Below are 57,671 nucleotides of genomic sequence, written 5' to 3'. Positions count from 1 at the left end.
AAATTGCTCAAAATGCATCAGGAAATGGGCCGCGCCATGAAGCAGCTGAAGAAAATGGGCGGGCTCAAGAGCCTCGCGGCCATGTTCGGCGCTGGTGGTGGTCCGGGCGGCATGCCTCCGGGTATGGGCGGCGGCGCGGGTGGATTGCCCGGGCTAGGCGGACCAGGTGGCGGAATGGGCGGCGGCATGCCCCCAGGGCTCCCCGGTTTGGGCGGTCCCAAAAAGCGATAAGTTCTCACGAAATATCATAAATTCAAATGTTTAAACTCGAAAGGTAATACCAAATGGCAATTTCACTCCGTCTGTCGCGCGGCGGCGCGAAGAAGCGTCCTTACTACCGCATCGTGGCTGCTGACAGCCGCAGCCCACGCGATGGTAAGTACTTGGAGCAAATCGGCACCTACAATCCTTTGCTCGCCAAGGACGACGAAAACCGCGTCAAATTGATCGAAGATCGCGTGCGTTACTGGCTCGGCGTTGGCGCTCAGCCTTCTGACCGTGTTCTGCGTTTCCTCGATGCTGCTGGCATCATGGAGCGTGCCGCGCGCAACAACCCGAACAAAGCGAAGCCCGGCGAAAAAGCGACCGAGCGTGCTGAAGAGAAAGCTGAAAAGGCTAAGGAAGCTGAAGAAGCTGCGAAAGCCGCTGAAGAAGAAGCCAAAGCCGCTGCTGCTGCTCCTGCTGAAGAAGCACCAGCCGAAGAGCCTGCCGCTGAAGAAGCGGCCGCTGAAGCGCCTGCTGAAGAAGCTGGCGAAGAAAAGGCCGAGGGTTAATCCCTCGAACCCACGCATGGGCCTGTTGAAACGCGATCCGGTATCGGCGTGTTTCGGCAGGCCCTGCTTGTGTGATTAGGCGAATTGTGTCCGACGAATTGATCATCCTTGCGGCCGTGACAGGCGCGCATGGCGTAGCCGGTGATGTGCGTCTCAAATTGCTGGGCGATGGGATCGATGCCTTGCGCCAACATTCGCTGTTCAACAACGGCACGTTGACTCTGAAGAACATCCGTTCCGACAACAAAGGCGGGGCAATTGCCCGGTTCGTTGAGGTTCAGGGACGCAACGCCGCGGAAAAGATGCGGGGCACAACAATCGGCGTGGCAAAGGAAGAATTGCCGCCGCTGGCTGAGGGTGAATATTACCACCGCGATTTGATCGGTTTGAAAGTTGAAACCGACCTTGGTGATCCGATCGGCAATGTGACGGCGATAGAGAATTTCGGCGCCACCGACATTGTAGAGATCAGTTTGGATCCGCCCCCCGCAAAAGGCATGAAGACTCTCATGGTTCCTATGACCAAAGCCGCGGTCTTGACCTGGGATAAGTCACGGCTTGTGATTTCAAAGGATTTTGCCGAACAATAACGCAATGGTATGGCCCGGTATCGCGGGGCATGATGCGGTATTGGGGGCGAACTTGGATTCTATCGAAACAGCATTGGTGTTCATCCTTGGGCCGTCGATCAACGTGTTTGATTGATGACCGGTCGCGATCCACAAAACGCCCTTTGGGATCGTCTCTCCCGATATGAGATTGGGCCACAAGGCGCATCGTTGTCCTTCGCCGCGCGGCTTGCCCGCGAAAACCGGTGGAGCGATGAACACGCCGAATTGGTCATCGAAGAATACAAACGCTTTTGCTATCTTGCGATGACGGCGGGGCGTGAGGTTACGCCTTCCGATGCGGTCGATCAGGTCTGGCACCTGCATCTCACTTACAGCCGCGATTATTGGCAGGAATTTTGCCCCAACATTCTCGGGTCAGATTTGCATCATGGCCCGACGGCCGGCGGATCGGTCGAAAAATCACGGTATTATGACCAATATGCTGAAACGCTGGCCGCTTATGAGGCCGCGTTTGATGCATCGCCACCACCCGACATTTGGCCCGATGCGGCCCGGCGTTTTGGCGTCGATCCAAAGGGGCTTCGTGTAAATCCCAAGGATGTTATGATACTGGATCGGCGTGTCGCCATTATCGGCGCAGCGGGATGGATCGCGCTCGGTATAGTCATCGCGGTGCTAATTGGAGTGATTGTTTAGATGGACCTTTTTGCATCCTACACCGGCAGTGATTTTCTAGCCTTCTACGCGGTTATGTTGGTCACCTGTGTTTTCTTAGGCATTTGGATACCGGCGAATTTGCGGGATAAAGGGCGATATGGCCGCGTCGCAGAGAGAGACGAGGTTGCCGTTTTAACCGGTGGCAAGGGCCGCTTTTCAATCGCACTTGTGACCGACCTATTTGCACAAGGGGCGTTGAGCCAAGAATCCAACAACCGATTGCGGGTGGCCAAAACTGAACAGGAGGGCAGCGAAGCAGAGCAAGCCGTCCTGCGCGAGATCGGTTCTCTAAAACTCGGCCATATTCAATCGAAATTGAATCCCTATGCGAGCCGGGTCGAAAGTGATCTCATTGCGCGGGGCCTGTTGCTGGATCAATCGGAACGGTTGAAATTGCGGGCACTGTCCGTGCTGCCTTACGCGGCGTTGTTCCTGATCGGTTTGTACCGCCAACAAGCTGGCGAAGCACTAGGCGAGCCGACGGGCTTTTTGATCATGCTTTTGGCCGTGACGGCGTTTTTCGCGATCATTCGTTTTGCTCGGTTCAACCCGCGCACAATGGCTGGGAATGAGGCGTTCCGCGCCGTCGAAGAGAAGGTCGCCCGAATGCGAACGGCGCCCACCGGTAATGAGGCGGGCTTTGCAGTGGCGGTTTTTGGAACGGCAGTCTTAGTCGGCACTCCATGGGAGCCGGTTCACGCCTTGCGCGGCGGCGCGGACGGCGGCGGGGGCGGAGACAGCAGCGATAGTGGCGACGGCGGAGACGGCGGCGGCTGCGGTGGTGGCTGCGGCGGTTGCGGGGGATAGAGCGCGCGGTTAAGGGCCAGTATGGCCTTAGAGTTATTCGTATTCTTTGCCGCGTTAGGCGCGATGTTTTTGGTGTTGCAGGCGACCGCCTTGGGGCTCGTACTGATCCTCAAATTTCTGTTGGGAAACCTGGCCCCAGGTAGGCGCATCGCCATCGTCATTGTCGGCACAGTTTTTCTGTTATTCTTGCCTGTGTTCATCGTCCTTGTCACCGATGGAGCGACGGATATAGATGCCGAAATCGCTGCCGTCCTTGGTCTGTTCATGGCCATTTGCGCAACATCAGTTTGGCCCGCTGCGCACATCGCAACCCGGCGGCTTGACCGAATGACACAATTCGATTTGGAGCCCTTTAAATGACTGTTTTGAACGTCGCCATTTGTCAGGCCGCACCGATCCCGCTCGATTTTGCCGGTGGGATTGAAAAAGCCACCCGGCTTGCGCGCGAGGCGATTGAGGGCGGGGCGCAGTTCGTAGCATTTGGAGAGACGTTTTTGGGCGGCTATCCGCTGTGGCTGGACGAAGCGCCCGGCGCGGCGCTTTGGGATCATCCCGGTTCCAAGGCTCTGCACGCAATTATGCTGGATCAGGCGATTGTGCCGGGTGATGAGCGGCTTCTGCCATTGCAAGAGCTGTGCGATGAAAGCGGCGCGTGCATTTCGCTGGGCGCGCATGAGCGAGTGCGCCAGAGCCTTTACAACAACCAATTGCTGTTCCGGCCCGGTGAGGCTCCGCTGGACCACCGCAAGCTGGTGCCGACCCATGGCGAGCGGCTCATCTGGATGCGCGGTGATGGATCGACGCTGGGCGTGCATCAGGCCGAGTGGGGCAAGGCGGGCAATCTGATCTGCTGGGAACACTGGATGCCGCTTGCCCGTGCGGCGATGCACAATCTGGGCGAGGCGGTGCATGTCGCCGCATGGCCGACCGTACGCGAGGAATATGCGCTTGCGAGCCGGCATTATGCGATGGAGGGACGTTGCTTTGTGCTGGCGGCGGGTTTGGTGCAGCACCGCGATGATTTGTTTGACGGGTTGGAGCGTGTTGGCGGCTCGTCTGAGGCGCTCGAGCTGTTCAATGCGATTGAGGGCGAGGCGCTGAATCGCGGTATGTCTCTAATCGCGGCGCCGGATGCGCGGGTTTTGGCGCAGGCGGGTGAGGGCGAAGAGATTTTGCACGCTGAGCTGGATTTAAGCGAGATCGGCGGCGGGTTGGCGAGCCTAGACACTGACGGGCATTATTCGCGGCCTGACGTGTTTGAGCTCAATGTGGATGTGAGGGCTAAGGATGGGGTTGTTTTCAGCTCGTAGTGAGCCACCGTCTGACATCGTATCTGCAAAAGACTTTGTTCTTTGGGTGGCGGGAGAGGACTTTGGCATTCGCGAAACCACGCTGGACAGCGCGCTTGATCAGGACTTGAAGATCATTGGCGATGACGTTGATGATTTTGCGGAAGCGCTGGCTAGCCGATACGGCGAGTGGGTGTTTGATTGGCCGTGGGAGGAGTTTGTTTGCCTAGACGAAGGCGTTCCGATCTTGGCCCCGTTTGCTCTCATCTGGGATTTTCTGCGTCTTCCATGGCGCGAAACGGCTTTTCCTAGAAAGCCTCACCTTGAGAGGCTGACACTGGCGCATATTGCCAAAGTTCTGGAAGCAGGCGAATGGAGCGATCCATGACCTTCGCTGCCCAAATCCTAACCCTCTACCCAGAGATGTTCCCCGGTTCTCTCGGCCAATCCCTAGCGGGTAAGGCGCTCGAGCGCGGGGATTGGACGTGTGACACCGTGCAAATGCGCGATTTTGCCACCGACCGGCACCGCAGCGTTGATGACACGCCGGCGGGCGGCGGGGCGGGCATGGTGCTTAAGGCGGATATCCTTGGCCAAGCGGTCGATCATGCGATTGCCGCGCAGCCTGACGCGCCAATCCTTGCCATGACGCCGCGCGGAAAACCGATCACTCAGGAAAGGATTAGGCAGATCGCAAGCGGTCCCGGCGTAACCCTGCTGTGCGGCCGGTTTGAGGGATATGATGAGCGCATTTTCGAAGCGCGGCCGCAAATTGAGCAGATCAGCCTTGCTGATATCGTTCTATCGGGCGGAGAAGTGGCAGCGATTGCCATACTCGACGCTTGCATTCGGCTGCTTCCCGGCGTAATGGGCGCGGCTTCTAGTGGGACTGAAGAGTCGTTTGAGGACGGTCTGCTTGAGTATCCGCAATACACCCGACCTCAAGAATGGGAAGGGCGCACGATCCCGCAAGTGCTGCGATCGGGGGATCATGCGAAGATCGCTGCATGGCGTAAAGCCATGGCAGAGGATCACACACGGTTACGCAGGCCGGACTTATGGGAGCGCTACGATGGTGCTCGGGTCCAGTCTGCCTCTGGCGCGCGGCGAAAAAATAAGGAACCGGACCAGTGAATCTGATCCAGCAAATCGAAGCCGAAGAAATTGCCAAGGCGGCAAAAGATATTCCTGACTTTCAAGCGGGCGACACAGTGCGCGTCGGCGTGAAAGTTATTGAAGGCTCACGCGAGCGTGTTCAGAACTTTGAAGGCGTTGTGATTGCGCGCTCTAACCGCAGCATCAACAGCAACTTCACCGTTCGCAAAATGAGCTTTGGCGAAGGCGTGGAGCGTGTGTTCCCACTCTACGCACCGATCGTAGACAGCATCACCGTGGTTCGCCGTGGTGTCGTGCGTCGTGCGAAGCTTTACTATCTGCGTGGCCGCACCGGTAAGCGTGCGCGTATCGCCGAACGTCGTGAGAACGCGCCAAAGGCGTAAGTCTCTCGCAACAGCGAATTTGAAGGGCGGCTCCGTTGGGGTCGCCCTTTTTCGTATGCGCCTCTTGCCAATCGCGCGGCGCATTGCGAGGTACACGGCAACCAATATTTTAAGGGGCCTGCCATTCCATGCGCATACCGATAATCGCCGCCACCGTTTTGGGCGCTGCTGCCGTCCTTTCATCCAGTCCTGCCTTAGCGGATGCTCATATGACCGAAGCCACTCCAGAACTCACTTTTGAGCGCGTTTTTGCCTCCCCATCCTTGAACGGTCCGGCTCCGCGTCAGGCAAAATTCTCCCCCGATGGCCGCTATCTCACCTTGTTGCGCAACCGCGAGGATGATGCCTCCCGCTATGACCTGTGGGGTTTTGATCTCACCACCAGCGAATGGCGCATGCTCGTCGACAGCGAAGCCATCGGTTCGGGCCGCGAATTGTCCGAAGATGAAAAGATGCAGCGTGAGCGTGCACGTGTGGGCGGGCTGTCCGGTATAATCTCCTACCAATGGGCCAGCGACGCCTCAGGCGTGTTGGTTCCGATCGACGGCGACCTTTATTTTGCCCAAATCGGCGGTGATTTGGACGGGACCGTCACCCGTTTAACAGACACAGAAGAGAGCGAGCTAAACCCATCCTTGTCGAGCCAATCGACCTATGTGTCGTTCGTGCGTGATCGCCAATTGTGGGTCGGTGCCGTGGGAGAAGAAGCCGCGCCGATCACTCCGAAAGAAGATGACACGATCCGTTGGGGCGAGGCAGAATTTGTCGCTCAGGAAGAAATGGGCCGCCTAACCGGATATTGGTGGGGACCGAATGATCAACGCATCGCCGTTCAACGGACCGATGAATCGCCCGTAGGCATCGTCACGCGCGCCGCCATCGGCGCCACCGGCACACAAGTGTTTGACCAGCGCTATCCTGTGTCGGGAAGCGATAATGCGATTGTCGAGCTGTTCATCATGGACCCCGAAGGCGGGAACCAGGTGAAGGTAGATCTGGGCGAAGAAACCGACATCTACATTGCCCGCGTCGATTGGGGACCGGACGATTATCTGTATGTTCAACGTCAGAACCGGGAACAGACTGTGCTCGACATGCTCAAGGTCGATCCGAGCACTGGCGAGAGCGAAGTGTGGTTCACGGAAACTGCCGCGCGCGACGATTATTGGATCAACCTGTCTGACAATTACCGTTTCCTAACCGACGGATCGCTGCTCTGGTGGTCAGAGCGCGATGGATACGGCAACTTCTACCGTTTGAGCGGAGATGAGTGGACGCAGCTGACCAGCCTAACCGAGCCGGCCACACAGCTCGTTGGAGTGAATGAGGGGGACAATCAGTTCTTCTATCGCGGGGTGAACGGCGTTCTCACACAACAAATCTTTGGCGCGAGCCTGTCTGGAAATGCCGGATCGGAGCAAATCACCGATTCCGACTACACCAATTCGGCCAGCATGGACCCGACCGGCAAAATGCTGCTGATCAGCCGATCCGCATCCGATCAACCGACGCAAAGCTATCTTGCAACACGCGCAGGGACACGGATCACTTGGGTGGAAGAAAACGCCCTTTCCGAAGAGCATCCCTATACGCCGTATCTGTTGAGCCATGCGATGCCCGAATACGGCACGATAGAGGCAGAGGATGGCACGCCGCTGCATTACATGATGCTGAAACCGGATATGGAGCCGGGCAAGGAATATCCGGTGTTCTATTATCATTATTCTGGACCGGGCCCGCAGGTTGTGGATCGCGGCTGGGACGGCGCGTTGGCTCAGGCTGTCGTCGATCGCGGTTATATCTGGTTTGCGCTGGACAATCGCGGCACCGCCAATCGTGGCGTTGATTTTGAACAACCGATCTATCGCGCCATGGGCGGCGTAGAGGTCGACGATCAACGCAAGGGTGCAGAATTTCTGCAAACACTGGATTTCGTCAATGCGGAAAAAATCGCGATCTATGGTTGGTCTTACGGCGGTTACATGACGTTGAAACAGCTGGAAGCCGATCCCGGCCTTTACGCAGCGGGTATTTCCGGTGCGCCGGTCACCCGGTGGGAATTGTATGACACCCATTACACCGAACGGTTCATGGGCGATCCACGCGAAGTGCCCGAGGCGTATGAAACCGCCAGCGCCATTCCCGATGCAACCAAGATCACCGATCCGCTGTTGCTGATCCACGGCATGGCCGATGACAATGTGGTGTTTGAGAACTCATCCGAATTCATCAGCGTAATGCAGGAAAACAACGTGCCGTTCGAAATGATGCTGTATCCCGGCTACACGCACCGCGTATCGGGTGAACAAATCAGCCCGCATATGTGGAATTCAATCTTCCGCTTCCTAGAGGCGCATGGGGTAACGCCGCCTGAGTAACTACTCAGACAGCCACTCCAACGCTTTGGCTGCAACTTCGTCCGGGGCCTCAACTTGAGGGTAATGGCCTACGGTGGGAATAAGATGGTGGCGCGCATTCGGAAGGGTGCTGCGCCACCTTTCGTAGGCGTGCTGTCCTGAAACCGGGTCGAGCGCGCCGTTAATCAGGCCGATTTTGTCCTGCGCAGCGATCAATGCCGCTTCCCACCTATCCTTATGCGTGATGCGATCCGCGATATAATGCAGCAATTTGTGCGTTATGCGGTGGCCCGAATTGTGAGAAATAAAGGTCCAGAAATTGTCCAATTCCTGTTCGGTGGGTTGCGTGTTGGGGCCGAACACTTCGGAAAAACTCGTCCCGAACCCCTTACGGCTGAACAGCCAACCGAGCAGAAAGCCAAAGGGTGACACGCCGAGCTTCTGCATAGGGCGAGGGCGGTGCTGATCCGGGAAAATCCCGCCATTGAGGAACACCACATTGCCCAGCCCAGATGCACCAGAGCCATCGTGTTGCCGGGCCAGCAATTCCTGACCGACCGACACGCCATAATCATGCACGAGAGCGTCAAAATGATCGACGTCCAGAAGGGCCAGCAAGGCTTCGTGAATGTCGGTTTGCAGATGAATGGAATATCCATTGTTAGGCTTATCCGAGAGCCCAAAACCAAGCATGTCACACGCAATCAACCGATGCTTTGCGGCCAAATCGTCCCAAGACGGTGTCCAATCCCACGCGCATGTGGGAAAGCCATGAACAAGCAATAGCGGAGGCGCAGTATCGTCACCGCCCGTCCAATAGGCAATCTGATGCCCTTGATAGTCAAAATGCTTGGCCTTCGCGGTCCAGCTGTGCGTATCCATAATCTCACCTTATCGCTTGCCAAGACACGCTAGTGGCGTCAGCGAGGCAGGCAAAGATATTCGGCACAATACGAAGTGGAGTACGCAAATTGGGTTACCGGGTGGCAGTCGTCGGTGCGACGGGCAATGTCGGACGCGAAGTGATGCAAATCTTGGCGGAGCGCGAGTTTCCTTGTGATGAGGTTGCTGCGGTTGCTTCGTCGCGTTCGCACGGAACCGAAGTGGAATTTGGCGACACGGGCAAAATGCTCAAATGCCGCAATATCGAACATTTCGATTGGGCAGGGTGGGATATCGCCTTGTTCGCGGCGGGCAGCGGCCCAGCCAAAGAATACGCACCCAAAGCGGCAGCGGCCGGTTGCGTTGTGATCGACAATTCATCGCTCTACCGGATGGAACCGGATGTGCCTTTGATCGTGCCGGAAGTGAACCCGGACGCGATTGACGGCTATAAACAGAGGAACATCATCGCGAACCCCAATTGCTCGACCGCGCAATTGGTCGTGGCGCTAAAGCCATTGCACGACGCCGCGACAATCAAACGCGTGGTTGTGTCCACCTATCAATCGGTATCGGGCGCAGGCAAAGCGGGCATGGACGAATTGTTCGAACAAAGCCGCGCTATCTTTGTTGGCGACCCGGTTGAACCGACCACATTCACCAAACAAATCGCCTTTAACGTGATCCCGCATATCGATGTCTTCCTCGACGATGGTTCGACCAAAGAGGAATGGAAGATGGTGGTCGAAACCAAGAAGATCCTCGACCCTAAAGTGAAGCTCAACGCGACATGCGTGCGGGTGCCGGTTTTTGTCGGCCATGCCGAAGCGGTGAACATCGAATTTGAAAAAGAACTGTCCGCCGAACAGGCTCAGGAAATTCTGCGCGAAGCGCCGGGCATCATGCTGATCGATAAGCGTGAAGACGAAGGTTATGTCACACCGGTGGAATGCGCCGGCGATGGCGCAACCTATATTAGCCGCGTTCGCGAAGATCCAACGGTCGACAACGGCCTAACCTTGTGGTGTGTATCCGACAATCTGCGCAAAGGCGCGGCGTTGAACGCGGTGCAAATCGCCGAATTGTTGGGCCGCCGTCATTTGAAGAAGGGGTAATTTATGCGCGCTGTGCTTTTGGCTTCGGCTCTTTTGGTGTTGTCCGCATGCGATGATGGTTCCGTCCCATCGCCAGCGGATCGATTGGAAGGATCGCAGCCGGCACAGGCCATTGATACCAACCTTGTCACACTGCGTTCCGATGGGATGATAGTGGGGGCAGAGGCGTTCTATTTTGCCGCGGGTCAAACCGAAGTTCAAACCGCTCTGACCCGCGCGCTTGGCGTCGATGGGGAAACCACCAACCTGCCCGAATGCGGTGCGGGCCTGATGGAATCCACTCAATTTGACGGCGGGCTTACGGTCAATTTCCAAGGCGGAAACTTGGTCGGTTGGATATTGGATGAACGGTCCGATTCAATGGTGGTTAGTTCCGACATCGAGATAGGAACCGATCGTGCCACTTTGGAAAGCATGCCGCGATACAGCGCAATCGAAGACAGCACATTGGGCGAAGAGTTTCTGCTTTCTGGAGAAGTCGCTGGCTTTGTAGAAGATGATGCGGTCTCTATGATATATTCCGGCGTCCAATGCTTTTTTAGATAGAGGAAATTGAACCAGATATGACACTTTCGGCCGATCTCTTTTTCAGTTTCCGTTCCCCATATTCATATCTTGCCATCGGTCGATATCGCGAAATGGCCAAAGACCTCGATGTGACGATCAACCTGCGCACGGTGTGGCCGATCGCCATCCGTGACCCGGACATCCTGTTCACCGGGAACCCCGCCGCGCCGCGTTATATCTTGCTGGATTCGATGCGTGTCGCTCAACATTTGGTCATTCCATATCGGTGGCCGCGCCCCGATCCAGTGGTGCAAGATTTGGCCACGCGCGAGATCTCCAAAGATCAGCCGATCATCCATCGCATCGTCCGCATGGGCCAGGCGGCCACGCGGCGAGGCAAAGGGCTGGATTTTGCCTACGAAGTTTCACGCCTGATATTCTCTGGCGAAGTGGATGGCTGGAACGAAGGCGATCACATCGCAGGCGCTGCAGACCGTGCAGGTTTAAGTTTTGCAGAGTTGGAAGCGGAGGTCGCAAACGATCCCGAGGCACTCGACGCGGAAATTGATGAGAACCAAGCCGCGTTGGAAGCGGCCGGCCATTGGGGTGTCCCCACATTGGTGATCGAAGGAGAACCCTTTTTCGGTCAGGATCGCGTTGAGATGGCGAGATGGCGTTTAGAGCAAAAGAGTCAGACGAAGTGTTGAGCCGGATCAAAGACCATCTGGCGAACCAAAACTGGATAGCAATTGTACTTGAATTCTTGATTGTAGTCAGCGGCGTGGCGATTGGCTTTCAGATCACCGAGTGGAACCGAGGGCGATTGGCCGAATCCGACTACCAAATAGCTCGCGACCGATTGGTTGATGAAACTCGCACAAACATTGCCAATTTCGAGGAATTGGCTGAAATTTTTGAAGAAAAAGAGAGGGTTGTCGGCTCCGCCATAGAGTTGCTTCGTTCGTGCCCAACGGGCGCGGAAGCCGAGCAGGAGATCGTGAAGGCGTTAGAGGCGCTGCGAGGGACGAGGTCACCGGTTTTGTTGACTGCAGCTGCTCGGCGAATAACCGAAGAACAAACATTGGTCGCGAGGCAGAATGACGAGGAGCGGCTAAGGCTCGAACAGTTTCTTGAAATGCTCATCGCGTCCAACGAGGTTGCGGAGGGCGTGGATAAATACAATGAAGTGTTGACCATCGATAACCACCCCGCTGTCGGGTTTGGAGAATTCCATACCTCGGAATTTTCAACTGGCTTTGAACAGCGCCGTCCCATTCTGACCGTGCCGCTATCGTCCGCTTGCCGCGATACAAGCTTCACTAAGCTGTTTTATCTTGCGGAACGACGGCTCAATTACAATCGCCCATTCGTGCAAAACAGGATCGAATGGTTGCAACAGAATCTGTCCGATATGGGTGCAAGCGAGTTGGCGGTTTCAGAATGACAGGCCTTACAGCATCTTCGTTCTTGTCATTTGATGGCACCAGCCTTGCGATCCACCGCGAAGGTCCAAGCGCAGATGGTGGTCGCCCGCTCATCATGCTCCACGGTCTGTTTTCCTCGTCCAATATGAATTGGATGAAATGGGGACACGGCACCCGCGTGGCCGAAGCAGGGTTCGAAGCGATAATGCTCGATTTCCGCGTGCATGGGGATAGCGATGCGCCAAATGATCCCGCCGCCTATCCCGGCGGTGTCTTAGTCCGCGATGTTGCTGCTTTGATTGCACATCTTGGGCTTGCTCCACAAGAATATGATCTCGTTGGGTTCTCATTGGGCGCCCGCACAGCGTTGCATGGATGCGCGCAAGGTGTGTTTGAACCGGGCCGATTGATTGCGTGCGGAATGGGCGTTGAAGGGTTGGCCGATTGGGAACGCCGCGCGGCCCATTTTAAACGTGTCATTGACGAATTCGATACGATCAAGCCGGGCGATCCCGCTTACGTGGCGCGCACCTTTTTAAAATCTCAAGGGGTTGATCGTGTTGCGGCGCGTTTGTTGCTTGATGCGATGGACCCGTTTGAACTGTCATCCTTGGCCAACATCACCATGCCAACCGGCGTGATCTGTGGGGATGAGGATAACGACAACGGTTCGGCGCAGGATTTGGCCGCTATGTTGCCCAACGCCGTTTATGTTGAAGTGCCCGGCGGCCATTTGAACAGCGTGACAAAGCCGGAGTTAGGGGAGGCGATTGTGAAGCAGTTGAAAGCATCATGACGATCACAAAACGAACAGCAATCGGATGGTGGGTTGGCGGTCTTATCGCGTTTGCCATCACGATTGGTTTCCACATCCCGTTGGTAACCGACGGTGTGCCCGGTGGAATGACAGAACATCAAATGGCGCCTGATGCGGCCACGGTCGATGCGATCCAACAATCATGGCGCGCCGATGGATTGAACAATTCGGCGATGATAGCGATGATCACCGATCTTATCTTTATCGGCATTTATGGAGTGGGCTGTGTCTTGGCCGGGATTTATTATGGGCGCCCAACGTCAGGTTCTGGCTCGATCATCTTGCGCATTTTGGGTTGGGCGGCGTTTGCATCAGGGATCGTGTTCCTGATCACGGATTACGGCGAGACAATCGCTCAATTCGCGCAATTGATGAACGGTGCTGGCGACGATGGTCTGGCAAATTTCGCGTCCACTTTGCGACCGATCAAGATGTTCACATGGGCGACCGGGTTTCTCACAGTGTTGGCCGCGTTGATCGCGGATCGCTTTTTGTCGAGAGCCGCTTGATTACAAAGAGCGGTGGGTTCACCATCGCATCATAGAAATAACTAAGTTAGAGGATCCCTTCGCCATGAACTTTGCCAAATTCGCATTGAAGGCGTCTGCCGCCGCTCTCGCCGTTTCACTCTCTGCCGTTTCCGTCCCGGCCCTTGCCGATGCGCATGTCGAGGCGGGCACGACCGACACCGCTGCAACCGAATTCCCTATGACGCCAGAAGGGGCCGCGGAATTTATCGCATCGGTCGAAGCGCAATTTGCGGACTTTTCAAAAACCTATGCGCATGTCTCATGGCTTCAAGCGACAAACATCAACCACGATTCCAACACGCTCGCGTCGGAATACGGCGCTGAACTGACATTGATGAGCGTCGGCTTCGCTACCGAAGCCGCGAAATATGCTGAGGTTGTGGGGCTTAATCCCGAAGTGGAGCGCAAGCTCGGCATGCTGCGTTACGGCATTGGTTTGCCTGCCCCGGCGCGCGATGGGGCGGCCGAGGAATTATCACAGATCGCAACCGATCTGGGCGCGCAATATGGTCAAGGGCGCGGCACATTGAACGGCGCGGAAATCAACGGGTCGGATATCGAAGCAGAGATGGGCAATCTCGAACGGACACCCGAGGAATTGGCCGAAATGTGGGCGAGTTGGCATGACAATGTCGGCGCACCCATGCGCGAAGACTACACCCGCATGGTGACCATCGCCAACGAAGGCGCGGGCGAATTGGGCTTTGATGATTTGGGTACAATGTGGCGTTCCGGTTACGATATGAGCCCCGAAGAGTTCGCTGCCGAAACCGAACGGATGTGGCAAGAAGTGCGCCCGCTTTACGTGGCGTTGCACACATATGTTCGCCGCAAATTGAACGAACATCACGGCGATGATGTTCAACCGGCCACCGGCCCCATTCGTGCCGATTTGTTGGGCAATATGTGGGCACAGGAATGGGGCAATATCTACCCATTGGTCGCCCCGGAAGGGGCAGGCGACATTGGGTATGATCTCACCGATTTGATCCAAGAACGCGATTTGGATGCGATTGAAATGACCCGCATTGGGGAACAATTTTTCAGCTCGCTCGGATTTGAACCGCTGCCCGGCACGTTTTGGGAACGGTCGCAGTTTGTGAAACCCGCCGATCGCGAAGTCGTGTGCCACGCCAGCGCTTGGAACGTCGATAATATCGACGATCTGCGCATCAAAATGTGTATCAAACCGAACGCGGATGATTTTATCACGATCCACCACGAATTGGGTCACAACTATTATCAACGAGCCTACAACATGCAGGACTTTCTGCATTTGACCGGCGCCAATGACGGTTTTCACGAAGCGATTGGCGACACGATCGCTTTGTCGATCACGCCGGAATATCTGGTGCAAATCGGTATGCTGACGCCTGAACAAGTACCGGACGCGGACAAAGACATCGGTCTTCTGCTGCGTCAGGCAATGGACAAAGTTGCGTTCCTGCCCTTCGGTTTGTTGATTGACCGCTACCGCTGGAGTCTATTCGATGGCAGTGTTGCGCCAGAAGATTACAACACGGCATGGACCGACATCCGGACCGAGTATCAAGGCATCGTTCCACCGGTTGAACGTCCCGATGGTGCCTTTGACCCCGGCGCGAAATATCACGTGCCTGGCAATGTCAGCTACACCCGCTATTTCCTTGCGCGGTTGCTCCAATTCCAATTCTACAAAGCCGCCTGTGATCAGGCCGGATGGGAAGGGCCGCTGCACCGTTGTTCTTTCTATGGCAGCGAAGAAGTGGGTCAGAACCTCAACGCAATGCTCGAACTCGGCGCGTCGGTGCCGTGGCCCGATGCATTGGAAGCCTTCACCGGAGAGCGTCAGATGAACGGCACGGCGATGGTCGAGTATTTCGCACCGCTGATGGCGTGGCTTGAAGAACAAAACGAAGGCCAAGAAGCGGGCTGGTGATGATGCGTATTCTCGCGATAGGGGCTGCCGCTCTTTCACTGGGCGCGTGTGTGCCGGGAGGAGAGGCCGCAATCGGCGACGTGCAAGAGGCGGATCAACGGGCAACCTTGTTTGTCGCGAACAAGCGCGGCAACACCCTTTCCAAGATTGACCTGGAAACAGGCGAAGAAGTGCTGCGGCGTGACAGCTGCACCAATCCGCATGAGCTAACGACATCGCCCGATGGGCAATATGTGGCACTTGCTTGTTATGGCGGGAAAACGGTCGATGTTTTTGAGACATCCACTCTTGATCGGGTGAACAGCATCGAGCTTGGCGACAATGCCGCGCCGCATGGGATTCACTGGCATGATAGCGGAACGATCTACGTCACGGCAGAGGGACGCCAATCCATCTTTGCATTGTTCGACCCATTGTCTGGTCCAAGCAAGATGATCGAATTCATGACCCAAAAGCAAGGCAGCCATATGCTTGCCATTGCGCCTGATGAAAGTGCGGCGTGGACCACTGATCTTGGTTCACGCACGGTCACTCGGATTGATTTGGTCGGCGACAACGCGCCTGTTTCTGTCACTGTGGGTGAAGAGCCAGAAGGTATTTCGCTTGCGCCAGACGGGCAAACCCTGTGGGTTTCCGCAAGGGGATCGAACCAAGCTTTCGCGCTGGATCCGGTTACGATGGAAGTCCGCTCAACTATCGAGACGGGACGCTTCCCGCTGCGCCTTGCGATTCGGCCTCAAGGCGATGTTGCGGTTACGTCCGACCTTATGGATGGCGGCTTGACCGTCATTGACCTTGCGAGCGCTGAGGTGGTCCGTTCGATCGCTGTGTCATCGCCCGAAACCGCGCAAGATCGTTTTCAGGTCACAATCCTTTGGTCGGGTGACGGCTCCAAAATCTACGTCGCGGAAACGGCCAGCAACACTGTTGCCGAAGTTGATTATGCGACCGGAACTGTCTTGCGCCGCTTGACAACAGGTGAGGGTGGGGATGGCCTCGCAATACTCCCGTAAAGACCGGCACAGGCCGCGACAGCGAGCCGCCGATCACCGTGATGAAGGAAATGCTATGAACAAGACGATCGCCGCATTCGCCCCTGCCTTGGCGCTCTCCTGCGCATTGGCCACGCCGGCGTCTGCACAAGGTACAATTGATACGGTGACGGCTCAAAACCCTGCCGAGATGACCATCGTCATGATGAACGCAGGGTATGATGTCGAGCTTTTGGAAGACGGCGTGGGCGATCCGATGATTGCCTCGACAGTTTCTGGCATGCCGTTGCGCATCTATTTTTACGATTGCGATGATGAAACCCACGAAGGGTGCAATTCAATTCAGCTTTCGACCGGGTTTGATCGTGAGAAACCTTGGAACGAGGCGGAAGCTTTGGCCGTGAGCACACAGTTGCGTTTTGCGGCGGTGCGGCTCGACGATGAAGGGGATCCGTTTATCTCTTGGGACATTGTCACCGGTGACGGCATTCCCACCGCGGTGTTCCTGGAATCGTTGGAACGGTTCGGCCTAACAGTCGATTTGACGGTGGATATCGTCTTTGCCGACGAAAATGCCGAAGAAGCCAGCGCCGCCGAAAAAGAGTAAAGGCGGATGAGTACCGCGCTTACTCTTTTTGACGTTTGCTACGTTACCTAAACGGCGGTTCGTTAAAGGCGCGCAATTTGCGGCTGTGCAAACGGTCGCCTTCATCGCGCAGGCTGGCCACGGCCTGAAGGCCGATTTGAAGGTGAGCTGCGATAGCCTCTTCGTAAAATTTGTTGGCCTGTCCGGGCAATTTGATCTCACCATGCAGCGGCTTGTCCGAGACGCAGAGCAATGTGCCGTAAGGAACGCGGAAACGGTATCCTTGCGCCGCAATGGTCGCGCTTTCCATCTCCACTGCGATGGCGCGGCTTTGAGAGAAGCGCTTGGCGCTCGAAGAATAGTGCAATTCCCAATTGCGATCATCGGTGGTGACGACGGTGCCAGTGCGCATGCGCTGTTTGAGGTTGGCGCCTTGGACGCCGGAAACCTGCTCGGCAGCGATTGCGAGCGCCTGTTGCACTTCGGCAATGGGAGGGATTGGGATTTCGGGGGGCAAAACGTTGTCGAGTACGTGGTCATCGCGCAGATAAGCGTGAGCGAGCACGAAGTCGCCGATCCGTTGGCTGGACCGGACGCCGCCACAGTGACCGATCATCATCCATGCATGCGGGCGAAGAACGGCCAAGTGATCGCAGATAGTCTTGGCGTTGGAAGGGCCAACGCCGATATTGACCAGCGTGATCCCGCGATTGTCCGCCCGTTTAAGGTGATAGGCGGGCATTTGGTGTTTGCGCCACGCCGTGTCGTTCAATTGTTCCTGCGCGTTTTCGGCCGGGTCGGAGATATCCAATCCGCCTGCACCGCTTAGTCCAGTGTAACCGGTTCCGCGTTCATTCGGGCCGATCTGCTTTGCACCCCAATTAACGAATTCATCGACATAGCGATGGTAGTTAGTGAATAGGATAAAGTCCTGAAAATCTTCAACCTTTGTCCCAGTGTAATGGGCAAGGCGCGCCAGTGAATAATCGGTTCGCAGCCCATCAAAGAGTGAGAGCGGCATGTCTGCTTCATCATCAAATTCGATTCCATCGGCCAACTCATCGCCGATCAAAGACAGGTCAGTGGATGGAAAATGCTGAGCAATTTCCGAGGGGGCGATCCCCTGCATTGCGGCCCCGGCATCGCCATCAAGGACATAGGGAAACGGAATTTCCTGGCGCGACCGTTCAACCGTTACGTCGATCTCATATTCGGTTGAAATCAATTCCAATTGTTCTGCCAAATAGCGTGCAAACAAATCGGGCCGCGTGATGGTGGTGGTGTAGGTGCCCATCATTTCTAATCGACCAAATGCACGGCTGCGATCTTGTGGCTCTCCCACCCCCGAATAGTGCAAGGTCAATTGCGGATAGGCATAGCTGCCGTCCTCACGCTTTCGCGCAGGGGGGATCGTGCCCTTTTGACCAAATGCGATGACGTCATTGCGAAGGGCAGTGACGGCGTCGCTGTAATGTTGCTGCAATTGTTCGAGGATGTTGGAAATTGGAGTCATTCAGTTCGCCTAGCTTGTTAAATACTGTGTTTCAAACGGCCCAAAAGGGCCAAAGTTTCTTTGTGTTGAGGCTTTAGATGGGGCCTCTTAATGGCTTTTACAAAAAGGGCGCAGAGATCGAATGATCTCCGCGCCCATTTTTGTAGCAAAAGAAAGCGACGATTATGCGTCGTCTTCGCTCGTTTCTTCGGTCGCTTCAGCGGCTTCGCCTTCTGGAGCGTCAAGCAATTCAGCGGGGATTTCGCCCGGCTCAAGGCTTGGGTCGATGCGGTTGGCATCGGCTTGCTCTTCGATCTCGCGTTGCTCATCAGCGAACATTTGAGCGAGAACGTCGACGCCTTGCGATTGCAATTCAGCTTCGTCGTCCGAACGGGCGACGTTAGCTTTGACGGTGACGTGCACTTCTGGGTGCAAAGCGACGGTCACATCGTGCATGCCGATCAATTTGATCGGAGCGCCCAAAATGACTTGTTTCTTGTCAACTTCGTGGCCGAGTTCGGCAAGACCAGCGACCATGTCGCGGACGCTAACCGAACCGTACAGCTGACCGGCGTTGGAAGCGGCACGGATCAAAACGACCTCTGCGCCTTCAACTTTACCGCCCGATGCTTCTGCAACGGTGCGCTTCTCAGCGTTCTCTTTTTCGAGGCGCTCACGGTTCGCTTCGAACACGGCTTTGTTGGCGTTGTTCGCGCGCAGGGCTTTCTTCTGTGGCAGAAGGAAGTTGCGAGCGTAGCCGTCTTTCACAGTGACAACGTCACCGATCGTGCCGAGCTTTTCGATCCGCTCAAGGAGAATGATATCCATTGTGTCTTCTCCTCTTACTTAACAATGTACGGCAAAAGGCCGATGTGACGTGAACGCTTGATCGCTTTGGCGAGCTCACGCTGCTTCTTTGCAGAAACGGCGGTGATGCGCGACGGTACGATTTTACCACGCTCAGACATGAAGCCTTGGAGAAGGCGCACGTCTTTGTAATCGATTTTTGGGGCGTCCTTACCCGAAAACGGGCAGGATTTGCGGCGGCGGAAAAACGGGCGGGCCATCAGTCGCGCTCCTCACGGTCGGAACGGCGCTTACGATCGCGCTCGTTCTTGCGCATCATTACGCTTGGACCATCTTCGTGCTCTTCGACACGGATAGTCATGTAGCGAATGACGTCTTCGTTGATACGGGTTTGGCGCTCAAGCTCGGCTACGACGGCGCCAGGGCCTTCGATATTGAGCATTACAAAGTGCGCCTTACGGTTGCGTTCGATTTTGTAGGCGAGACCTTTCAGGCCCCATGTCTCGGTCTTAGTGACCTTGCCTTCGTTCGCTTCGACGATTTCGGTCGCCGCGGCCGCCAGCGCGTCCACTTGAGCTTGGCTCAAATCCTGACGCGCGAGGAAGATATGCTCATAAAGAGCCATCTTGCTTCCTTTCACATTTATGCCGATCGTTGGCTGGTCCGCGCGGATCGCGGGGCCCCTCCGGCTTTCTTGACACCACTCTTTAAAAGAGCGGATGCGCGCACATACCGATTTTGGTGGGGTTTGCAAGCTTTGTGAACTTGCGGAACCGCCATCTTTGGTGGCAGTTGGGGACGAAAGAACAGGGGAACCCACGCAATGCCATCAGGTTTGGTCGCACTCTTTGACGATGTCGCCGTAATCGCGCGCGCCGCTGCCGCTTCGGTTGATGACATCGCCGCCGCTGCGGGCCGCGCGGGCTCAAAAACCGCTGGCGTTGTGATTGACGATGCAGCGGTCACGCCCAGCTATGTCACTGGGCTTTCTCCCGCGCGTGAATTGCCTATCATATGGGCCATCACAAAGGGCAGTTTATTCAACAAATTGATAATCTTACTGCCCGGTGCGATATTGTTATCCGAATTTCTGCCGTGGCTCATAATATGGATATTGATGCTGGGCGGGGCGTTCCTTTGTTACGAGGGCGCGGAAAAGGTGATGGAAAAGCTGGGCGGAGCAAAGCACGGCAAAACGGTTGAAGACGAGATCACCGATCCAGCGGCTTTTGAAAAGCAACGGATCGCCGGGGCAGTGCGTACCGATTTGATTCTCTCTGCCGAAATTATGGCGATCACTTTGAGCGAGCTGGACTTGGCCGTTTGGTGGGAACGCGCCGCGGCGTTGGCGATCGTTGCCGTGGCGGTGACCGTGGTGGTGTACGGCGCGGTCGCGATCATTGTTAAAATGGACGATGTCGGATTGGCGTTGACCAAAAAAGACAGCAGCACAGCGCAGAATTTCGGCCACTTCCTCGTGAACGCTGTGCCGAAACTTTTGATCGCTTTGTCGTTCATTGGAACGATCGCGATGCTTTGGGTCGGTGGCGGAATTATCGTGCACGGGACACACGAAGTCGGCTTTGATCTGTTGTACGATATTGCCCATGGCGCAGAATATTGGATCGCCGGAGTTACTGGCGCGCTTTCGGGTGTTGCCGGATGGTTCACTTATGCCGCGATATCCGGAGTTATCGGCCTTGCATTGGGCGCAGTCATCGCCTTCGTTTTGCACAAAGTCATCGGTTATGAGGGCGCGCACTGATTGATGATGATTATGTGGCCTGATCGGGGCTGACAGGGCGTTCTGACAATTCCTTGCGTTGCAGCTTTCCAATGGGATCACGCGGCAATGAATCGACAAATTCGATGTAGCGCGGGCGTTTGTATCCTGCGATTTTGCCCTTGAAGCGCGCGGTGATCTCTTCGCGTGATAGCTCCGCCTCTGGGGTCAGCACGACGAAGGCTTTGACCGCTTCGCCCCATTGTTTGTCCGGCACGCCGCAACACCCCGCATCGACAACCTCTAGCATGTCGGCGAAGACGGCATCGACCTCGGCCGGGTAGACGTTTTCGCCGCCGGTTTTGATCAGCTCTTTCTCTCGACCGAGCAAATATCCCAATCCAAGATCGTCCATCGTGCCCAGATCGCCGGTGCGCAGCCATCCATGGCCCAAGGCTGCTTTGGTCGCCTCGGGATTGCGCCAATATCCCAACATGACGGATGGACCGCGCAGGCAAATCTCGCCTTCTTCACCCGGCTGCACCTTGTTTCCTTCTGGGTCGAGGATCGTCATTTCAACATGCGGCATGGTCCAACCGATGGAGCGGGGGTGGTCCAGCATGTCGCCATAATCGATGAAGGTGGCAAAGCCGCACACCTCGGTCTGGCCATATCCGCCCACAACACGCGCATCCCAATCGCGTTCAATAAATTCGTACATTTGCGGTTTGCCCATGCCCGCGCCGCCGGTGTAATTGGTAAGCGGCATGATACCTTCGCGCACCGGTTCCATTTCCAACCATGGGAAACAGATAGTGGGAAATGCACTTGTCGTGGTGCAAGCCTCGCGGTGGAGTAAATCTAAAATGGCGGCGTTGTCATCATCGCGCCCGGCAAACACGCTGCACCCACCGCAGGCTAGCATGGCGGCGACCTGCTGCATCCCAACGACATGGAACAGCGGATTGACCGAGAGCAATCGATCTTCCTTGGTAAAGTCCCGCCGAACGGCAAAACCCATCGCAGAGGACGCCACTGCGTCGCCCGATTGCAGGCATCCTTTGGGCCTCCCTGTCGTGCCGCTGGTGTACATCATGTATAATGGGCGATCCGGCTCCAATTCGGGCAGGGTTGGTTTGGACGGTGTTTTTGCGACTATGGTTTCAAACGCACCGCGTGGATCATGATGTTCGTCCACCAAGACAATCTCACCCGCATCTGCGGCGTCCAAAAGCGATTCAAACCGCGGATTGGCGAAGGTCATGCTGAGTTCGGCATTCCCCGCGATCCACGCAATCTCTGCCGGAGCCAGCCGCCAATTGAGCAGAACCGCAATCGCGCCAATTCGCCCACAGGCCAGCAATATGATGAGATAGGGTGATCCGTCCGTGAGTAGGATAGCCACGCGATCACCGGGGGCCACATCCTTACCAATCAACCACGCGGCAAGCTCATCGACCCGCTGATTCAATTGCGCATAGGTCAATCGCTGCGCACCATCGACGCTTGCCTCCCTCTTGGCGTGTTGGGTGGCGCATGCTTTGAACAGCGTATCGAGCGAAAAATCGTGGGCTTTCATGCTCAGAGATCTAACGCGTCACAGGCACACTCTCCATAACCTAAATTGCCCAGAGAGAGGCATAGTCGCCCGTGGGGCAATTCAATCGGCTTGCGTTACGTCGGTGCCGCATTTTGAGCACTGACGGTTGGGCCAAGGCACAACGAACATTCCGCGAAAAAACAGGTTCTTGTCGCAAGTCGGACAATTGAATTTCAACATTCGGGCGTTCGCAGCGACCAAGCCGATAATTGCTACGCCGAATGCGATGCTTGAATGGCCGAAGAACCGTTCCACCACGACGACAAATAGGATCGCCAAGGCCAGCGCACCGGCCATAAACCACGCATGGCGTCGGGCGCGCTCGTATATGTTGATACCGGTCATTGCATGCGCCTCTATTCGCCGTTTGGGCGAAAGCTGACACGCTCAAACACGGCTTGGGCGAATTCGGTCAACGTGTCATCGCGTGCGCCCATGATGACGATGCGGTCGCCGGGTTCGGCCATGTCCACGATGCGATCACCGCAATCGTTTCTATCGGCGATATGTTCGGCAGCGGCGCCTTGCCCAGCGATCAGGGCGATGATCCGTTCGGTACCCTCGCTGCGATCAACGGTGCCGCCAAAATAGACCGGGTCGCACATGATCGTCACATCGCCATCGCCCAATTCGCGTGCAAATGTGTCTGCTAATTCATCGCCCATTTGTTTGAGCGGCCCGTATCCGTGCGGTTGAAAGAAGGCGATCACGCGTCCCGACGTCGCCTTTAGCGTGCGCAAAGTGGCAGCGCATTTTTCGGGATTGTGGCCAAAATCATCGATCAGGGTGATGTCGTCTTGGGTGGTCCCGATGACATCGAAGCGCCTGCCCAATCCTTTGAACGATGCGAGCGCATGGGTCGCCTTTGCCACGTCTATGCCCGCCGCGCCGACCGCGGCAATCGCGGCGAGGGCGTTGGACAAATTGTGGCGGCCTGGCATGGGCAGGGTCAGAGGCGCGACCTCGCGGCTGCGATTGTCGATAACGATTGCGCTGATGCCAAAGGCGGTCTCTTCGATGGAGCCGGGCTCTATCGCAATATCGGCCGCGTCATTGTTCACCGCAAAACCGACGGAATTGGTGGTCCGGCGGGCCAAAAGCTGGGCTTCGTCGTTGTCATAATTGATCACCGCGCATCCGGATTCTGCAACGTAATCGCCGAACAATCCGCGCAATTCCTCGATCGATTTGTGGTCCAAGCTGACATTCAACAACACGCCAATGGTGGGCTTGTACAACGCGATGGATCCGTCGCTTTCATCAACTTCGCTGACGAAAATGCGTGGGTTGCCAATGCGTGCACTAGCAAAGGGATTGGCGTCACTGACAAAGTTTTTCATGACCGCGCCGTTCATCACGGTGGGGTCATAGCCGCCTTCGGATAGGATCCATGCGATCATTCCGGTGACGGTTGATTTCCCGGATGTGCCACCAACCGCGATCGAATAACCGGCATCGTTGAACAACGCCGATAGCAATTCGGCGCGGCTCATCCGTTGGCATCCCAATTCGCGGGCCTTGGCGACTTCAGGAACCGTGTCCTCTACCGCTGCAGACGCAATCAAGATCTGATCCGACGATGCAATGCCGCTACCGTCTTGAGGGTGCAGGGCGAACCCGTTTTCGGTTAGCCACGCGAATTTCCCCGGCGTGCGGCCTTGATCATAGGATCGATCCGATCCTGCCACATCATGCCCAAAGCCAAGCGCAATTTGCGCCAGAGGCAACATGCCTGAACCGCCTATCCCGCAAAAGAAGAATGGGCGTCCAGAAAGGTCATGGGTTGGCGATAAAGCGTCGATATCTGACATGGTTTCTGTGGTTATTGGCTTGCAAGGACACTGACAAGCGCCATAGGCTGAAATCCATGACGAATATCGCGATTTGTGCACCAGCAACGCCGATCACCCGTGACCATGCCGCCGCATTGGAGGCTTTGGTGGCGGAAGAGTTTCCTGCGCATCGGGTAACCTTCCATGATCAATGCTTTGCATCGCAGGGGCATTTTGCGGGCGATGATCTCACCCGGCTCACCGCTTTGCTCGATTGTGCGAACGATCCGGCCTTTGATGCGGTGTGGTTTGCGAAAGGCGGATACGGTTCCAACCGCATAGCGGAGGCGGCGGTCGCGCAAATGAACGCGTCGGCGCAGGCCAAGACCTATGTAGGCTTTTCCGATTGCGGATACTTGCTTGCCGCCTTGTACCGAGCGGGCATTGGACAATGCGCGCATGGATCGATGCCGGTTAGCGCGCGTTCCGACACTGGACGAGAGGCGGTTCGCCGCGTTTTGCGTTGGTTCGGCGGGGACAATTCGGGACTTGAACCCAGCCTCGACGGGGTTACCCCGGCGGCGGCGTTCAATCTTATTACGTTGTCCATGTTGGCCAAGACCCCGATCATGCCCGACCTTTCTGGCCATATCTTGATGGTCGAAGAAGTCAGCGAGCACCTTTACGCCATCGATCGTATGTTCTTTGCGTTGGCTGGCAGCCTGCCGCGCCTTGCGGGCCTGCGCCTGGGGGCAATCACAGCGGTGCCGGAAAACTATGTAGAATTTGGACAAGGCGAAGAAGACATCGCCAAATATTGGTGCGACCGGGCCGGCATTCCCTATCTGGGCCGCGCCGATATTGGTCACACGGCTTCCAACAAGGTTGTGCCCTTCGGACTTGCAGGGCCAGCGGGCGCGGCTTAACGGCCCTTCGCAACAGGAGATTTCACAATGCACGCATTCGTATTCCCGGGGCAGGGCAGTCAAAAAGTCGGCATGGGCACAGACCTCGCCGCCGCCAGCAGTGCAGCGCGCGCGGTGTTTGAAGAGGTTGATGATGCACTGGGCATGAAATTGTCCGCGATCATGGCCGATGGGCCAGAGGATCAACTTACCCTGACCGAGAATGCGCAACCCGCGATTATGGCCAACGCGATTGCGACCCTGCGCGTGTTGGAAAGCGAATTTGGCGTGAAGTTGGCCGACCATGCTTCGTGTGTCGCGGGACACTCCCTTGGCGAATACACCGCCCTTTGCGCGGTTGGCGCGTTTGATTTGGCGACAACGGCGCGGCTGTTGAAATTGCGCGGTTCCGCCATGCAGGCCGCTGTCCCGGTCGGGGTCGGCGCGATGGCGGCGTTGCTAGGCGCGGATATTGAAAAAGCGACTGCATTGGCGGAAGCTGCGGCAGACGGGGAAGTGTGCGAAGTCGCCAACGACAATGATCCCGGTCAGGTCGTAATTTCGGGTCACAAAGGCGCGATTGAGCGCGCTGCTTCTATGGTCAAGGATCATGGAATTAAACGCGGCATTTTGCTGCCTGTGTCTGCACCGTTCCATTGTTCCTTGATGCAGCCAGCGGCCGACCGCATGGCAGAGGCTCTTTCTGAGAATGCACCGGGCGCGATGTCAGTGCCTCTGTTTGCCAATGTCACTGCAGCGAAAGTCACCGATCCTGCTGAAGAGCAAGCTCTGCTCGTACAGCAAGTCACAGGCCGTGTGCGCTGGCGCGAAAGCGTCGCTGCGATGCATGCCGACGGCGTTAACAGCTTCGTTGAACTGGGCGGCAAAGTGCTCAGCCCGATGATCAAGAAAATTGCCGGTGAAGCGCAGACGACGAGCCTGATTTCGATGGAAGATTTGGAAGGGTTTGCCAAAGATATCGGGGGCTAAACATTCTGAGGTCAGATTGCATGCAAGAAGGGTCTGCTTTCAGGTCCATCCGGATTAGGCTGGATTGTCCGCAATTGGGGGTGATAGTGGACGATGGCGCTGTGCCAGGACGTAGCTCAAAAGCGGTAATTGATGATGGCACCCATTGCTTAGCCCGGTTATGCTCGAAGAAACCAAATACAGATCATACTTGATTTTTTAGCAGGCCGAGCTTATCCGCCCACGCAGAAGTAAATTGTTCGATAGAAAAGAGAGGAGTGTATCATGCGAAATAACCAGTCATCACATGGAACCACTCCGATATTCTTTGATATTCAGGAACAATTGTCATGGGCAATTCCTTTGAAGGTGAGCGTGCTCACCTAACTACTTCCTGTGGTCATCAGACCACAAACACCACTCATAAAATTGCAAATGTTCGGGTCATTGCATCCGACAAGAGTTGGATCGAGCAATCCGCGATTGATCAACTGAATCAAACCGCAACGTTGAAAGGCATTGAGGAAGCTGTCGGCTTGCCCGATTTGCATGCTGGTCGCGGCATACCAATCGGTGCTGCCTTCTGGTCGACAACACATGCCTATCCGCATTTGGTGGGTAACGATATCGGCTGCGGCATGGCGCTGTGGCAGACGGACATTCGCACCAAGAAATTCAAGCTGGACCGGGCGGTGAAACGTCTGACCGATTTGGATGGACCTTGGTCCGGCGATCAAGCGTCGCGGCTAGCGGAGATTGGTCTTCCGGCGGAACTAGGCGGCGATGCGCTTGGTACGATTGGTGGAGGCAATCACTTTGCTGAATTTCTTGCGGTCGAAGACGTGTTTTGCGAGCACAAATTCACCGCGGGTGGCTTTGAAGTCGCCTGTGCAATGCTGCTCGTCCACAGCGGATCGCGCGGGTTAGGGCAAGCAACGCTTGAGAGTCACCTTAGGCAATCCGGGACCAGTGGCCTTGAAGTAAACGGCGATGCCTTTGCAGCCTATCGCGACCGGCACGATCAGGCGATGAATTGGGCGGAACTCAACCGGCAGATTATCGCTGAACGGTTTCTCGACCGGTTGAATGCAAGCGGTGACCGTAAGCTGGACATTTTTCACAACAGCCTAACGCCGCACAACGATGGCTGGCTTCATCGCAAAGGCGCCGCACCGGCAGACAAGGGCTTGGTTGTCATACCGGGGTCGCGCGGGACGATGAGCTATCTTGTCTCACCAACCAATAACGCAGAGAAAATGAACCATGCTCTGCACTCGCTTGCGCATGGAGCCGGACGGAAATGGGCGCGTAGCGATGCGAAAGCAAAGCTGTCCAATCGCTATAAGCAAAGCGAGCTAGAGCGCACTGAACTTGGTGGACGCGTAATCTGTGAGGACAAAAACCTGATCTTCGAGGAGGCCCCGCAAGCCTACAAGAATATCGAAGGTGTTATCGCTGATTTGGTGGAGGCCGGACTCATCGAAGTGGTCGCTGTTCTGCGCCCGATGATCAGCTACAAGATGAGGCGTGCATGAGCGATATCATTCTTCATCTGTCATCCGGGCATGGCCCAAAAGAATGCGAGTGGGTGATTGCTCGGTTGGCAGAGAAATTCGCAACGGAAGCATCAGCCGAGGGACTAAAATGCGAGCTTGTCGATAACGATGCCGCCACAGCTGGATCGCTGCTGATGCGTGTTTCGGGTAGGCAAGAAAACGAATTTGCAGCTGCTCGGGTAGGAAGCATAAGGTGGGTCGGAGCCAGTCCGTTCCGGCCCAAGCACAAACGCAAAAACTGGTATGTCGGCGTGCGATCACTTTCTGGCCCGGATCAGATGCCTGATCTCAAAGATGCCGATATCAAATTCAAGGCTATTCGGGCGTCAGGCCCCGGCGGACAGCATGTCAACAAGACCGATAGCGCTGTCCGCGCCACCCATATCCCGACCGGCCTAACCAGCGTCTCTCAAGATCAACGATCACAATTTGCGAACAAAAAGATCGCCCGCCTCAGACTATCGCTTCTGCTTGAGGAAAAGCGTGAAAGAGCTGAGGCTGCCGCCAAAGGCAGCATGTGGAGCGAGAACCGAGACCTTGAACGCGGAAATGAGGTACGATGTTACGAAGGGCCTAAATTCAAATTGCGGCGTTGATTGACTTTGAGTGCCGAAGTTTGACCTCATCGAATTAGCTACGCTCAACCATCGAACGTTCGCAATTGGGTCGTTAACGGACAGTTTGCTCTTCGTTCAAGAGTTTGCAGGACTGAATGTTTCGTTTCAAGGAACACCGAGCCCAATTTCACTGCCCGCAATTTAGATGGGGGGCAGGCACCATTTGGTCTCCGCTTAAAGCAGTCTTTGGGCTGGTTAGATGCAGCCGCTGATCGCAAGGATTAGCAAAGCCGATGATCCAGCATCCAACCGAGCGGACATGATCCCACATTGTCGCGACTTCAATGCCCGACAGATCTTTATGGGGGGCGCATTTCTGCGTTAATGGGGTATGAGATCGTTGAGGGAGAAATGCCCGATGACCGTACCCGGGAAAAACGCAGGATCAATTTCGCACCAACCCGGCAAAGCGGCTGAGTTCGAACTGCATTGGATCAATGCCGACAACGCCCACCTCCTGGAAAATGTTGCCGCCGGGGTTTTTGATGAGGCGATCGTCCCAGCCCGCTTAATGGCGTACTTGGCAAACCCGGCGAATATGATGTGCGTCGCGATGTCGGGTGACCTAGTGGTCGGCATGGTCATGTGCGTCGTCCACCTTCATCCTGACAAACCGACCGAGCTATACCTTGACGAGATCGGCACAGGGGACGTTTGGCGCAGGCAAGGCGTCGCGCGCGCCTTGATGCTCAAAGTGTTTGAGCGCGCCGATGACGAGGATATTGAAGAGATTTGGTTGGGAACAGAGCCCGACAACACGCCCGCAATAGGCTTATATGAGAGCTTTGGGGTCAAGCCAGAGAAGGCCTTGATCTATTATCTCGACTGGTAAAGGGGTGACCAAAGTCCAGATGAGCAATAGCCACCCGATCAAAGAGTAGCCACAATGCGGGCGGCTCCAAAAGCAGTAATTCGTGGTTGAGAGCTGGTTTTTCGCCAAACAAATGATGCAATCGGGCTATTCTTACTAAGACTGGAATTGCAGATGCGAATAATGGTGTTGGGTGCTGGCGGATTTATAGGCCGTCATATCGTATCAGACCTTTTGGCAAAGGGGCACGATGTCGTGGGCGTAGTGCGCAGTGCGGGAAACCTGCCTGATGCATTCCCTTCGGTTGACTTTGACGAATTGGACTTGGCCACCGCCACTGATGAAGCCGATTGGTGCGATCGTCTCCACAACGTGGACTGTGTCGTCAACGCAGCGGGCATTTTAAGAGGGCGTCAGATGGAGGCGATCCATGTGGATTTCCCTAAGGCGCTCAACTCTGCCGCGTCAAAGGTTGGGGTGACGCAGATAGTTCTTATTTCTGCGATCAGTGCCCGCGACAATGTGACGACCGATTATTCTGTTGCCAAACTGAACGGGGAAGTAGCACTGCGCGATACCGATTTGGATTGGACAATCCTTCGGCCTTCCTTGGTCTACGGCGACGGAAGTTACGGTGGAACCTCTTTGATCAGAGGTATGGCGGGTATACCGTTTCTTACTCCAATACCCGGCGACGGTGAATTCCCATTCACGCCGATTCATGTGCGGGATTTGGCGCGCAGTGTAACGTTGATTTGCGGGAATGAGGGCTTTTCTAAACAGGTCTTAGAACCGGTTGGCCCTGAAACGATCAACCTCAAGCAATTGCTTGGACGCTATCGCGCATGGCTTGGCATGGGGCGACCGCGGTTTGTGCCTGTTCCTATGCCATTGATGCGTGTCGCAGGCCGTATTGGCGACTTTGTCGGCACAGGGCCGATCTCGACCAACAGTCTGTCACAGCTTGCCGCCGGCAATGCCGGCGACAGCGTGGCCTATGCCAAAGCGATTGGATTCACGCCGCGCCGATTGGACGATGCGCTTTTGGCGCGCCCTGCGCAGGTTCAAGATCGCTGGCATGCTAAACTGTTCTTTCTCGGGCCCGCAATCACCACGATTTTAGTCATTCTTTGGCTGGCATCGGCATGGCTTGGCCTGTTTCATGGGCGTGTTGCGACGCAGGAACTTGCCGCTTCCTTTGGGTCGGCCAACCATATGATCGCACCGCTACAGATCGGCGCTAGCCTCGCCGATATTGCAATAGCGGCCCTTGTTTTGTTCGATCAAAAGGGACGATGGAGCACCGGAGTGCAACTGCTTTTTGTGGTCGGCTACACAGTAGTGATCAGCGCGGCCTCGCCGCAATTGTGGCTCGATCCGATGGGACCATTGTTAAAAAACCTGCCCATAGTGATGCTCATCGCAGTTCATGGCGCGATCAAGGATAACCGATGATGGACTTGTATATGGTGGTCAAAACCCTGCACATCATCAGCAGCACGGTGCTGTTTGGCTTTGGCGCAGGGACGGCTTGGTATTTTTGGAACGCCCATCTAACGCGGGAGCCTGCTCTTATTGCCAGCGTGGGGCGCATGGTGGTCAAAGCCGATTGGATTTTTACAGGCACCAGCGGTGTCGTTCAGCCTGTCAGCGGACTATGGCTGGTTTACCATTCGGGTCACACGCTGACTGAGCCTTGGCTGCTTGTTAGCTACGTCCTTTATATCACTGCATTTCTATGTTGGGCACCTGTGGTGCGTCTGCAAATTAAGGCGCAACGATTGGCAGAAGAAGCGCAAGATATCCATCAACCGCTTGGGTCAGATTACGAACGCGTGATGCTTCAGTGGTTTGCGCTGGGTTGGCCAGCATTTTTAGGGCTGGTGACGGTGTTTTGGCTGATGACTAGCAAGCCGCTCCTTTGGTGATTGGGGCCGAATAAACTCGGTGGTGGTTTAGGCTGCGGCTCGATTTCGCGGATACCAGGTGCCATCGAAAGCGACCGAATGAATGGTCGCTAAACAGCGCCTAGGCGGATCAACTTTGCACACGAATCATTGTGCGATGCGCGCCTGATCGGTTGACCGTGGATGGCTTGGCGCGCAACAGAGCTGCAATTGATATTGTATGGTGAGGTTACATGTTTCAACTCAACGGAATGAACGCGCTGGTCACGGGCGCAAGCGGCGGAATTGGTTCGGCGATTGCGATCGCATTGGCGAAACAGGGCGCCCGCGTTGCGCTTTCGGGATCGAATGGCGACAAATTGCGCGCCTTTCGCGAACAATTGATGTCAGAGGTCGGTTCACCCGACGATGGCGATCACGTGGAGATCACCTGCAATCTTTCCGATAGCACGCAGGTCGATGAACTGATCCCTGCAACGGTCCATACATTGGGAGGGATAGATATTCTGGTGAACAATGCCGGGATTACGCGCGACAATTTGGCGATGCGGATGAAGGATGACGAATGGGATCAGGTCATCTCCGTCAATCTCGAAGCGATTTTCCGCCTTATGCGTGCCAGCGCCCGTCCGATGATGAAAGCCCGGTTTGGCCGGATCATCAACATCACCAGCGTCGTCGGCAGCACCGGCAATCCGGGGCAAATGAACTACGCCGCGGCCAAAGCGGGCGTGACCGGCATGACCAAAAGTTTTGCGCAAGAAGTCGCATCGCGTGGCATTACCGCCAATTGCGTCGCACCGGGCTTTATCCGCACGGCCATGACGGACGAGCTTCCCGATGCACAGAAAGACGCTTTGAATGCGCGCATTCCCGCGGGCAAAATGGGCGAGGGCGATGATATAGGCGGAGCGGTGGCCTTTCTTGCCAGCCGTGAGGCGGGCTATGTCACGGGTGAAACACTGCACGTGAACGGCGGGATGGCGATGTTGGGATGATGCGGTGAAACACATCGTACTGTGCGGAGATTCTATCTTCGACAATGCCAGCTATGTGGATGGCGGCCCCGATGTCGCGGCACAATTGCGCGCGTGCCTTGATCCAGAGGACAAAGTCACGTTGCTTGCGGTGGATGGCAGCATCAGCCGTCAGGTAGAGACGCAATTGGTCGACTTGCCATCGGACGCCACCCATTTGATCGTTTCGACCGGCGGTAACGATGTGCTCCACAATGCGGCATTGCTTGAACAAAAGACCGCAACCATCGCCAGCGCGATGGCGGTGTTGATGGCGGCAAACGGGGCGTTTGCGCCCGAACATGCCGGTGCCGTTCAACTGGCCAGGCAGTTGGACCTACCGGTTGCCTTCTGCACGATTTACGATGCCAATATGGGGCCATTGATAACGACCGCACTGTCGATCTTTAACGATGCAATCACGCGGAATGTTCATGCGGCGGGGGTCGATTTGATCGACTTGCGATTGATCTGTCCTGAGATTGGAGATTACGCCAATCCGATCGAACCGTCTGTCCAAGGGGGCGAAAAGATTGCAGCGGCGATTTCGCGATATGCAAAGGCCGTAAGGCAACAGGGCGCAGGAACACGCGTTTTTGTTTGAATGCGGCCCCTTATCCCCAAGGGAATCCCGCCGCTTAGCGCCCTGAACTTGCCCGCCTTGCCCGGTTCGCTAAGGTTTTCCCGAACCAATCGGTGTTTTTGGGGCGATTCCGCGTCCTATGACGCCATCTAAGGCACATAAAGTAGGGTAAACCTGATGAAGGCTACGATCGAACGCGCGACGCTCTTGCGTTGTCTCTCCCATGTTCAGTCGGTGGTTGAACGCCGCAACACGATTCCCATCCTCTCCAACGTCCTGATCGACGCGTCGGACGGCGGCAGTGTGAAGGTGATGGCCACCGATCTCGACCTTCAGGTCGTCGAAACAATGAGCGCAGCCTCGGTCGAAACACCCGGCGCGATCACCGTGTCGGCGCATTTGCTCTTCGATATTGCGCGCAAACTGCCCGATGGCAGCCAGGTCAGCCTGGAGACAGCCGAAAATCGGATGGAAATCAAGGCAGGGCGCAGCCGGTTTAAATTGCCGACATTGCCGCGCGACGATTTCCCAGTGATTGTAGAGGGCGACTTGCCCACCTCGTTCGAGTTGCCCGCGCGCACTTTGGCGCAGATGATCGATGCCACGCGCTTTGCGATCTCAACCGAGGAAACACGGTACTATCTCAACGGCATCTTCCTGCATGTGACCGATGAGGATGAGCCGGTTTTGAAAGCCGCGGCCACAGACGGCCACCGATTGGCGCGCTTTACTCTCGATCGTCCTGACGGCGCAGAGGGCATGCCCGACGTGATCGTGCCCCGCAAAGCAGTCGCGGAATTGCGCAAGCTGCTCGAAGAGGCGATGGATGGTTCGGTTCAGGTCGATCTGTCCGCCAGCAAAGTGCGTTTCACCTTGTCCGGCGAAGGCGGTATGGTCTTGACCAGCAAACTGATCGACGGAACATTCCCGGATTATAGTCGTGTTATTCCAACGGGTAACGACAAGATCTTGAAAGTTGACCCTAAGGTATTTTTCCAAGGTGTCGACCGGGTTGCGACCATCGCGACCGAGAAAACGCGGGCCGTTAAAATGGGCTTGGATAATGATCGCGTCACATTGTCGGTCACATCACCCGACAACGGCAACGCAGCCGAAGAATTGGCGGCTTCCTATTCCAGCGAAGGGTTTGAGATCGGTTTTAATGCCAATTATCTCAAAGACATACTGGGGCAATTTGACAGCGCAGAGATCGAATTGCACCTCGCGGATGCGGGCGCTCCGACATTGATCCGCGAAGACGATGGCAGCGCGGCACTTTACGTCCTTATGCCGATGCGCGTTTGATGATCCGCGCAGCGACCCGGATCGGGCTGACATTGGGGGCGGCTTTGGTCGCGTTCACACCGCTTCATGCGCAAGATGAGGCGTTTGAGCCGGCGTTCAATGCGGAATCTGATCTGGATTGTGCCATCTTTATCGGTGCTCTCATGGCGGAAAGCGAAGCGGCGATGACCCCCGACAATCGGTTGGGGCTTACATCGGCTTTGACTTACTTTGTTGGTCGCTACGAAGCGCAGCGCGGAATCGAAATTGCTGATGCGTTTGCAGAACGTTATCCGATCTACCTCGACCTAAATCCAGCCGAGCTGCAGCAGATTTGTTCGGTCCGGATGCGCGCGTTCAGCGCACGGTTGCAGGAAGTGACCAGCGTGATGTCACGGGTATCGACTGCGCCACCAGTGTCCGACCCGGCGGCGCAAGATGAGCAAGTCACCGAACCGTCTGAATGAAATCGATGGATAGGACGTCGGCCCCGGATGCGCAGTTGCGCATTTATGGAACGGTCATCTCCACATACACACGCATTGTTCAGATTGTTTGTGAAGAATCGGGCGTAACCCACGAAACTAAAGCGACTGCTGCGAATTCTCCGAACAATCGACACCCTTTTGGAAAAGTGCCGGTGGTTGAGGTCGATGGTCTAGAATTGATCGAAACTGTGGCGATCACGCAGTATGTCGACAACGCGCACAACAATTCCGCACTCCAACCCAGTGACCCTGCCGGACGTGCGGTGATGGATAAATGGATCGCTATCGGCAACGCCTACCTATTTCCTCTGTTCGAAAACGGGTTGGTGATGCCGTGGATCATGCACAGGGTCGCCGGATTTGATCTGGATCAAGACAAGATCGCGCGCGCACTTCCTCAGATTAGCCGCGCATTGGGGTTTTTGGAGGCGGAATTGGCCAATGACGGCGCGTGGACCGCGCTGCGATCGGACAACGGGGAAACCGGGGCTTTCACACTAGCCGATGTGTTTTTGTATCCGATCGTTCGGGGCCTTCAGCTGACACCGCAAGGGCAAGTCGGTATCAGCCAATGCGATGCTCTGGCCGCGTGGCTTGCCGTTTGTGAAAATCGTCCTTCGATTGCTGCTACACGGTGGGAAAGCGAACCGTGATAGGCTAGACTCTCTGCAAAGAGGAGATATCTGAACATGTCACAAGCTGCAGCCACTCTACAACAAGTCCACGTCCAGAAGGACGCACTCACCAACGCCGCGGTTGCGGTCGCCGACTTAGGTGCTTTGGCCGATGGCGCGGTTCGGATGGTGGTTGAAAGCTTCTCTGTCACAGCGAACAACATCACATATGCCGTGGTGGGTGATGGTTTCGGTTACTGGAATTTCTTCCCGCCTAAGGCCGACAACGCCGATGGGTTGGGCATCGTACCCATGTGGGGCCATGCCAAAGTGATTGAAAGCAACAGCGCCGACATCGCCGTGGGTGAGCGGGTTTACGGCTATCTTCCGATGGGCAGCCATTTGGATGTTGTGCCAGGCAATGTGACCGCGGCCAGCTTCTCAGACAAGACCGATTATCGCCAACCGATGAGCCCGGTTTACAACAATTACACCCGTCTTGCCGCCGATCCTGAGCATGATCCCGCGCGTGAGAATGAGCGGATGATCTACGGCCCGCTGTTCAAAACCGGCTTTATCATTGATTATTTCATGCGGTCAGAAAGCTGGTTTGGTGCAGAGCAGGTGATCCTCACCAGCGCCTCGTCCAAAACCGCGATGGGTCTTGCAAGCGTGGCAAAGCAAAATTCACCCGGTGTAAAACGCATCGGCCTAACTTCGCCGGGCAATGTCGATTTCGTGAAATCGACCGGCTTGTATGACGATGTGGTAGCCTATGATGACCTATCAAAGGTCGCGACTGAAAACAGCGTGAGCGTCGATTTTGCTGGCAACGCCAAATTGCTGGCCAGCATTCACGGACATTTTGGGGACAGCCTCAAATATTCCTGCCTTGTTGGCGCGACCCATATTGAGGATCGCGGCGCTGCGATGGGCGGCGCAACCGATCTACCGGGACCAAAGCCAGTCTTGTTGTTTGCACCTGACCACTTCGTTGCGTTTTTCAAAGAGCACGGCCCCATCGAAGGTGGCAAGATGATCGCCAAGACATGGCACGGTTTCCTCAGCGCGGTCGAAGGCACAGTGGATATTGTGTCGCTCAAAGGGTTGGACGCGGCGCGCGAAACCTATTTGACCATGATTGGCGGCACGGTCGATCCGGCCAAAGGTATCGTGATCGAACCGTAATGCAGGATGCCGACGTGACGTTGTACGTCGCTATTGCCTTCCCATTCTTCTTTTTCGCGATGTGGATCGTGACCACGGCGTTGTTACCCAGAATTAGCGGATGGGCGCGGCTTGAGGATGAACTCCCCGACCGCCCCGATCCTGCGCATGCAAAGCTGCGTTTTGAAGCCTTCTACCTGGGGCGGGGTAAGCTTGGCGTATCCTATCGCGGATGCGTGACGTTCGAAGTGTGTCAGACGGGTTTGCGGGTAAGGGTTTGGAAGCTCTTCGCGCCGTTCAGCCGACCCATTTTCATCCCGTGGAACGCGGTTGAAACCGAATTCGCCAAAGTTTTCTTTGTTCAAGCAACCCGTATGAAAATTGGGCAGGGCGGAGAGTTCTGGATGACCATTCCTCTTCGCTCTGCACACAACATCGCCCGCGCATCAGGCGGCCGTTTCATCATTCCCGATCGCGGTTAAGCGCGGCGGAGAATTACTCCGCCGCCTCTGCCAACTGCGCACGTTGTGGCCCTCGGATCAAGCCGCCCGGTGTTGCGCCGGTCCATTTGCCTTCTTCGAATGTCACTTCGCCGTTCTTGATCGTGCAGGCATAGCCATCGGCCTTTTGCAGCAGACGCTTGCCGCCTGCGGGCAGATCGAACGCCAACCAAGGGCGGCCGAGTTTCAGGCGCTCCATATCGATCACATTGATATCGGCGAGATAGCCCGGCGCGATCACGCCGCGATCTTCCAATCCGTATAGGACGGCGGTGTCGCGACATTGACGTTTCATCGCCTGCTCTAGGGTAATCCGGTCGCCACGGCGGCGGCTTTTAACCCAGTGTTCCAGCATGAATGTCGGCGAAGCCGCGTCGCAAATGGTGCCGCAATGCGCGCCGCCATCGGACAGCGAATTCACGGTGTCGTCGGAATGTTGCAACGGATGGAGAAAATCGAGATTGCCATCGATGTAGTTCAAGATCGGCAGGTAAATGAACCCGGTCCCGTCTTCTGCACACAGCATGTTGTACGCGTATTCTTGTGGATCGATACCGGCCCCTTGTGCGCGGGCATTCACACTGGCGGATGCCTCTGGCTCGTAATCGAAATCCGGGTCCATTTCATACTGCAAAGCCCACCCTTGGGTGATGACCATGACCACTTCGATAATGTCCATCGGCGCTTCGGAATAATCGTTGGCTTCCGACAAGAGCTGCTTCTTAAACGCGGGATCGAGCAGTTTTGCTTTCTGATCTGCCCAAGGAAGATCTGCGATCGTTTGCCAGCTTGGGCGGAAGGTGAAGGGGTGAACTGTCCCCTGCCACGCCATTACGATCCCGTTTCCGCGCAGCGCGATTTGCGCCACGATGTTGGCGCCGTTGTCATTCTCTGCGCGCATTGACGTAATCATTTCATCAAGCGTCATATCTTTCTTTACCGACTGTAGAGCGGCAAAGGTAACAGGGACTTGAGCTTCTCGGCTGAGTTTGCCCATCCAGCCAAATTCATCCCATTCGCGCATCATGTCGCTGGCCATCTCAAACACAGCATGACCGCCGCCGCGCTGCCCGCGGCCCATTGCGTGGCCGATGGCCACCAATTCTTCGGGCGTCGCGGTGGTGCCGGGGACCAGTTCGCCATCCACCGATTTGTGCAGCACTGTGCGTGAGGTCGAAAAGCCCAATGCGCCGGCGCGCACGCCTTCCTCGACGATATCGGACATTTGCTTGATGTCCTCTTCGGTTGGAACCGCGCCGGGTTGCTCACGATCGCCCAAGACATAGGCGCGGACCGCGCCGTGCGGCACATGGGTTGCTACATCGATGCTACGAGGCATCTTTTCCAGCGCGTCGAGATATTCTGGGAAGGTTTCCCAATCCCATGTGATCCCTTCGGCCAAGGCCGTGCCGGGAATATCTTCGACCCCTTCCATCAGACTGATCAACCATTCGTGGCGGTCGGGTTTTGCGGGGGCAAAGCCAACGCCGCAATTGCCCATGACAACGGTGGTGACGCCGTGCCAGCTCGATGGGGCCATTTCCTGATCCCATGTTGCCTGACCATCATAGTGGGTGTGAATATCAACAAAGCCTGGAGCGACGATTTGCCCGGTTGCGTCGATTTCTTGTTCGGCATCGCCGGTGATGGTTCCAACGCCCGCGATAAGGCCGTCTTTAACCGCAACGTCGCCCGTAAACGCCTCTGCGCCCGTTCCATCGACAATGGTCCCGCCCCGGATGATGAGGTCATAAGTCGCCATGATTTTCTCTCCCAGTCTTTATTTGATACTGGTTTAGCATAAGTGGCGGCCCGCTGCTATGGAGTCTCCATGAGCAAAACAGCCAGTTGGTCACCCGATCCCGACAGCGGGATCACCGTCGATTTTGTGAAGACTCAGGGTCTGACCTTCGAAGTCGCCATGGCGGGGGAAGGGGACCATTTGGCACTTATGCTCCACGGCTTTCCTGAGCTGCACTATTCATGGCGTCATCAAATGCCTTTGTTGGCGAAGATGGGGTACCGAGTTTGGGCCCCGAACATTCGCGGGTATGGCGGAACCGACCGCCCTAGCGAAGTGCGTGATTATGCGCTGGATCGGCTGACTCAGGATGTGGCGGACTTGATCGATGCCAGCGGGGCCAAACAGGTCACGTTGTTCGCGCATGATTGGGGTGCGATCATTGCTTGGGCATTTGCGATAACAAAGCTTCGCCCGCTTACCCGCCTTGTGATAATGAACGTGCCCCATCCGATGGTGGCGCGGCGCGAAATTCGGCATTGGCGCCAATTCAAAAAGAGCTGGTACATCTTTGCTTTCCAGCTTCCTTGGCTGCCCGAACGGATGTTGGCGCGAAAAGGTGGCAACGCGGTTGGGGATTTGATCGCGAAAACATCCTGCAACCCAGAAGCCTTTGGCCCAGAGGAACGCGCAATTTACAGCGAGGCGAGCCGACGGCCAGGCGCAAGGACCGCGATGGTCAATTATTACCGAGCTTTGCTGCGCCATGATGACACAATTGATTTGGGCGATGCCCGTGTGGATGTGCCGACCTTAATGGTGTGGGGCGAAGAAGACGTTGCTCTCAACATTCATTGCACCGAAGGCACAGAGGAGTGGGTGAGCGATTTCACGCTCAAGCGATTGCCCGGCGTTTCGCATTGGGTTCAACAAGATGCGCCGGACGATGTGAATGCGATAATCGCAGATTGGTTGCCGCCTGCAGGCTAAGTCAGGTCCCGCCTAAGGCGCGATCGGGCATCTTAACAAACAATAGGACTGCAAGGCCGCTGGCGAACAGCAAGCAGATCGAAGCCATTCCGATGCGTTGATCGTTGAACGCTGTCGTGAAGGTTTCGACCAGCAATGGTCCCATCCAAACGGTTATCGTCCCGGCAATCGCATAGAGACCGAAGAATTCGCCGCTGCGCCCCGATGGAGCGAGTGTGACCAACATCGCACGGCTGGATGAGATGCTGGCTGTTACGGTGACGGCAACGACACTGATCAATGCCAAATAGGTAAGATCAGACAGCGTCTTGAACACCAAGCCATCCCACATTTGGTAGTTCGCAATAGCGCCGAAAAACAACGTGTCCTGTGTAAGCGAAAGCTGCGCTGAAAAGGCGGCGACCATGCCCAAAATCTCAATAATCAGCGCGTTTTTGACGCCAACCTTGCCATCGAGCCAACCGCCGAAGATGCCGCCGAAAAACGCAAAGATCGACCCGAAAATCGCGTATGACAGCATCTCTAGAAAGCCCCATTCGAGGAAGAGAGCGACATAGACCGCGCTGAGGGCGAGCAATGCGGCCATACCGTCAGCGTACAGCATCCGAGCGATGAGGAATTTGGCCAATTGGCGGTAGTTCCTCACTTCGCGCACGGTTGTGAGGACGGCTTTAAAACCAGTTACGATTGCCGCGCGCCAGCTCGCGCCCGGAAGGCCGGGATCCTTTGCATTGAGGAAGAAAGGGATCGAAAATGTTGCGAGCCAAACTGCGCAAATAGGTCCGGTCATTCGGGCATGGTCAAAAGTTGAAAGATCAACGCCAAACTGCGGCTCAACAAACGGCCAACCGATGGCACCGGGCAAAATGAAGAGCAGGGCAATCGCAACAAAGATCAACACAGCCGCCAGATTACCCAGCCCCAATCCCAGACCCGAAATCATCGAAAGGCGGGCCGGTTCACCCGACACCGATAGCATCGCGTTGTGGGTAACCTCGGAGTATGTGTAGCTGACATAGGCCACGACCAGCAGCGCCATAATCGCCCACACGGGCAAGCCTGCGCCACCGGGTTGCGCGAACCAAAGCATCGCGGATGAAACGGTGATCGCGCCTAGAAAGACAGCCAATAGCGGCTTCAATCGCCCGCCGCGATCCAATGCTGCTCCCAAAAATGGAGCGGTGAGGGCGGCGATGAGACCGGCCCACTTTGTCACAGATGCGATGGTCGCTTGGCCTTGGGCGTTGGCGGTTTTTCGCGCTTCGTCGGGCGCAAGTGCATCCAATTCACCGCTTGCGAGAAGGTCTGCCCCAATGATGTCGCGCGCGAAATAGGGCGCGAAAATGTAGATGACGATCAGGATGTAATACGGGTTACGCGCCCATTCAAAAACAGCCCAAGCGAATCCAGTTTTATCCAATGCTCCGCCCGTGCCGCTGTGGGCCCGGGCCGGGACGGATTCCGCGTGCGGAATGGCTGTTGCGATCGCAATTCTCCCTATGCCCGGTTTAGTCGGGCGGACGCCCCGTATTCCTTTGCCGCGCCTTTGTTAGGCTGCGAGCTCTTCTTCATTGTCCGGGGCGTCCAAAAAATCCCGCATCGCCTCAGTGCATTCTTCTTTATGCGACAACAAGAACAGGTGACCGCCGCCTTTCATGACGACCAGTTCGCTGTTGGGGATCAGCATGTTGAGAAATTTGCCATTGGTTAGCGGCACGATCGCATCGTCATCGCCCATCATGATCAATGTTTCCTGTTTCAACAGGAACGGCAAAGCCGGCGCGCTGGTCCAACCCAACATGCACATCAATTGGTACATATACCCGCGCGGAGATGGCGGTTTAAGGCGCGACATATGCCCGCCTTTCCCTTGAGATTTGCCCAGACCTTCGCCGTAAAGCGTCTCAAAATTCTTCATCATGAATTCTGGATCGATGTATCGGCGTGGATTGGCCATTTTGGTCAAGGCTTTGGGACTTCCTGGCATCATCAACATGCCCGCACTGGTCGCGATCAAAACGACGCGGCGCGTGCGTGCGGCGTGCTGCATGGCGAAATGCTGCGCAATGCCGCCACCCCAACTGATACCCATCACGTCGACTTCATCGACGGCAAATTTGTCCAACAATTGGGCCGCTGTCCAACTGATCGTGAAGGGATTGTAGGGGACCAAAGGATCGGGTGATTCGCCCACGCCCGGCATGTCGAACATGATAAAGGCGCGCTCGCTCAATTCATTGGCAAGCGGGGCAACTGCTTCGATGTTGGCGCCGATGCCGTTGAAGAACAAAACCGGCGGGTGCTCAGTCGCTTCGGTTAGCCTCCATGTAGCAACCCGTAGCGTCCGCCCAGCCACTTGTTCCATGGTGACGACCGCACCGTTCATTGCTTCGCTCATGTATTTCCGTCCTATCGACGCTTATCTCGATACCGGTTTCCCACGCCGATACAGGTAGAAAGCCGCCGTCACAGATCACTGTGACGATGGCCTTCTATAAGCTGTTAATCTCTCATTGCGCCGCTGGTTGTATCAGACTTCTTCTACGACGTAGAGTCCGGGGGCGCTTTCTTGCGGTGGATGGGCTTTGCTTCCCAACGCGTCAGGGGCGGGCAATTTGTCGCCCGAACGGGCCTGAATCCACTCCATCCAATACGGCCACCAACTGCCTTTGACCTCTTCGGTCCCTTGCAGCCATTCATCCGCAGTGTCGGGCAATTTGCCTTTCTTCTTTTGGACGAAATACTTTGCCTTGGGATTGGTGGGTGGGTTCAGGATGGCTTGCATATGGCCCGATTGGCTCAGGACATAAGTCACATTTTTCGCGCCAAACAGCTTGGTCGAACGATAGGTCGCCTTCCACGGGGTAATGTGGTCGGTCACCCCGCCAAGGATGAACATGTCGGATGTGACCTTGCTGAGATCAACATTGTGATCGGCTATTTCGACTTCACCCTTTTTGGTAAAGGCGAGAGTTTCGTAAAGCGTCAGGAAATCGCCCATCAAACTGGCCGACAAATTGGTTGCATCCGCATTCCAGAACAACACGTCAAACGCGGGCGGATCCATGCCCAAGAGGTAGTTGTTGATCACATAGTTCCAGATGAGATCGTTGGGCCGCAACCATGCAAAACCGCGCGCAAGGTCGTCCGCTTTGATCACGCCCTTTTTTGCCGCGCGTTGACGGGCGAGTTTCATGCCATTCTCACTGACCAATGAGCCCGCTTCGATGTCGGTTTGTTCAGGGTGAAGGACACAGACCATCAATGTTAGCGTGCCCAGAATGTCGTTGCCTTTGGCCGCCAATTTTGACGCCAAAACCGATGCCGTTTGGCCGCCGGAACACCCGGCCGACACATTCACTTTGTCCGATCCGGTAATCTCTGCAACCGCAGCTAACGCCTCCTCACATGAAGAGATGTAATCGGCCATATCCCAATGACCTTGGTCCTTGGATGGGTTGCGCCAAGAAATGACAAATGTTTGGAGGCCGTTGTCGACCTGCCATTTGATGATCGATTTTTCCGGCGACAAATCGTTGATGTACATTTTGTTGATTTGCGGTGGCACGGTCAGCTGCGGGATCGCATAGACCTCATCCGTGGTCGGCGCGTAATGGATCAATTCCATCATCTCAGTGCGCAACACGACATTACCCTTCGACGTTGCGACGTTTTCGCCCAGTTTAAAGGGGCGTTTGTCCACTTGGCTCACCATGCCTTTGTTGTGCACGATGTCGTTATACGCGTTCTGCAGGCCTTTGATCAGGGACAGGCCGCCTGAATTGATGATCTGTTTCTGCGCAGTCGGGTTGCCGATCAATGAATTGCTAGGCGCGATCCCATCCAAGATGATGTTTGAGATGAAGTTGGCCCGGTTCCGCTCAAGCTCATCCAGCTCAAGATCCTCAAGCCAATTGCGCATCCCTTTCTGCACGGCGAGGTAATATTGCGCCCCGGCTTTGAAAAACGGATTGAATTGCCACGCCGGGTCCATGAACCGTTTGTCTTTAGGATGAGGGGCGAGATCGCTTTTGCCGGTCATGATTTTCACCATATCCTCGCTCAAGCTTTTGGCGTGCCGGAAGGCTCGGTTCGGGTCGGACGCAGTTTCGCGCAGCAACAACGCAACCGCGCTGACAAAATCTTCACGCGCAACGCCCACCAATGGGCCCAGAGCGTTTGTCGATTGAGCTGCCTCGTTTTCGAGTTTCACCGTGCCGTCTGACATCCGAATTGTCCCCAATTATAGTGTTTCACAACCACGCTATCGCGCATGTTGAACCGTCATTACCCTTGATGGCCTGCAAAAACGCGTATGACAAGATAAGCGATGGCATTGCCGGCCTGTTCTGAATTGATGTGGGTTCTGGATTGTTCTGGATTCACCATTCATCCGGCTTTTTGTCCTGCGGATGATCGGATTAGTATGGATTGGTTAAGTGTGATTATCCATTCTTTCACCTATTTCGATCAAACCGACCATCAAGTGCCTTTTCTAATGGGGAAATGATGCGATGGCCGGCTTGTTCTCGCGGCTAAAAACAAACACGAATGGTCCGGTTGAGGCGGTGTCGCTGAAGTCGTTCGACCATGCGAGCCGTGCGTCTTTGCTGGAAAGTCTAGAAAAATCCGATCTCGGCTGGTTCTGGGCCAGCGACGCCGGGGGACGCATCGTGTATTTGTCGACGCCCGCCGCGCAACGTGTTGGTCGCCCCGTGGGTGAAATCACTGGCCGATCCATCACAGAGGTTTTTCAAACGCTCGAAGACAGCGAAGATGGCGGCACTGAACGCCCGTTGAAATTCCAATTGGCCGCGCGCAATTCAATTAAGCCTGTGACTGTGAAGCTCGATATGGGCGAGGGGCAGTCATGGTGGGAAATCGCCGCGGTCCCGCAAACGGACGGGCAAGGCAAATTCCTTGGCTATCACGGTATTGCTCGGGATGTGTCCGACACATTTGAAAGCGCGCGCAACGCCGAAAAACTGTCGCGCTATGACTCGCTAACGGGTCTTTCCAATCGGTATCGGATGTCGCACCAACTGGGCGCGACGTTGAATGCGTTCAAAGTGTCAAAACGGTCCTGCGCCATCATGTTGATGGATTTGGATCGGTTCAAACAAGTGAACGATACGATGGGCCACCCGGCTGGCGATGAATTGCTGAAACAGGTCGCAGGCCGATTAAAGCGTGTCTTGGGTGACAAAGTAGAGATTGGCCGCATTGGCGGTGACGAATTTCAGGTCATTATGCCCGACGAAGACGATCGCGGCGTTTTGGGCGATTTGGGTCAACGCGTCATCCAAATGGTTTCGCAACCCTATTCCATCAACGGAATGCGCGCGGTCATCGGTTGCTCTGTCGGCATTGCGGTCGCACCATTTGACGGCATCGAAGAAGAAGAACTTATCAAAGCCGCCGATCTCGCGCTGTATTCGGCCAAAGGGGGCGGACGCGGGCAATTCCGGTTCTATTCCAGCGACCTGCGCGATCAGGCTAGCCACCGCCATCAAATCGAGGCGGATTTGCGCGATGCGGTCGCTCGCGATGAGTTGGAAATGCATTATCAACCGATCGTTGATTGCAAAACGCACGAGGTCGCCTGTGTTGAGGCGCTGATGCGTTGGAATCACACCGATCGCGGTATGATTTCTCCGGCGGACTTTATTCCGGTGGCCGAAGAGGTCGGGATTATCCGCGAATTAGGAGAATGGGCTCTCAACAGCGTTTGCGAAACGGTCCAGACATGGCCCGGCAGCATTCGGGCGGCGGTCAATGTGTCCGCTGTTCAATTTTCGGCCGAAGATTTCGTCGACATCGTCAAACGCGCTTTGAAAAACACCGGGATTGATCCCTCACGCGTCGAATTGGAAATCACTGAAAGCGTCTTTGTCGGCGATATGGAGCGGGCTTTGCGCCTCTTCCATGAGCTAAAAGAGCTGGGAGTGCGTTTGTCGTTGGATGATTTTGGGACTGGCTATTCGTCGCTTAGTTATCTGCGCGATGCGCCCTTTGACAAGATCAAGATCGACCAATCCTTTGTTCGCGGATGCACGGCGGAAGACAACAAAAACGACGCCATCATTGCTGCCATCGTCAGTCTGGCGACGGCGCTGGGTATGGAAACAGTCGCCGAAGGTGTTGAGACAAAGGACGAATTGCGGGCCGTCACCGAAGAAGGTGTCTCTCATCTACAAGGCATGCTGTTCTCACGCGCCGTTCCCAGCGATGATATCGTTGAGCGGCTTGAAGCCGGTGAGATGAAATATGTGCCGCGCGGACCGGAAAAATACCGTTCGGAACGGCGGACCGAATTTCGCAAAATCGGCCTGATCCACGGCAATGATCGCTACAATGTCTTTTTGCGCAATCTTTCCAAGACCGGCGCAAAAATCGAAGGTTTGTTGGATGTTCCTGTCGGCACCGACATCGTTATTGACCTTGGCGGTGGGCAATTGGCCGTCGCGTGCGTTCGTCGTTCCGAAGGGTTCAGCCAAGGGGTCGAGTTCGAAACGCCTCTTATCAGCGACGGCGCCGATGGCTTGTGCACACGCCACCGCGTGTCTCCGTACCAGATTGAGGCCGCCGGGAAGCCATTGCGCGCTTTGAACGATGAAGCGGTTGCCGCGATCACCGGAGTAATGGGATCGAGCACGAAATCCTTCGTCGAGGTCGAAATTACATAATTCACCGCGTGAAGGTGCAAGGCGAGGCGATAAATCTTTGCGGATTGTCGGATTTTTTTACGCATTAACCCCTGGTCTTAGTCAAAAAATAACCAACCGGATTTACACCCGATCAAGGACGGTAGCTGGCTACCAAATGCAATGTTCAATGCGATTGAACGGCCATGTGTATGATTGAGAGGGAAGGCGCGGGTGCCCCTAAAGGGTTTCTTGTCTAAAAGCGGGTTGAAATCGACCAAAGCGGCAAGCGCTTTGTCCGATGGGGAAAAACTCGCCATGTTGGATGAGCTCGAGCAATCGGGCCTCGGCTGGTTTTGGGCGAGCGACCGACAGGGCAATCTTACCTATCTGAGTTCTGCAATTGCCGATCGTATTGGCGTCCCACTATCCGATCTCTTGGGCCAACCCTTGGGCACCGTCTTTGTTTCTGCCGATCGGGATGGACGTACCAAATCCCTGCCTCTGATGTTGGGCGCGCACAAAGCGTTTTCCGGGTTCTCGGTTCGGGCAGAGAAATGTTCGGCGAAAGATGCGGGCGGGGCGGTTCTGCGTTTGTCGGGCCGACCAGCGTTTGATGGCGAAGAATTCACCGGCTTTCGCGGCACAGGCGCCGACATCACCGACGAATATTACCGCGAGGAAGAGACCGAGCGGCTTGCCAAGTTCGATTCGCTGACCGGCCTATCCAACCGACATCGGATGCAGCACATTATCGAGACCACGTTGACCGCTTTCAAAGCGGCAAAGCGCAATTGCGCGGTCATGATGTTGGATCTGGATAAATTTAAGCATGTAAATGACACGCTGGGCCATGCGGCTGGCGATGAATTGTTGAAACAAGTCGCCGATCGTTTGTCGCGTTCGATTGAGGTCGAATGCGAAATCGGCCGATTGGGAGGCGATGAATTCCAAGTGATGATCCCGGATATGGATGATCGCGGCGAATTGGGCGAGATCGCGATGAAAATCATCACGATGCTCAAGCAACCTTATTCATTGGAAGAGGGCCGTTGCGTTATTGGCGCATCCATAGGCGTTGCGATTGCCCCCCATGATGGCGTGAATGCGGAAGAAGTTGTGCGGTCCGCCGATTTGGCTTTGTACTCCGCCAAAAACAGCGGGCGGGGTCAATTCCGGTTCTATTCGGGCGAATTGGAGAACGAAGCTCTTTTCCGCCGCCGCCTAGAAGAGAACCTTGGCGTCGCAGTGCGTGAAAAACAGCTCTTCCTGAAATACGAACCGATCGTCACCGCCACTGACGAAACTGTCCGCGCGTTGGAAACTCACATTTGTTGGATGCACGACCAGCGCGGCGAAATCGACGAAGAAGAATTCGCGTCAATATTGGATGGATCAAGCCAAGTCGTAGAAGTGGGCACATGGGCCATTCGCGAAGCGTGCGAACACGCCGCCGGTTGGCCCGACACCGTGCGGGTTGCGGTTAATGTTCCGGTCGCCTTGTTCGCTTCCGACAGTTTTGTCGATTGCGTGTCAGAAGCGCTGACATCCGCGGATCTTCCGGCCCATCGGTTGGAATTGGAGATCAGCGAAGCGGTCTTCTTTGGCGACACGAACGATGTCGATCGTACCTTGGCCCAATTGTTTAAGCTGGGCGTGCGCTTGACATTGGATGAATTTGGCAGCGGCTATTCCAGCTTGGCGTATTTGCGGCGTGCACCGTTTGACGCGATCAAAATCGACGAAGCTTTGGTCAGCGAAGCCGAAGCGCATGACAGCAAAGATCTGGGGTTGATCCGGGCGATTGTCGCCTTGGCCGGCGCGTTGGAAATGGACACAATTGCCAACGGCATTGAAACAACCGATTTGTTTGATCGGCTTAAACAATGCGGCGTGAAATATATGCAGGGCCCGATCTATTCTGACCCCGTCGCACGCGATGTGGCCGACACTGAATTGATCGGTGATGCATGGAAAATCGTGCCCAGCGGCGATCGCACCAAGCGCGCCCGTCGCCGCACCGTTTTCCGCAAGATTCAAGTTATTCACGACGATCACTCTTACGAAGTCACCTTGCGCAATCTGTCGAGAACAGGGGCGCTGATCCAAGGGTTGAACGACGTTCCCAAAGAGACCCAATTTGTGGTCGATTTGGGTGGTGGCCAATTGGCGGTCGCAACAGTCATTCGCACCAATGGCGACACCCAAGGATTGGAGTTTGAACAATCGTTGGTCGATGATGGTTCAGGCGGCCTTTGCACACGCAACCGCGTAAGCCCCTATGCTTTGAGCGCGGCCGGTGCGCCGCTCGCCGCTCTATCCCAAGGTGACTACAAGGGCATGGAAGGCGGCATGTTGAGTGACAATGGCGCGAGCGTGCCATTGTTCGCCTATGCCGCGCCTGCCCGGTGCGAAGCCGCCTGATCCGGTTGAACCGGCTTGGATCTATCCGGGCGCAAGCATTCTGTGGGCTGTTGGCTCAGTTGCAATTTTCTCGAATGACATAGCGCACACAGCCCGCTAAACGCGGCGGTGAAATGACTGACCTCTCCAAAATCCGCAATTTTTCCATCATCGCGCATATCGATCATGGCAAAAGCACTCTGGCCGACCGCTTGATCCAATTCACGGGCGGTCTGACTGAACGTGAAATGTCCGCTCAAGTCCTAGACAATATGGATATTGAGAAAGAGCGCGGCATTACGATCAAGGCGCAAACTGTCCGGTTGAATTACACGGCCAAGAATGGCGAAACCTATCAATTGAATTTGATGGACACGCCGGGCCATGTTGATTTCGCTTACGAAGTGTCGCGCAGCCTTGCTGCGTGCGAAGGCGCGTTGTTGGTGGTGGATGCGGCGCAGGGGGTTGAGGCGCAAACGCTGGCGAATGTGTATCAATCGATTGAACATGATCACGAAATCGTGCCTGTCATCAACAAAGTCGATCTGCCCGCCGCCGAACCCGAACGCGTGCGCGAAGAAATCGAAGAGGTCATCGGGCTAGACGCATCCGAAGCGGTTTTGGCCAGCGCGAAATCAGGCATCGGCATCGAAGAAGTGTTGGAAGCAGTCATCGCTAAGATCCCGGCGCCCAGTGGGGAACGGGATGTGCCGCTCAAAGCGTCACTGGTGGACAGTTGGTACGACCCGTATCTCGGTGTGGTCATTCTGGTCCGCGTGATCGAAGGGGTTTTGAGCAAAGGGCTCAACATCAAATTCATGCAAGGCGGTACCCAGCATCTGATTGACAGGGTCGGGTGTTTCACACCGAAACGCACCGATTTGGAAGAGCTTGGCCCTGGTGAAATCGGTTTCATCACCGCTCAAATCAAAGAAGTCGAACAAGCCCGCGTCGGTGACACGATCACCACGGTGAAGGGCGGGGCAACAGAGGCCCTGCCTGGCTATAAAGAAGTTCAGCCGGTGGTTTTCTGTGGGCTGTTCCCGGTCGACGCCGCCGACTTTGAAAAACTGCGCGAAAGCATTGCAAAACTGCGATTGAACGACGCGAGTTTCTCGTTCGAGATGGAATCAAGCGCCGCGTTGGGCTTTGGTTTTCGCGCCGGTTTCTTGGGATTGCTCCACCTTGAAATCATTCAAGAACGATTGAGCCGTGAATACGATCTCGATTTGATCACGACTGCACCTTCGGTGGTTTACCGCCTGCAATTGGGCAAGACAAAGAACGAAGCGGCAAAAGAAATTATGCTGCACAATCCAGCCGATTGGCCCGATGTTAACCGCATTGAGATGATCGAAGAGCCGTGGATCAAAGCGGTGATTTACACGCCCGATGAATATCTAGGTGCGATCCTCAAATTGTGTCAGGATCGGCGCGGTGTGCAAACCGATCTGACATATGTCGGTGGCCGTGCGCAGGTCACGTATGAATTGCCGCTCAACGAAGTCGTGTTCGATTTCTATGACCGGTTGAAAAGCATTTCGCGCGGATACGCATCGTTTGACTACGAACAAATTGGCCTTCGCGAGGGCGATCTGGTCAAAATGAACATCCTCGTAAACGCAGAGCCGGTCGATGCCTTGTCGTTGATTGTCCATGCCGGCGTTGCCGAAGAACGCGGGCGGGGAATGTGTGAGCGGTTGAAAGATCTGATCCCGCGCCACCTGTTCAAAATCCCCGTTCAGGCCGCGATTGGCGGAAAGATTATTGCCCGTGAAACCATTGCCGCAATGCGCAAAGATGTGACCGCCAAATGTTATGGTGGCGACATTTCACGCAAAAAGAAGCTGTTGGAAAAGCAGAAAAAAGGCAAAGCGAAGATGCGCGAATACGGCAATGTCAGCATCCCTCAAGAGGCGTTTATCGCCGCCTTGAGGATGGGCGAAGAATAAATCGCAGCACGAGAATTGCATATGCGCACCCCGTTTGAGGTGCGGGGCTATTCGATGATCAGCTTTAGCCGGATGACAAAGCTGGGTTGATCGGTGTTATCGGCTGGATTGAGCGACCCGTCCGGTGAAAACCGAACATGGGTGATAGCGCTATCGGTGCCGTCATCGCCGGGTTGCGGCTCGTATCCAAAATCGCTGCCGTCGGTTGAAAATTCGACACCGTCATCATCGTCCAAATGTCCGACCCAATCCAACGCGACGCCGCTGGCGGGACTGCCTTGGACCAATTCAAACGCGTCGGTGCCCACAACCACCAATCGCGCGTCAGCCGGAAGCGTGTCGAGAATATCGATCGTTGTATCGTCGACCCGTTGGCCAGTATTGGCCACGGCGATTTCATAGGTCACAATGGTCCCCGGAAGGGCGAAGTTGCCGCCGCGTGTGTCTTCGAATGTGACGGATGCTTTGTTCACATCCAATCCGATGGGGCACGCTTCTTGCGTGGTGCTGGTCGTGACGCGGATGTTGGTGCAAATCGCCGCGCGCAATGGGAAATTGCTGGTGCGAAGATCGCTATAATTTCCACCAGGCGGGCGGGCCTGAATTTCAATCGGGCCATCACAGCACCCTTCGAAACCAAGCGCTTCGATTCTGTGCCAACCGGCATCCAACATGCGGGTGCCTTCGAATACGTCGGGATTGTTGAAATTGGTCGCCCACCAGATGTCGTCGTTCCAGTCTCCTCCAACCAATGCTTCATTCAGTCGGAAATGACCGCCGCGACCAAAATCGAACCCTCCGCGAAAACTCCATGTACCCTCCTGCGATGGGGCGACGTTGATCAAAGTGCTAACGCATAGGCCGTAATCGCCGTTCGAGCCGCCCAATGTGCGATTGTTGATGCGGAACACGTCGGACCGGATGACATCGGCCACGATGGTGCCGGATTGTTGAAGGGCGCTAAGCCCGTCTTCTCCATTTGACGGATCGGCGGCAGAAACTCTGGAAAACACCCGAATTCCGGTGTTTGGAAAGACCCCGGTTGCATCGGATGCGGAACCGATAAATGCGTTGCCTAGGAAGAAGTTGAACGTTGCAGAGGAACCTGCGGCGAGGCCGGGCGGGCGGATGAAGACAGTTGCTTGTTGCGCTAATGCATCCCAGCGTGAGATGAAGAACGGAATGGGTGTGGTGTTGTCATCGGCAAACACGCGCAGATCGGCGCCATCGCTGCTCATGGAATAGCCAGCCGGCAGATCGGCACCGGTTAAGTCCACGCGGATTTCATCGGAATGGGCGCTGACCCCCGCAGTCGCGGTCACAGCAATCGAGTGTGACCATTCACAACTCAACCGGGATTGCGCCGCTGACGGGGTGCCTGCGACTGCGCCGCCCACTAGAAGAAATGCGAGCCATATCATGAACGTGCATGGGAGCTTCATGCCAATTTCATACCTTCTGGAGCGCGCAAATCAAACCGCCCCCATGTAAACAATCGTGTCTGCACAATGACGACGAATGGGCCAATTACGGGCGCAAGGAACGTGTCATCGCCACCAAATCGGATTTTTTCGGCCAGTTGTGCTCCAAATCGGGGGCTTAGACTTTCAAAACACATCGAAAATGGGTTAAAGCGTCAGCGTTAAGTATCTGCGGATCGTTTTTGGTAACTCTAAGGCGGTTAGCCAGATCGAATTGGCGAAAGGCATTTGGGCCGAAGCAATGGCGAGGATTTTCTTATCATCAGTGGCCATGCCCTTGATTGCAGCAACGCTTCAGGCGGGTTGCATGACCAGTAATGTGGGCGACACTTGCCGTGTGGATGGTGCGCAATTTCTGGGTGTGAGTGCGACTGACGCTGAAATTTGCGAACTGTTTCGGACCAAACTTGGCGAAGCGTTGGGCGACCAAGATAGAACCGATGGGCTGTCCATGACGCTTACCGTTGAAAAGTCTGGAACAATCAACGCCGATATTGCCAAATTGGATGAAGGCAATACAAACATTGAAGCCAAATCGGCCTATCCAACCGTATCTGTAGATGTGATGGACCGACCATTGAATTTAAGTGACGTTGAACGGCTCGCCCAAGCGGCCGCAAATGTCATGGTATCAGAAACCGCCCGCCCTGCGGCCTCAGAACAATAATAGAAGAGTGAGCCAGCGTGTTTAGAGAAACCTTTGAAATCAATACAACGAACCTTGATCCCGCAATGGATCGTGTCGACAGCGTTGTGGAATTTGATGACGTTTTGAAAAATGCGGTGCACACGCACAGTTGTGCCTGCCTTGCCTGTCACAATCATGATGGCGCAGACAAAGCCAATGGCGGCGTCAACACGGTCGTAACGGTCGGCACCAATTCCGAAGAAGATTTTGCCAACGACACCAGCACTGACGGCGTTTTGACGCCCGGTTCTTTCGTCGTCAGTGAATTGGAAGCATCCGGCGACAGCGATTGGTTCGCGATCGACCTCACCCAAGGTGAGACATACACGTTCACGACCTTCCTGCCGGGTGGTGGATTGTCAGACAGTATCCTGACATTGCGTGATTCAACCGGTGCCACAATCACCAGCAACGACGATGCAAACACCAATGCGCGTTTGCTCTATTCCGAAATCACCTTCACCGCGGATACGACCGGTACATTCTATCTGGATGTTTCCGGTTTCGGCACCGCCGCTGGTCGGTACGTGATTTCCAGTTCGCGTCCCGTTGATGACGCGGTGGCTGCGGATGCGACGACCACTGGTGAGCTCACCATTGGTGATCCCGCCACGGCGGCGCAATTGGAAGAGACCGGTGACCGCGACTGGTATGCGGTGACGTTGCAGGCGGGCGAACGATATGAATTTGTCACCTCGTCCACGGGCGGGCTGAACGATGTCGACACAACATTGACGTTGCGCACGGCATCCGGCGATGTTGTCGCGTATAACGACGACAGCACCGGAACGTATTCGGCGATCCGTTTCACCGCGACATCCAGCGGCACATTCTATCTCGACGTGGGCGGCTGGGCCGATGGCGAACAAGGCGACTATCAAGTCACGGCCGATATTGCGGCCCCGCTCGAAGAATATTCGAACGATCAAATCGCATCGCAATTGCTGTATGGTTCAACCGGCGATGAAAGCAATTTGCGTCGCTTTGCGGCAACCGAAGGCGACACGATCACCGTCAATATTACGACATTGACCGAAGAAGGCATGTTCTTGGCACGCGAAGCCTTGGCGCTTTGGACTGACGCCACGGGCATCAATTTTAGCGAAGTGAACGGCACGGCCCAAATCACTTTCCAAGACACCGAAGAGGGTGCCTTTGCATCATCGAGCCGGACCGGCACGACGATCACCAGCGCAACCGTGAACGTTTCAACCGCATGGTTGGAAAATTCGGGCACGACGTTGGACAGCTATTCGTTCCAAACCTACATTCACGAGGTCGGTCACGCGCTGGGCCTAAGGCATGGCGGCAACTACAACGGCAACGCCGATTACGACGCGGACGCGTTGTATTTGAACGATTCATGGGCAACTACAGTGATGTCCTATTTCAGCCAGTCTGAAAATTCGTTCTTCGCGCTCCAGAATTTCAGCCGTGTGTTCACGCTCACTCCTATGAGCGCGGATTTGATCGCGATCCAACAAGCGTATGGCACGGTCACAACAACACGCACCGGCGATGACACCTATGGGGTCGGCAACGACACCGGTCGGACAGTCTATGGCGTGGGTGAAGAGGCGTTGAACAACGCTGGCAACCTGTTGGCTTTCACCATCATTGATAATGGCGGGACCGACACGCTCAATTACTCGACATTCTCTGCGGCGCAGTTGATCAACTTGAATTCGGAAACGTTTTCGAATGTTGGCGGCAGCCGGGGCAATATGAGCATTGCGCGCGGCACTGTGATCGAAAACGCCATTGCGGGTTCGGGCAACGATGAATTGATCGGCAACGCGGTGAGCAATATCCTCACCGGCGGCCTAGGCAATGACACGATTGACGGCGGTTCCAATGTGGACACGGCGGTCGTTTCGGGGAACCGCGCGGATTACACGATCACACAGACGCAAACGGGTGTGTTTGAGGTTGTTGGCGCGGACGGGACCGATGTTCTGTCCGGCGTTGAGTTCCTGCAATTTGACGATGAGATGATGCGTTTGCTTCCCGGCCAAGGTGTGTCGGTGAACTTCGCGACGTCGGACACTTCGGTGTATCAAGACGCGATGAGCGCGATCCGCGATTTTGATGGCAATGCGTTGGGCGGCGATGGTTCGTGGCTGCGCATTGGTGAGGCCGATGTGAACGGCGATGGCGATCTGGATCAGATTGTTGTGAACCAAGCGATCGGCCGTTTTGCGACCGTTGGTACGGCGCCGGATGGTCTGGTCTATTTTGATGACCATTCATGGGCCGGCGAAACGCGTGTTGCTGGCATCTATATCGATCCATTGGTGGAAAGCGGCGATGTTGTTGCGGGCAGCGACAATGACAGCCAGCGCCGGTTCCAGAACGATTTGGAGATCGAAAACATCAACCGTGTCTTGGGCGCGGATGATTACGACAGCGACGGCATCCAAGAGGTGTTCTTTGCGCTGACCGATGGCACGGCGTATCTGCGCGCACTGATGCATGAAGATGGCAACATCCGGTATGCCAACTATCAAAGCGAACAAGAGGTGATCGATTACCTCACAGCTAATGGATATGACGAAAGCACTTTCGGTGACTGGTTCGGCGATAGCGCTAACGCAGCGACGGCGGACAAAGAATCCAGCACCGAAGTGTCGATCCAACTCGTTACCAAAAACGATGGCGGACAAGGCGAGCCAGAGGCAATTGGCGGCGACATCGAAGCGATGTTTGCACAACGCCCCGGCGAATTCGCATCGCAGCAATTCGAACAGGTTCCGATCGAATTCTTTGGCTAAGCGAACGAGCCAGTTGCATTGCCTTGCTCGGATCCCCGCGTTGGAGGGTGATCGTTTCACAACCGGGAAAAAGAAGAAGGCAGCACAAGTGGGTAAAGCGCTGTTGGCCGATCAATATGGCCGTCTGTTCCTGGTCGATCCGACAATGGCCAGAGTGACACAGTTCTGACCTATCGGCTCTATTGAAGATGGCCCCCAACTCAGAGGGTAAATCTCTTGAGGAACGACAATTGTGACCCAACAAACGCTTCGGCAAGCGCGCCCACGCCCATATCAAACCCATGGATCGCGCCATCCACTTCGAGATAGGTGGCGTCGACCCCGTCATTGATGAGCCGATTGGCGTATGCGCGGTCTTCATCGAGAAAAAGATCGCAATTCCCAACCCCCATCCAAGTCGGAGGGGAACCGGCGAGCTCATCGCGCCGCGCGGCGGCGCAATAGGGCGTCGTGTCACGCACAGTGGATGGGCCCAGATAGCTGTCCCATCCGAAAAGATTGTTGCGATTGCTCCACACTCTGTGCCGGGGCTTGTCGATCTCACGCCTCTTTGATGTGCGATCATCAAGCATGGGGTAAATCAGCAATTGGGCAGCTGGCTGGGTTCCGGCTTCGTCTTGAAGTCGTTGGACCAAGGTCGCCGCGAGACCGCCGCCTGCACTGTAACCGCCGACCACGATCTTGCTCGGGTCAACGCCCAATTGATCTGCCTTGTTCAAAAGTCTTTGCCATGCCGTGTGACAGTCATCGAGAGCGGCGGGGAAATGAGCCTCTGGCGAAAGCCGATAGCCGGGACAAACAACGGGCACGCCAAGCTTGCGTGCGAAGAAGGCGGCCTTGGGAAGGATGTCTTGCGGACTGCCGATCACATAACCACCGCCGTGGATGAGCAATAAAGCGCCCGCTCCGGATCGGGTGTTGGGAGTGACCAAAACGGTCCCTGTGCCGAATTCCTCGGAGTCGGTGATGGTGATGTCCGATGTGTCGAATTCGGGACGATTGAGTGACCCCAAAAATCGCATCAACCGATACGTCCATCTGTTGACGACAAGCCAACCGATTTGACGATCGAGAGGTTTCAGCTCATCCGCCAAATCACCCGGTTCGGCCGAGGAATGGGCGTTGGCTGGCGAATGGCGAAGCGCCGGGTTGTCGTCTTGAGTCATATCATCGTTGCCTGCGAATTGCTTGGGTCATGCGGCGCGACCTTGACATCACTGCGAAGTCAAAACACAGCCGCCGCAGGTGCATTTTAAGCGCGGTTTCTACCAGCCAAGAGACCGCGAGAAACTAGCTAATAAGGGCCTCTATGCGGCGCGACCATTGATCAAACCGGTGGCGAAGGTGGGCTAATCGGCAATCCAGCTTCCATGAAAACCGGCGGGTACGCGCGCCTGCAAATGAATGCGCGCTATGGGATTATCGGACATTTCCTTGGCGTTGAGGATCACCAGTTCGCTAAGCTTTTCGCTCGGATCATAGACGTAGGTCATCAAATACCCATCATCCTCGCTTTTGGGATCGTTAGCAGGGATGAAAATGGCTTCGCTTCCCGTGCGCCCATCTTTAAGCCGATGGCAGGTACTCGCTCCGGTTTCCATATCGTATTTGTGAAAGCCAAGAAGGTTGGGCGCGCCGCCAGTATCAAATTCGGCGGCGTATCCATGTTGATGGGGTTGCCCAACCAAAAGCGGCGACGTCATAGGAAAATCCACGCCCAAATCATCCAACGGCGCTTCTGTAACCGACCCGTTGTCAAGGTCGATTGTCCAGCGATGAAGTTTGGGAACGGGTGGATTCTTCATTCCAACCGATGTGTATCCGATCATACGAGGCGCGTGAAATATGACCTTTGATCCGCGTTCATAGGCGTTCATCGTGTGGTAGACATAGCATGGTTCAATTTCGAACCATTGCACGTCTTTGCTTGTGCCAGTGCGCGGCATAACGCCGAGCCTGGCCCCATAACTTTCGTCATAGCTGATTGGAATGCCGGGCTTGCCCAACTTTGTGAGATCCCAAAGCATGGGAAGGTCCATGAAAAGCACGTAATTCTCGGTGATCGCAAAATCATGGACCATAGTCGCTGCCTTAACGTCTATGACTTCGGATTGGACCAGCTCGCCGTGCGGTGAAACGCGGTAATAGGTCAAGAACGGGGGCATTATCCCATATCCAAAGAACAGCATTTCTCCGGTTTTCGGGCAAATCTTTGGATGTGCCGTCATATTGCCTGTTAGTTTGCCGCCGAAATCATACGGGCCAACGGTGTCCAAATCGCCCGACATTTCGATTGGAATTTGCGTTTCTTGAAGCGCCAACACCTTATCTGCGTGGCCAACGATATGCGTGTTGGCGAGAGAATTGCCTCTAACCAATCGGTTCTCATTGGTGATTTCTTCGAA

General features: G+C 55.5%; 57 protein-coding genes (2 of these 57 only partly in view). 42 read left to right on the top strand and 15 right to left on the bottom strand.

Annotation, left to right across the window (positions count from 1 at the left end):
* From ffh to BQ8290_RS03140, 11 genes are all read left to right on the top strand, one after another.
* Positions 1-231, top strand: partial view of a signal recognition particle protein gene (ffh, locus tag BQ8290_RS03190; protein WP_108791825.1) — the 3' portion only. 1,257 nt of this gene lie to the left of the window's left edge; the window shows 231 of its 1,488 coding nt (coding positions 1,258-1,488); its start codon lies off the left edge, out of view; its stop codon occupies positions 229-231.
* A 53-nt stretch (positions 232-284) separates the two neighbouring features.
* Entirely contained in the window at positions 285-773 is a 489-nt protein-coding gene (gene rpsP, locus BQ8290_RS03185) for a 30S ribosomal protein S16 (protein WP_108787567.1), read from the top strand.
* Positions 774-856: 83 nt separating this feature from the next.
* Positions 857-1,363 carry a ribosome maturation factor RimM gene (gene rimM, locus BQ8290_RS03180; RefSeq protein WP_443112333.1) on the top strand — a complete coding sequence of 169 codons (507 nt, stop codon included), beginning with the start codon at positions 857-859 and terminating at the stop codon, positions 1,361-1,363.
* Positions 1,364-1,477: 114 nt separating this feature from the next.
* Positions 1,478-2,041 (top strand): hypothetical protein, encoded by a 564-nt coding sequence (locus tag BQ8290_RS03175; RefSeq protein ID WP_108787563.1) that lies wholly within the window; start codon positions 1,478-1,480, stop codon positions 2,039-2,041.
* A complete protein-coding gene (locus tag BQ8290_RS03170; protein ID WP_108787561.1) occupies positions 2,042-2,869 on the top strand; it encodes a TIGR04222 domain-containing membrane protein in 828 nt (275 codons plus the stop codon). It begins immediately after the preceding gene.
* Between the two features lie 21 nt (positions 2,870-2,890).
* A complete protein-coding gene (locus BQ8290_RS15060) occupies positions 2,891-3,229 on the top strand; it encodes a hypothetical protein (protein ID WP_337660957.1) in 339 nt (112 codons plus the stop codon).
* Positions 3,226-4,179, top strand: a complete 954-nt coding sequence (locus tag BQ8290_RS03160; protein ID WP_108787557.1) for a nitrilase-related carbon-nitrogen hydrolase — start codon at positions 3,226-3,228, stop codon at positions 4,177-4,179. Before BQ8290_RS15060 ends, BQ8290_RS03160 begins: the two co-directional genes overlap by 4 nt.
* Positions 4,157-4,546, top strand: a complete 390-nt coding sequence (locus BQ8290_RS03155) for a hypothetical protein (RefSeq protein ID WP_337660956.1) — start codon at positions 4,157-4,159, stop codon at positions 4,544-4,546. Before BQ8290_RS03160 ends, BQ8290_RS03155 begins: the two co-directional genes overlap by 23 nt.
* Positions 4,543-5,292, top strand: a complete 750-nt coding sequence (trmD, locus tag BQ8290_RS03150; RefSeq protein WP_108787553.1) for a tRNA (guanosine(37)-N1)-methyltransferase TrmD — start codon at positions 4,543-4,545, stop codon at positions 5,290-5,292. The genes BQ8290_RS03155 and trmD overlap by 4 nt, the downstream gene beginning before the upstream one ends.
* Positions 5,289-5,657, top strand: coding sequence for a 50S ribosomal protein L19 (gene rplS / locus BQ8290_RS03145; RefSeq protein WP_108787551.1), 369 nt, complete (start codon positions 5,289-5,291; stop codon positions 5,655-5,657). Before trmD ends, rplS begins: the two co-directional genes overlap by 4 nt.
* Before the next feature lie 128 nt (positions 5,658-5,785).
* Positions 5,786-8,035, top strand: coding sequence for a DPP IV N-terminal domain-containing protein (locus BQ8290_RS03140; RefSeq protein ID WP_108787549.1), 2,250 nt, complete (start codon positions 5,786-5,788; stop codon positions 8,033-8,035).
* On the opposite strand, the gene BQ8290_RS03135 is transcribed toward BQ8290_RS03140, so the two are convergent.
* The gene (locus tag BQ8290_RS03135; RefSeq protein WP_108787547.1) at positions 8,036-8,896 is read right to left on the bottom strand and encodes an alpha/beta fold hydrolase; all 861 of its coding nucleotides are present in this window, start codon (positions 8,894-8,896) and stop codon (positions 8,036-8,038) included.
* An 89-nt stretch (positions 8,897-8,985) separates the two neighbouring features.
* Between BQ8290_RS03135 and BQ8290_RS03130 the strand changes: the two genes are divergently transcribed.
* From BQ8290_RS03130 to BQ8290_RS03090, 9 genes are all read left to right on the top strand, one after another.
* Positions 8,986-10,011 carry an aspartate-semialdehyde dehydrogenase gene (locus BQ8290_RS03130; protein ID WP_108787545.1) on the top strand — a complete coding sequence of 342 codons (1,026 nt, stop codon included), beginning with the start codon at positions 8,986-8,988 and terminating at the stop codon, positions 10,009-10,011.
* A 3-nt stretch (positions 10,012-10,014) separates the two neighbouring features.
* Positions 10,015-10,557 carry an aspartate-semialdehyde dehydrogenase gene (locus tag BQ8290_RS03125; RefSeq protein ID WP_108787543.1) on the top strand — a complete coding sequence of 181 codons (543 nt, stop codon included), beginning with the start codon at positions 10,015-10,017 and terminating at the stop codon, positions 10,555-10,557.
* 17 nt (positions 10,558-10,574) lie between these two features.
* Positions 10,575-11,225, top strand: a complete 651-nt coding sequence (locus tag BQ8290_RS03120) for a DsbA family protein (protein ID WP_108787541.1) — start codon at positions 10,575-10,577, stop codon at positions 11,223-11,225.
* On the top strand, positions 11,189-11,962 hold the full coding sequence (locus BQ8290_RS03115) for a hypothetical protein (protein WP_337660955.1): 774 nt from the start codon (positions 11,189-11,191) through the stop codon (positions 11,960-11,962). The genes BQ8290_RS03120 and BQ8290_RS03115 overlap by 37 nt, the downstream gene beginning before the upstream one ends.
* Positions 11,959-12,738, top strand: coding sequence for an alpha/beta fold hydrolase (locus tag BQ8290_RS03110; protein ID WP_108787537.1), 780 nt, complete (start codon positions 11,959-11,961; stop codon positions 12,736-12,738). Before BQ8290_RS03115 ends, BQ8290_RS03110 begins: the two co-directional genes overlap by 4 nt.
* On the top strand, positions 12,735-13,268 hold the full coding sequence (locus tag BQ8290_RS03105; RefSeq protein ID WP_108787535.1) for a hypothetical protein: 534 nt from the start codon (positions 12,735-12,737) through the stop codon (positions 13,266-13,268). The genes BQ8290_RS03110 and BQ8290_RS03105 overlap by 4 nt, the downstream gene beginning before the upstream one ends.
* Before the next feature lie 64 nt (positions 13,269-13,332).
* Positions 13,333-15,207, top strand: coding sequence for a M2 family metallopeptidase (locus BQ8290_RS03100; RefSeq protein ID WP_108787533.1), 1,875 nt, complete (start codon positions 13,333-13,335; stop codon positions 15,205-15,207).
* Entirely contained in the window at positions 15,207-16,220 is a 1,014-nt protein-coding gene (locus tag BQ8290_RS03095) for a YncE family protein (RefSeq protein WP_337660954.1), read from the top strand. The genes BQ8290_RS03100 and BQ8290_RS03095 overlap by 1 nt, the downstream gene beginning before the upstream one ends.
* Positions 16,221-16,275: 55 nt before the next feature.
* Entirely contained in the window at positions 16,276-16,806 is a 531-nt protein-coding gene (locus BQ8290_RS03090; RefSeq protein ID WP_108787531.1) for a YbjN domain-containing protein, read from the top strand.
* Between the two features lie 43 nt (positions 16,807-16,849).
* Here BQ8290_RS03090 and BQ8290_RS03085 read toward each other — a convergent pair whose 3' ends face one another.
* From BQ8290_RS03085 to rpsF, 4 genes are all read right to left on the bottom strand, one after another.
* Entirely contained in the window at positions 16,850-18,298 is a 1,449-nt protein-coding gene (locus BQ8290_RS03085; RefSeq protein WP_108787529.1) for an AMP nucleosidase, read from the bottom strand.
* A 162-nt stretch (positions 18,299-18,460) separates the two neighbouring features.
* Entirely contained in the window at positions 18,461-19,105 is a 645-nt protein-coding gene (gene rplI / locus BQ8290_RS03080; protein ID WP_108787527.1) for a 50S ribosomal protein L9, read from the bottom strand.
* 14 nt (positions 19,106-19,119) lie between these two features.
* Positions 19,120-19,344, bottom strand: coding sequence for a 30S ribosomal protein S18 (gene rpsR, locus BQ8290_RS03075; protein ID WP_108787525.1), 225 nt, complete (start codon positions 19,342-19,344; stop codon positions 19,120-19,122).
* Positions 19,344-19,709 carry a 30S ribosomal protein S6 gene (rpsF, locus tag BQ8290_RS03070; protein ID WP_108791821.1) on the bottom strand — a complete coding sequence of 122 codons (366 nt, stop codon included), beginning with the start codon at positions 19,707-19,709 and terminating at the stop codon, positions 19,344-19,346. Before rpsF ends, rpsR begins: the two co-directional genes overlap by 1 nt.
* Before the next feature lie 198 nt (positions 19,710-19,907).
* On the opposite strand from rpsF, the gene BQ8290_RS03065 reads away from it, so the two are divergent.
* Positions 19,908-20,849, top strand: coding sequence for a DUF808 family protein (locus BQ8290_RS03065; protein ID WP_108787523.1), 942 nt, complete (start codon positions 19,908-19,910; stop codon positions 20,847-20,849).
* Between the two features lie 10 nt (positions 20,850-20,859).
* Here BQ8290_RS03065 and BQ8290_RS03060 read toward each other — a convergent pair whose 3' ends face one another.
* The 3 genes from BQ8290_RS03060 to BQ8290_RS03050 form a co-directional block, all read right to left on the bottom strand.
* The gene (locus BQ8290_RS03060) at positions 20,860-22,386 is read right to left on the bottom strand and encodes an AMP-binding protein (RefSeq protein ID WP_108787521.1); all 1,527 of its coding nucleotides are present in this window, start codon (positions 22,384-22,386) and stop codon (positions 20,860-20,862) included.
* Between the two features lie 81 nt (positions 22,387-22,467).
* Positions 22,468-22,752 carry a hypothetical protein gene (locus BQ8290_RS03055; RefSeq protein WP_337660953.1) on the bottom strand — a complete coding sequence of 95 codons (285 nt, stop codon included), beginning with the start codon at positions 22,750-22,752 and terminating at the stop codon, positions 22,468-22,470.
* 11 nt (positions 22,753-22,763) lie between these two features.
* Positions 22,764-24,218, bottom strand: a complete 1,455-nt coding sequence (locus BQ8290_RS03050; protein WP_108787519.1) for a Mur ligase family protein — start codon at positions 24,216-24,218, stop codon at positions 22,764-22,766.
* Between the two features lie 56 nt (positions 24,219-24,274).
* Here BQ8290_RS03050 and BQ8290_RS03045 point away from each other — a divergent pair, with 56 nt between their 5' ends.
* From BQ8290_RS03045 to BQ8290_RS02980, 14 genes are all read left to right on the top strand, one after another.
* A complete protein-coding gene (locus BQ8290_RS03045) occupies positions 24,275-25,105 on the top strand; it encodes an LD-carboxypeptidase (protein WP_108787517.1) in 831 nt (276 codons plus the stop codon).
* 27 nt (positions 25,106-25,132) lie between these two features.
* Entirely contained in the window at positions 25,133-26,074 is a 942-nt protein-coding gene (gene fabD / locus BQ8290_RS03040; protein ID WP_108787515.1) for an ACP S-malonyltransferase, read from the top strand.
* Between the two features lie 407 nt (positions 26,075-26,481).
* Positions 26,482-27,588 (top strand): RNA ligase RtcB family protein, encoded by a 1,107-nt coding sequence (locus BQ8290_RS03035; protein ID WP_337661485.1) that lies wholly within the window; start codon positions 26,482-26,484, stop codon positions 27,586-27,588.
* Positions 27,585-28,205 (top strand): peptide chain release factor H, encoded by a 621-nt coding sequence (prfH, locus tag BQ8290_RS03030; RefSeq protein WP_108787511.1) that lies wholly within the window; start codon positions 27,585-27,587, stop codon positions 28,203-28,205. Before BQ8290_RS03035 ends, prfH begins: the two co-directional genes overlap by 4 nt.
* A 379-nt stretch (positions 28,206-28,584) precedes the next feature.
* A complete protein-coding gene (locus tag BQ8290_RS03025) occupies positions 28,585-29,058 on the top strand; it encodes a GNAT family N-acetyltransferase (RefSeq protein ID WP_337660952.1) in 474 nt (157 codons plus the stop codon).
* Between the two features lie 153 nt (positions 29,059-29,211).
* Positions 29,212-30,492: an NAD(P)H-binding protein gene (locus BQ8290_RS03020; protein WP_108787507.1), complete on the top strand. Its 1,281-nt coding sequence runs from the start codon at positions 29,212-29,214 to the stop codon at positions 30,490-30,492.
* 11 nt (positions 30,493-30,503) lie between these two features.
* Entirely contained in the window at positions 30,504-30,965 is a 462-nt protein-coding gene (locus tag BQ8290_RS03015; RefSeq protein WP_337660951.1) for a DUF2269 family protein, read from the top strand.
* 212 nt (positions 30,966-31,177) lie between these two features.
* Positions 31,178-31,942 carry a 3-oxoacyl-[acyl-carrier-protein] reductase gene (gene fabG, locus BQ8290_RS03010; protein WP_108787505.1) on the top strand — a complete coding sequence of 255 codons (765 nt, stop codon included), beginning with the start codon at positions 31,178-31,180 and terminating at the stop codon, positions 31,940-31,942.
* 4 nt (positions 31,943-31,946) lie between these two features.
* Entirely contained in the window at positions 31,947-32,564 is a 618-nt protein-coding gene (locus BQ8290_RS03005) for a GDSL-type esterase/lipase family protein (RefSeq protein WP_108787503.1), read from the top strand.
* A gap of 156 nt (positions 32,565-32,720) precedes the next feature.
* Positions 32,721-33,848 (top strand): DNA polymerase III subunit beta, encoded by a 1,128-nt coding sequence (gene dnaN, locus BQ8290_RS03000; RefSeq protein ID WP_108787501.1) that lies wholly within the window; start codon positions 32,721-32,723, stop codon positions 33,846-33,848.
* Positions 33,848-34,294: a hypothetical protein gene (locus tag BQ8290_RS02995; protein WP_108787499.1), complete on the top strand. Its 447-nt coding sequence runs from the start codon at positions 33,848-33,850 to the stop codon at positions 34,292-34,294. The genes dnaN and BQ8290_RS02995 overlap by 1 nt, the downstream gene beginning before the upstream one ends.
* Positions 34,291-34,968 (top strand): glutathione S-transferase N-terminal domain-containing protein, encoded by a 678-nt coding sequence (locus tag BQ8290_RS02990; RefSeq protein ID WP_108787497.1) that lies wholly within the window; start codon positions 34,291-34,293, stop codon positions 34,966-34,968. The genes BQ8290_RS02995 and BQ8290_RS02990 overlap by 4 nt, the downstream gene beginning before the upstream one ends.
* A gap of 36 nt (positions 34,969-35,004) precedes the next feature.
* Positions 35,005-36,117, top strand: coding sequence for a DUF2855 family protein (locus BQ8290_RS02985; RefSeq protein ID WP_108787495.1), 1,113 nt, complete (start codon positions 35,005-35,007; stop codon positions 36,115-36,117).
* On the top strand, positions 36,117-36,578 hold the full coding sequence (locus BQ8290_RS02980; protein ID WP_108787493.1) for a hypothetical protein: 462 nt from the start codon (positions 36,117-36,119) through the stop codon (positions 36,576-36,578). The genes BQ8290_RS02985 and BQ8290_RS02980 overlap by 1 nt, the downstream gene beginning before the upstream one ends.
* A gap of 13 nt (positions 36,579-36,591) precedes the next feature.
* Here the strand turns inward: BQ8290_RS02980 and BQ8290_RS02975 are convergent, their stop codons facing one another.
* Positions 36,592-38,358 (bottom strand): amidohydrolase family protein, encoded by a 1,767-nt coding sequence (locus BQ8290_RS02975; RefSeq protein WP_108787491.1) that lies wholly within the window; start codon positions 38,356-38,358, stop codon positions 36,592-36,594.
* A gap of 69 nt (positions 38,359-38,427) precedes the next feature.
* On the opposite strand from BQ8290_RS02975, the gene BQ8290_RS02970 reads away from it, so the two are divergent.
* Positions 38,428-39,327, top strand: coding sequence for an alpha/beta fold hydrolase (locus tag BQ8290_RS02970; protein ID WP_108787489.1), 900 nt, complete (start codon positions 38,428-38,430; stop codon positions 39,325-39,327).
* Between the two features lies 1 nt (position 39,328).
* Here BQ8290_RS02970 and BQ8290_RS02965 read toward each other — a convergent pair whose 3' ends face one another.
* The 3 genes from BQ8290_RS02965 to BQ8290_RS02955 form a co-directional block, all read right to left on the bottom strand.
* Positions 39,329-40,747 (bottom strand): MFS transporter, encoded by a 1,419-nt coding sequence (locus BQ8290_RS02965; protein WP_337660950.1) that lies wholly within the window; start codon positions 40,745-40,747, stop codon positions 39,329-39,331.
* A gap of 129 nt (positions 40,748-40,876) precedes the next feature.
* Positions 40,877-41,725, bottom strand: coding sequence for an alpha/beta fold hydrolase (locus BQ8290_RS02960; protein WP_108787485.1), 849 nt, complete (start codon positions 41,723-41,725; stop codon positions 40,877-40,879).
* Between the two features lie 132 nt (positions 41,726-41,857).
* Positions 41,858-43,555 carry an alpha/beta fold hydrolase gene (locus tag BQ8290_RS02955; RefSeq protein WP_108787483.1) on the bottom strand — a complete coding sequence of 566 codons (1,698 nt, stop codon included), beginning with the start codon at positions 43,553-43,555 and terminating at the stop codon, positions 41,858-41,860.
* Positions 43,556-43,841: 286 nt separating this feature from the next.
* Between BQ8290_RS02955 and BQ8290_RS02945 the strand changes: the two genes are divergently transcribed.
* The 3 genes from BQ8290_RS02945 to lepA all read left to right on the top strand — a co-directional run bounded on the left by BQ8290_RS02945 (position 43,842) and on the right by lepA (position 50,326).
* A complete protein-coding gene (locus BQ8290_RS02945; protein WP_108787479.1) occupies positions 43,842-46,013 on the top strand; it encodes an EAL domain-containing protein in 2,172 nt (723 codons plus the stop codon).
* Between the two features lie 210 nt (positions 46,014-46,223).
* Entirely contained in the window at positions 46,224-48,395 is a 2,172-nt protein-coding gene (locus tag BQ8290_RS02940; RefSeq protein WP_337660949.1) for a putative bifunctional diguanylate cyclase/phosphodiesterase, read from the top strand.
* A 113-nt stretch (positions 48,396-48,508) separates the two neighbouring features.
* Positions 48,509-50,326, top strand: a complete 1,818-nt coding sequence (gene lepA / locus BQ8290_RS02935; protein ID WP_108787477.1) for a translation elongation factor 4 — start codon at positions 48,509-48,511, stop codon at positions 50,324-50,326.
* Positions 50,327-50,373: 47 nt separating this feature from the next.
* Here the strand turns inward: lepA and BQ8290_RS02930 are convergent, their stop codons facing one another.
* Entirely contained in the window at positions 50,374-51,768 is a 1,395-nt protein-coding gene (locus BQ8290_RS02930) for a DUF2341 domain-containing protein (protein WP_108787475.1), read from the bottom strand.
* 346 nt (positions 51,769-52,114) lie between these two features.
* Here BQ8290_RS02930 and BQ8290_RS02920 point away from each other — a divergent pair, with 346 nt between their 5' ends.
* From BQ8290_RS02920 to BQ8290_RS15055, 3 genes are read left to right on the top strand one after another with little or no spacing between them, the layout of a single operon-like run.
* The gene (locus BQ8290_RS02920; RefSeq protein WP_337660948.1) at positions 52,115-52,474 is read left to right on the top strand and encodes a hypothetical protein; all 360 of its coding nucleotides are present in this window, start codon (positions 52,115-52,117) and stop codon (positions 52,472-52,474) included.
* 17 nt (positions 52,475-52,491) lie between these two features.
* Positions 52,492-55,266: a M10 family metallopeptidase C-terminal domain-containing protein gene (locus tag BQ8290_RS02915; RefSeq protein WP_337660947.1), complete on the top strand. Its 2,775-nt coding sequence runs from the start codon at positions 52,492-52,494 to the stop codon at positions 55,264-55,266.
* Positions 55,259-55,435 (top strand): hypothetical protein, encoded by a 177-nt coding sequence (locus tag BQ8290_RS15055; protein WP_337660946.1) that lies wholly within the window; start codon positions 55,259-55,261, stop codon positions 55,433-55,435. The genes BQ8290_RS02915 and BQ8290_RS15055 overlap by 8 nt, the downstream gene beginning before the upstream one ends.
* A gap of 31 nt (positions 55,436-55,466) precedes the next feature.
* Here the strand turns inward: BQ8290_RS15055 and BQ8290_RS02910 are convergent, their stop codons facing one another.
* Both BQ8290_RS02910 and BQ8290_RS02905 read right to left on the bottom strand, forming a co-directional pair.
* Positions 55,467-56,432, bottom strand: coding sequence for an alpha/beta hydrolase fold domain-containing protein (locus tag BQ8290_RS02910; protein WP_108787467.1), 966 nt, complete (start codon positions 56,430-56,432; stop codon positions 55,467-55,469).
* A 183-nt stretch (positions 56,433-56,615) separates the two neighbouring features.
* Positions 56,616-57,671, bottom strand: partial view of a carotenoid oxygenase family protein gene (locus BQ8290_RS02905; RefSeq protein WP_337660945.1) — the 3' portion only. The gene runs 264 nt beyond the window's last position; the window shows 1,056 of its 1,320 coding nt (coding positions 265-1,320); its start codon lies beyond the right edge, outside the window — the gene reads right to left on this strand; it ends in the stop codon at positions 56,616-56,618.

This window comes from Erythrobacter sp. Alg231-14 (assembly GCF_900149685.1).
Classification (GTDB): Bacteria; Pseudomonadota; Alphaproteobacteria; order Sphingomonadales; family Sphingomonadaceae; genus Erythrobacter.
This window is presented reverse-complemented; position numbering and strand designations above follow the sequence as displayed.

Coding starts and splice junctions, on each gene's coding strand:
- BQ8290_RS02910 (WP_108787467.1), bottom strand. CDS start 56,432: ATGACTCAAGACGACAACCCGGCGCTTCGCCATTCGCCAGCCAACGCC.
- BQ8290_RS03055 (WP_337660953.1), bottom strand. CDS start 22,752: ATGACCGGTATCAACATATACGAGCGCGCCCGACGCCATGCGTGGTTT.
- BQ8290_RS02990 (WP_108787497.1), top strand. CDS start 34,291: ATGAAATCGATGGATAGGACGTCGGCCCCGGATGCGCAGTTGCGCATT.
- BQ8290_RS03115 (WP_337660955.1), top strand. CDS start 11,189: ATGGCGTTTAGAGCAAAAGAGTCAGACGAAGTGTTGAGCCGGATCAAA.
- fabD (WP_108787515.1), top strand. CDS start 25,133: ATGCACGCATTCGTATTCCCGGGGCAGGGCAGTCAAAAAGTCGGCATG.
- prfH (WP_108787511.1), top strand. CDS start 27,585: ATGAGCGATATCATTCTTCATCTGTCATCCGGGCATGGCCCAAAAGAA.
- BQ8290_RS03105 (WP_108787535.1), top strand. CDS start 12,735: ATGACGATCACAAAACGAACAGCAATCGGATGGTGGGTTGGCGGTCTT.
- BQ8290_RS03110 (WP_108787537.1), top strand. CDS start 11,959: ATGACAGGCCTTACAGCATCTTCGTTCTTGTCATTTGATGGCACCAGC.
- BQ8290_RS03015 (WP_337660951.1), top strand. CDS start 30,504: ATGGTGGTCAAAACCCTGCACATCATCAGCAGCACGGTGCTGTTTGGC.
- BQ8290_RS03160 (WP_108787557.1), top strand. CDS start 3,226: ATGACTGTTTTGAACGTCGCCATTTGTCAGGCCGCACCGATCCCGCTC.
- BQ8290_RS03170 (WP_108787561.1), top strand. CDS start 2,042: ATGGACCTTTTTGCATCCTACACCGGCAGTGATTTTCTAGCCTTCTAC.
- rplI (WP_108787527.1), bottom strand. CDS start 19,105: ATGGATATCATTCTCCTTGAGCGGATCGAAAAGCTCGGCACGATCGGT.
- rpsR (WP_108787525.1), bottom strand. CDS start 19,344: ATGGCCCGCCCGTTTTTCCGCCGCCGCAAATCCTGCCCGTTTTCGGGT.
- BQ8290_RS03090 (WP_108787531.1), top strand. CDS start 16,276: ATGAACAAGACGATCGCCGCATTCGCCCCTGCCTTGGCGCTCTCCTGC.
- BQ8290_RS03125 (WP_108787543.1), top strand. CDS start 10,015: ATGCGCGCTGTGCTTTTGGCTTCGGCTCTTTTGGTGTTGTCCGCATGC.
- BQ8290_RS02970 (WP_108787489.1), top strand. CDS start 38,428: ATGAGCAAAACAGCCAGTTGGTCACCCGATCCCGACAGCGGGATCACC.
- BQ8290_RS03100 (WP_108787533.1), top strand. CDS start 13,333: ATGAACTTTGCCAAATTCGCATTGAAGGCGTCTGCCGCCGCTCTCGCC.
- BQ8290_RS03120 (WP_108787541.1), top strand. CDS start 10,575: ATGACACTTTCGGCCGATCTCTTTTTCAGTTTCCGTTCCCCATATTCA.
- BQ8290_RS02960 (WP_108787485.1), bottom strand. CDS start 41,725: ATGAGCGAAGCAATGAACGGTGCGGTCGTCACCATGGAACAAGTGGCT.
- BQ8290_RS03050 (WP_108787519.1), bottom strand. CDS start 24,218: ATGTCAGATATCGACGCTTTATCGCCAACCCATGACCTTTCTGGACGC.
- BQ8290_RS03155 (WP_337660956.1), top strand. CDS start 4,157: ATGGGGTTGTTTTCAGCTCGTAGTGAGCCACCGTCTGACATCGTATCT.
- BQ8290_RS02945 (WP_108787479.1), top strand. CDS start 43,842: ATGGCCGGCTTGTTCTCGCGGCTAAAAACAAACACGAATGGTCCGGTT.
- BQ8290_RS02985 (WP_108787495.1), top strand. CDS start 35,005: ATGTCACAAGCTGCAGCCACTCTACAACAAGTCCACGTCCAGAAGGAC.
- BQ8290_RS03175 (WP_108787563.1), top strand. CDS start 1,478: ATGACCGGTCGCGATCCACAAAACGCCCTTTGGGATCGTCTCTCCCGA.
- fabG (WP_108787505.1), top strand. CDS start 31,178: ATGTTTCAACTCAACGGAATGAACGCGCTGGTCACGGGCGCAAGCGGC.
- BQ8290_RS03020 (WP_108787507.1), top strand. CDS start 29,212: ATGCGAATAATGGTGTTGGGTGCTGGCGGATTTATAGGCCGTCATATC.
- lepA (WP_108787477.1), top strand. CDS start 48,509: ATGACTGACCTCTCCAAAATCCGCAATTTTTCCATCATCGCGCATATC.
- trmD (WP_108787553.1), top strand. CDS start 4,543: ATGACCTTCGCTGCCCAAATCCTAACCCTCTACCCAGAGATGTTCCCC.
- BQ8290_RS03085 (WP_108787529.1), bottom strand. CDS start 18,298: ATGACTCCAATTTCCAACATCCTCGAACAATTGCAGCAACATTACAGC.
- BQ8290_RS02930 (WP_108787475.1), bottom strand. CDS start 51,768: ATGAAGCTCCCATGCACGTTCATGATATGGCTCGCATTTCTTCTAGTG.
- BQ8290_RS03065 (WP_108787523.1), top strand. CDS start 19,908: ATGCCATCAGGTTTGGTCGCACTCTTTGACGATGTCGCCGTAATCGCG.
- BQ8290_RS03095 (WP_337660954.1), top strand. CDS start 15,207: ATGATGCGTATTCTCGCGATAGGGGCTGCCGCTCTTTCACTGGGCGCG.
- BQ8290_RS02955 (WP_108787483.1), bottom strand. CDS start 43,555: ATGTCAGACGGCACGGTGAAACTCGAAAACGAGGCAGCTCAATCGACA.
- BQ8290_RS15060 (WP_337660957.1), top strand. CDS start 2,891: ATGGCCTTAGAGTTATTCGTATTCTTTGCCGCGTTAGGCGCGATGTTT.
- BQ8290_RS02920 (WP_337660948.1), top strand. CDS start 52,115: ATGACCAGTAATGTGGGCGACACTTGCCGTGTGGATGGTGCGCAATTT.
- BQ8290_RS03045 (WP_108787517.1), top strand. CDS start 24,275: ATGACGAATATCGCGATTTGTGCACCAGCAACGCCGATCACCCGTGAC.
- rpsF (WP_108791821.1), bottom strand. CDS start 19,709: ATGGCTCTTTATGAGCATATCTTCCTCGCGCGTCAGGATTTGAGCCAA.
- BQ8290_RS02975 (WP_108787491.1), bottom strand. CDS start 38,358: ATGGCGACTTATGACCTCATCATCCGGGGCGGGACCATTGTCGATGGA.
- BQ8290_RS03140 (WP_108787549.1), top strand. CDS start 5,786: ATGCGCATACCGATAATCGCCGCCACCGTTTTGGGCGCTGCTGCCGTC.
- rpsP (WP_108787567.1), top strand. CDS start 285: ATGGCAATTTCACTCCGTCTGTCGCGCGGCGGCGCGAAGAAGCGTCCT.
- BQ8290_RS02995 (WP_108787499.1), top strand. CDS start 33,848: ATGATCCGCGCAGCGACCCGGATCGGGCTGACATTGGGGGCGGCTTTG.
- BQ8290_RS03135 (WP_108787547.1), bottom strand. CDS start 8,896: ATGGATACGCACAGCTGGACCGCGAAGGCCAAGCATTTTGACTATCAA.
- BQ8290_RS03025 (WP_337660952.1), top strand. CDS start 28,585: ATGACCGTACCCGGGAAAAACGCAGGATCAATTTCGCACCAACCCGGC.
- dnaN (WP_108787501.1), top strand. CDS start 32,721: ATGAAGGCTACGATCGAACGCGCGACGCTCTTGCGTTGTCTCTCCCAT.
- BQ8290_RS03060 (WP_108787521.1), bottom strand. CDS start 22,386: ATGAAAGCCCACGATTTTTCGCTCGATACGCTGTTCAAAGCATGCGCC.
- BQ8290_RS02980 (WP_108787493.1), top strand. CDS start 36,117: ATGCAGGATGCCGACGTGACGTTGTACGTCGCTATTGCCTTCCCATTC.